We start from the raw sequence: 57,671 nt of genomic DNA, 5'->3' as shown, positions 1-57,671 counted from the left end.
GCATTCGCTTTTTTTCAAGCCATATCTCTGACTATTTCTGCCTCTTTGCGCAGTGCCAATAAAGCAGTTTATCCCATGATGGTAACGGTAGTTGTAAATATTCTGAATATCATTGGTAACTATTCGCTGATTTTTGGTAAGTTCGGTATGCCGGCTTTGGGAGTGGAAGGTGCTGCTATTTCTACTGCATTTGCCCGAGGGGTATCTATGGTGATACTTTTTGTGATTCTTTTCCGTAAACATATTCCCAGATTTCCGTTATCCTATTTTCGCCCCTTCCCGTTTGTCGAGCTGAAAAACCTGTTGAAAATCGGAGTCCCTTCGGCCGGAGAAAATATGTCCTACAGTTTCTCTCAGGTAGTATTGACCTATTTTATTAATATGTTGGGGAATGAAGCGCTGGCTACTCGTACCTATGTGGTGAATATAGTGATGTTCGTTTATTTGTTTGCTATTGCCATGGCACAAGGCGGAGCCATCTGTATTGGTCATTTGGTAGGTGAGAGGAAACTTCATGCAGCTTATCTGTTGGGCAAATATGTGATGCGTATTTCTATTTTGGTTTCTTTAGTTTTATCCTGTATCTGGGCTTTGATGGGGCATACTTTGTTTAGCTGGCTGACGGATAATCCGGAAATTATCCGTTTGGGTACTATTATCCTGTTTATTGATGTGATTTTGGAAGTGGGCCGGGCTATTAATATTTATGCGACGAATGCTTTACGTGCAACGGGTGATGTGAATTATCCGTTTTATGTAGGATTTGTTGTTCAGTGGAGTGTTGCCGTAGGTTGTGGTTTCTTGTTCGGTATTCATTGGGGATGGGGACTGGTAGGTATGTGGTGTGCATTTGTGCTGGATGAAAATCTTCGTGGTATTATCTTTGTACAGCGTTGGAATAGTCTGAAATGGACTAAAAAGGGATTTGTGAAATAAATCTTCATTTTCGCAAACTTTATGCATCTTCAGACCGTTAAACTCAAGAAAAAGAATTAATTTTGCAGTCTGATAATTATCAAAGAATATAATATGGAGCTCGATTTACTCACGGCAATATCACCTATTGACGGTCGATACAGAGGAAAAGCGGGAGCTTTGGCCTCTTATTTTTCTGAATTTGCACTCATCAAGTACCGTGTGCAGGTAGAAATTGAATACTTTATCACTCTGTGTGAACTACCGTTGCCACAGCTGAAAGACTTTGATCATGCACGTTTTGATGCATTGCGCGCTATTTATAAGAACTTTTCAGAGGCTGACGCACAGCGTATTAAAGAGATAGAAAGTGTAACAAACCACGATGTAAAGGCTGTAGAATATTTCATCAAAGAAGAATTCGATAAGTTGGGCGGAATGGAGGAATGCAAAGAATTTATTCATTTCGGATTGACATCACAGGACATAAACAATACCTCTGTACCTTTGTCTATAAAGGAGGCATTGGAACAAGTATACTATCCGCAAATTGAAGAGCTGATTGCCCAGTTGACTACATACGCTGAAGAATGGGCAAATATCCCTATGTTGGCAAAAACACATGGACAGCCTGCTTCTCCGACTCGCTTGGGTAAAGAAATCATGGTTTTCGTTTATCGTCTGAATCGTCAGCTGGCTGTATTGAAAGCTTGTCCTGTCACAGCTAAATTCGGTGGTGCGACGGGTAACTACAATGCGCATCATGTAGCTTATCCCGAATATGACTGGAAAGAATTCGGTAATAAGTTTGTAGCAGGAAAGCTGGGATTGGAACGTGAGGAATATACTACTCAGATCTCTAATTATGATAATCTGGGAGCCATTTTTGATGCGATGAAACGCATCAATACCATTATGATTGACATGAACCGCGACTTCTGGCAGTACATCTCTATGGAATATTTCAAGCAGAAGATTAAAGCGGGTGAAGTAGGTTCCAGTGCCATGCCGCATAAGGTGAATCCTATTGATTTCGAAAATGCTGAAGGTAATCTAGGTATGGCAAATGCTATTTTGGAACACCTTTCTTCTAAGTTGCCTGTTTCCCGCTTGCAACGTGACTTGACAGACTCTACTGTGTTGCGTAACGTCGGTGTACCTTTCGGTCACATTGTGATTGCTATCCAAAGTTCGTTGAAAGGTCTGCGCAAACTGTTGCTGAATGAGAAAGCAATCTATGCCGACTTGGATAATTGTTGGAGTGTGGTGGCGGAAGCTATCCAGACAATTCTGCGCCGCGAAGCCTATCCTCATCCGTATGAGGCATTGAAAGCTTTGACCCGTACAAACCAGGCTATCACAGAAGAGTCTATTAAAGAATTTATAGAAACACTAAATGTAAGCGAAGACATTAAAAAGGAACTGCGGGTGATTACACCGCATAATTATACAGGTATTTAAAAAATAGTTAGTTAGATTTTAATCCAAAAAGCCCGAGAGGGCGTTATACATTAATTAAAAAATAAAAGGAAAACCATGAGTACAGAAAATGAAAGCAGACAAGAAGGTGCTGCAAATGAAGAAAACCAGAATGTAAGCCGTGATGGTGGTTATAAGTCTTATAACAGAGACAGTAATTACAACAGATACAACAACGACGGCGAACAGCGTCCTTATCGTCCTCGTACGAACAGCTATAATCGCGAAGGTGGAGACCGTCCCTACCGTTCTTCTTATAACAACGGTGACCGTCCTTCCTATAATCGCTATAACAATAACGGAGACCGTCCGCAACGTCCCCGCTTTAATCCTAACAGTGAGGATGGAGGAGACCAACGTTCATACCGTCCTCGTACAAATTATAATCGTGAAGGTGGCGAACAGCGTCCGTATACTCCGCGCCCTCGTTTTAATAATGGTGAGGAAGGTGGTGAGCGTCAATATCGTCCCCGCACAAACTATAATCGCGAAGGGGGTGAGCAGCGTCCTTATACTCCGCGTCCCCGTTTTAACAGCGGTGAAGGGGGTGAACAGCGTTCTTACACTCCGCGTCCTCGTACCGGCGGTTATAATCAAGGCGGTGACCGTCCTTATCGTCCTCGTACCGGCGGTTATAATCAAGGCGGCGACCGTCCTTATCGTCCTCGTACCGGTGGTTATAATCAAGGTGGTGGATACAATCGTCCCTATCGTCCCCGTACGGCTGATTATAACCCGAATGCAAAGTATAGTCTGAAGAAACAGATTGAATATAAAGATATATTGACCGATCCAAATGAGCCGATTCGTCTGAACAAATTCTTGGCTAATGCAGGTATATGTTCCCGTCGTGAGGCTGATGAGTTTATTACAGCAGGTGTAGTCAGTGTAAATGGTGAAGTGGTAACCGAATTAGGTACTAAAATCAAGCGTACTGACGAAGTGAAGTTCCATGACGAACCGGTAAGTATTGAACGCAAAACTTATATTTTGTTGAATAAACCGAAGGATTGTGTGACTACTTCTGATGATCCTCAGGAACGTAAGACTGTAATGGATTTTGTGAAAGGTGCTTGTAAGGAGCGTATTTATCCTGTTGGGCGTTTAGATCGTAATACTACCGGTGTGTTATTGTTAACTAACGATGGTGATTTGGCTTCCAAGCTGACTCATCCTAAGTATTTGAAGAAGAAGATTTATCATGTATATTGTGATAAGAATGTAACCAAGGCAGATCTTGACCAAATTGCAGCAGGTGTGACATTGGATGATGGAGAGATTCATGCAGATGCCATCAGCTATGCATCGGAAACAGACAAATCACAAGTCGGTATTGAAATCCATTCCGGAAAGAACCGTATTGTGCGTCGTATTTTTGAATCCTTGGGATATAAGGTGATCAAGCTGGACCGCGTTTATTTTGCTGGTCTGACTAAAAAAGGTTTGCGCCGCGGTGACTGGCGTTACCTGACTGAACAAGAAGTGAACATGCTCCGCATGGGCTCATTTGAATAATAAACAATAAAGAGACAAAACAATGGAAAAAATTAGTAGAACAAAGATTGTTGACCTGCTGAAGTGCCGTGATTTTGGTGCGATGGTCAATGTAAAAGGTTGGGTTCGTACCCGCCGCGGTAGCAAACAGGTAAATTTTATCGCCCTGAATGACGGTTCTACAATAAATAATGTGCAGATTGTTGTTGATTTGGCAAACTTTGACGAAGAAATGTTGAAGCAGATCACCACCGGTGCATGTATCAGTGTGAACGGTGAGTTGACCGAATCCATTGGCTCTGGTCAGGCAGCCGAAGTTCAAGCGCGTGGAATCGAAGTATTAGGTACTTGTGATAACACTTATCCGTTACAGAAGAAAGGTCATACGATGGAGTTTCTTCGTGAGATCGCTCACTTGCGTCCCCGTACCAATACATTTGGAGCTGTATTCCGCATCCGCCACAACATGGCTATCGCTATCCATAAGTTCTTCCATGAACGTGGTTTTTTCTATTTTCATACACCTATTATCACAGCGTCTGATTGTGAAGGTGCGGGACAGATGTTCCAAGTTACTACCAAGAACCTTTATGATTTGAAGAAGGATGAAAACGGAGCGATTATTTATGATGATGATTTCTTTGGCAAACAAGCCAGTTTGACGGTATCTGGACAGTTGGAAGGTGAATTGGCTGCTACTGCTTTGGGGGCTATTTATACATTTGGTCCTACATTCCGTGCGGAGAATTCTAATACGCCGCGTCACTTGGCTGAGTTTTGGATGATTGAACCTGAGGTTGCGTTCAATGATATTACTGATAATATGGATTTGGCCGAAGACTTTATTAAATATTGTGTACAGTGGGCGCTTGACAACTGCTATGATGATGTGAAGTTTTTGAACGACATGTTCGATAAGGGATTGATAGAACGTTTGCAGGGCGTGCTGAAGGAGGAATTTGTCCGTCTGCCTTATACGGAAGGTATCAAGATACTGGAGGAAGCTGTAGCAAAAGGTCATAAATTTGAATTCCCGGTATATTGGGGAGTAGACTTAGCCTCTGAACACGAACGTTATTTGGTGGAAGAGCACTTTAAACGTCCTGTAATCCTGACAGATTATCCGAAAGAAATCAAGGCATTCTATATGAAGCAGAATGAGGATGGCAAGACTGTCCGTGCAATGGATGTCTTATTTCCGAAGATTGGCGAGATAATAGGTGGTTCTGAACGTGAGGCTGATTATGACAAACTGATGACCCGTATCCAGGAATTGGAAATTCCGATGAAGGATATGTGGTGGTATCTGGATACCCGTAAGTTTGGTTCATGTCCTCATTCTGGTTTTGGACTTGGTTTTGAGCGGCTGTTGCTGTTTGTTACCGGTATGACCAATATTCGTGATGTGATACCTTTCCCACGTACTCCGCGTAATGCTGAATTCTAATTGTTGGAAATAATAATTCAAAAAATCCTGCCCTATAACATAGAGCAGGATTTTTTTTGTATTTAACTGTAAAAAAGTTATTTAAAAAGCAGGAAGTTTGAAAAAAAATTCTAATTTTGTATATCCACATTACGCAATTTGTTAACTAAATATATACAACTATGAAACGGAAAAAATTATTCCTACTGATGATAGCATTCTTGCTTATCGGTACTTCGCGTGTAGTGGGACAGGAAAAATCGGATGTAACCCCTGTCAACTTGAAAGGAATTTGGCAGATGTGCTTTTATGTATCAGGGACTCCTCAGGTACCGGGTGAGTTGAAACCAAGTAATTCTTTTAAAATTTTGTCTGATGACGGCAAGTTTACCAATATGACCATGATTCCTAATCATGGAGCTATTATTATTGGTTCCGGTACCTATCGGCAGACTGCTCCTAATGCTTATACAGAGCATGTGGAGAAAAACTTGCATCTTCCACAATTGGTAGGTGTGGATAATATTTTGGAATTTGAGATGAAGGGGGGAGATGTCATGGTGCTGAAGTTTTTTGTGAAAACGGATAAGGATGGAAATGAAATCAATTCCTGGTATTATGAAACTTGGAAACGAGTGAAAATGCCTCCTGTTTATCCAAAGGATTTGGTCAGATAAGTTTGAATCTTTGTTTATAAACAAAGAATAGTCATTTTTCGGGCTACGCTTTCATTTTTTGAAAGTGTGGCCCTATTTATTTTATACATGATATTTGTCTGACGAAACAAGTGTACTTGCTATTATGGTGGGATATGTGTCCTATTTATATGATTACTTGTTTGGATACTTAAATGAAAGATGCTTATGTACTAATTTTCTTCAATAAAATGATGTAATGAGTAACTGCTACCTGTTTGCAGGTTGCTTAAATATAAGGTAAAACTCCTGTAATCTCTTCTTAATTTGCACAGAATTTCAAAAAATGTGCTATTCTTCATCACTTTTATGCCTTTTCAAGAACAAAGATTGGAAATAATCGTTAACTTTGTCGCCAATAACAGAAATAGAAAAGGAGATTAATGTCTAAACTTTATATAATAGCGGGGTGTAACGGAGCCGGTAAAACGACCGCTTCGTACACGGTATTACCCGAAATTTTAGAGTGCCGCGAATTTGTCAATGCCGATGAAATCGCTAAGGGACTTTCTCCTTTTAACCCCTCAAGTGTGGCTATCGAAGCCGGGCGACTGATGCTGAAACGTATCGGAGAGTTACTGTCGGCCGGAGTCAGCTTTTCTGTTGAAACCACATTGTCCACCCGTTCTTATATCAATCTTATCCAGCAGGCACAAAATCAAGGATATAGTGTCAGCCTTATTTATTTTTGGCTGAATTCGCCTGAATTGGCTATAGAGCGAGTGAAACAGCGTGTTGCCAATGGAGGGCATGATGTGCCTGCTCCCATTATCCGTCGTCGTTATCGTTCGGGGTTGGAAAACTTTTTCCGTATTTATATGCCTTGCGTGGATTATTGGATGCTTGCGGACAATAGCTGCACACCGCGTGTTATTGTGGCGGACGCCTTCCGTTTGGGAGATGAGGCCCATATCTATAATCAAGAACTTTTTACTAAAATCAGAAGTTATGTCAACTGAAGAAGAATATAAGGAATTAAGTGCGAAGTTGCGTTATGGTTTAGAACTAGCGGAACAGCGGTTGATAGAGGAAACTGCACGGCGCGAAGGGACATTGTGTTATGGTCGTCCCGATGGAAAAGTAGTCCGGATCTCAGCAACTGAACTTTTAAAGCTTCGTCAGTCCAGTGGAAACAATGCGGCATCTGTGGCTGTGTGTACTTGCTCTGAGATGGAGAGTGGCTGGAATCGTTGAAAATAGAATGAATAACTGTATATGTATAGGGAAGAATCAAAATCTCTTCCCTATGTTTTTTAGTCCGTTATTCAAAGCCTAGATGTGGTTATATCAGCCTTTTGTATGCGAATAGCAAGAGGAAAAAATATCTTAATTTATTTGTCAGTTCAAAGAAAAGCCGTACCTTTGCAAGCCGATTATTATCAAAAGTTTATAAAGGATTAATTCTTAGCGTGTTAATAGTTCTTTGTCCGGGAACGGTTAGAAACGCTGAGAAGAATTGTTTTTTAGTAGTTAACATTTAAAAAAGAATTTAAGAGTGGATACTTTAAGTTACAAGACCATTTCTGCAAACAAAGAAACAGCTCATAAAGAATGGGTTGTTGTCGACGCAACCGATCAGGTCGTAGGCCGTCTCGGTTCGAAAGTTGCGAAACTGTTGAGAGGAAAGTACAAACCAGACTTTACCCCTCATGCTGACTGCGGTGATAATGTTATTATCATTAATGCAGACAAAGTGAAATTTACCGGAAACAAGTGGAACGACAAGGTTTACTTGCGCTATACAGGTTATCCCGGTGGTCAGAGAGAAATGACTCCTGCTCAGTTGATGAAGAAACCTAACGGTGAAGAAAAACTGTTGAAGAGAGTAGTAAAGGGTATGCTTCCTAAAAATCGTCTGGGAGCACAGTTGCTGGGCAATTTGTATGTTTACGCTGGTAGTGAACACAAACATGAGGCTCAGACTCCGAAATCAATTGATATAAACTCACTTAAATAATAAAGAATGGAAGTAGTAAATGCATTAGGCAGACGTAAACGCGCCGTAGCACGCGTGTTCGTAAGCGAAGGTACAGGAAAGATTACTATTAACAAGAGAGACCTTGCACAGTACTTTCCATCAACTATTCTTCAGTATGTAGTAAAACAGCCTTTGAACAAGCTAGAGGCTGCTGAAAAATATGATATCAAAGTAAATCTTTACGGTGGTGGTTTTACAGGACAGTCACAGGCTTTGCGTCTGGCTATCGCTCGTGCGCTGGTTAAAATCAACCCTGAAGATAAAACGGCTCTTCGTTCAGAAGGCTTCATGACACGTGACTCTCGTTCTGTAGAACGTAAGAAACCGGGTCAGCCCAAAGCACGTCGTAGATTCCAGTTCAGTAAACGTTAATATCCGGTTTTACTTGGAACTGGTTAAGAAGCGTTTAGTATCTAAACCAGCGGGACTCTACTTGGTAGCGGACTACCCGATGGTTGGTTGAGATAAACAAAAAAGAAAGTAAACGATTTAAAGAATAACAAAATGTCTAGAACTAATTTCGATACATTATTGGAAGCCGGTTGCCACTTCGGACACCTTAAGAGAAAGTGGAATCCCTCAATGGCTCCTTATATTTTCATGGAACGCAATGGTATCCATATCATTGACCTCCATAAAACAGTTGCTAAAGTAGATGAAGCTGCTGATGCACTGAAACAAATCGCAAAATCAGGTAAGAAAGTCCTGTTTGTTGCTACTAAGAAACAAGCTAAACAAGTAGTAGCTGAGAAAGCTGCTTCTGTAAATATGCCTTATGTAATAGAGCGTTGGCCGGGTGGTATGTTGACTAACTTCCCGACTATCCGTAAGGCTGTGAAGAAAATGGCTACTATCGATAAGTTGACCAACGATGGTACTTATTCAAACCTTTCTAAGAGAGAAGTCCTGCAAATTTCTCGTCAGCGTGCTAAATTGGAAAAGAACTTAGGTTCTATCGCTGATTTGACTCGTTTGCCGTCAGCACTGTTCGTTGTCGATGTGTTGAAAGAAAACATTGCAGTTCGTGAAGCTAACCGCTTGGGTATCCCTGTATTTGCTATCGTTGATACAAATTCAGATCCTTCAAACGTAGACTTCGTGATTCCTGCAAACGATGATGCTACTAAGTCTGTAGAAGTGATCTTGGATGCTTGTTGTGGTGCTATCGCTGAAGGTTTGGAAGAAAGAAAAGCTGAAAAAGTAGATATGGAAGCTGCCGGTGAAAATGCTCCTAAGGGTGCTGGTAAGAAGAAAAATACCAAGGCTCGTATGGATAAAGCCGAAGAAGAAGCTATCAATGCTGCTAAGGCTGCCGCTTTCTTGAAAGAAGACGAAGAAGCTTAATAGTATAAATTGAGAGTTGAGAATTGAAAATTGGGAAAGGGGCAGATTATGCTGTTAATTCTCAATTCTCAATTTTCAATTCTCAATTCTGTTTTAAAGATATTACTAACAATTAAAAAATAAAGGAATATTATGGCTGTAACTATGGCTGAAATAACCAAGCTTCGTAAGATTAGTGGAGCTGGTATGATGGATTGCAAGAACGCCTTGACTGAAGCAAACGGCGATATCGATAAAGCGATGGAAATTATTCGTAAAAAAGGACAGGCTGTTGCTGCAAAACGTTCTGACCGTGAAGCATCTGAAGGTTGTGTGCTGGCAAAAAAGGATGGCGAATTTGCTGCTATCATCGCTTTGAAATGCGAAACCGACTTCGTTGCTAAAAACGCTGATTTCATAGCTTTGACTCAAGCTATTCTGGATGCTGCTGTTGCCAACAGATGTAAGACTTTGGAAGAAGTAAAGGCTTTGCCTATGGGTAACGGTACTGTACAAGATGCAGTAACAGACCGTAGTGGTATCACTGGTGAAAAAATGGAATTGGATGGTTACAATGTGGTTGAAGGTGCTTATACTTCTATTTATAACCACCAGGGAAATAACCAGCTTTGTACTATTGTTGCAATGAATAAAGAAGCTGAAGCTGCCGCTCACGGAGTTGCTATGCAGATTGCTGCTATGAATCCTATTGCAATTGATGAAGCCGGTGTTCCTGAATCTGTAAAAGAAGCTGAAATACAGGTAGCTATTGACAAGACTAAGAAAGAACAAGTAGACAAGGCTGTTGAAGTTGCCTTGAAGAAGGCTGGTATCAACCCTGCACACGTAGACAGCGAAGAACATATGGAAAGTAACAAGGCTAAGGGCTGGATCACTGACGAAGATATTGCCAAAGCTAAAGAAATCATTGCTACTGTTTCTGTTGAAAAAGCTGCTAACTTGCCACAACAGATGATTGAAAACATTGCTAAAGGTCGTCTGGGCAAGTTCTTGAAGGAAGTTTGCTTGCTGAACCAAGAGGATATCATGGATGGTAAGAAGACTGTAAGAGAAGTGTTGAAGGAAGCTGATCCTGAATTGCAGATCGTTGCTTTCAAACGTTTCACTTTACGTGCTGAATAAGATTTCCGCAATTATAGAAGGGGGACTGTGTGACAACAGTCCCTTTCTTTTTTCCGGCTATTTGGTCTGGGTATATCCTTCAGCTTTCAACAACTCGATGACCCGTTGCTTGAACTCTCCTTGAATAAGGATCTCCCCGTCTTTTGCTGAACCGCCTACCCCACATTTGCTTTTCAATAATCTACCCAACTCTTTCAGGTCATTTTCTGTTCCGATGAACCCGTTGATTAATGTCACGGTTTTGCCACTCCGTCCTTTTTTTTCTATATTGACACGGAGCTTTTGTTGTTTTTTATCTAATGTTTTAGTCTCTTCCTTTTCAACGTTTTCATACTTAAAATCAGGATTTGTGGAATAAACCACATTCAGACGTTCTTTCCAATCGTTATTTTTCATGTGAATTTTGCTTAAATGAATACTCAAAGATAAGACTTTTTTTATACTCTATCCGTCAATGTAACAAATAAAAGTGTACTTTTGCAAATTACCTAATGATAATACCTAAAGAAAAAGATGGATATACGTATGCATAAATTCTCGGATAAAGTGCCTGAGCCGACTTTGCGCAGACTTCCGTGGTATCTTTCGAATGTGAAACTGATGAAAGAACAGGGAGAAACGTACGTGTCTTCTACCCAAATATCCAAGCAAATCAATGTGGATGCTTCCCAAATAGCGAAAGATCTTTCTTATGTAAATATATCCGGCCGTACACGTGTGGGATATGAGATTGATGCGTTGATAGAGGTGCTGGAGCGTTTCTTGGGATTTACCAAGATGCATAAAGCTTTTTTGTTTGGTGTTGGTAGTTTGGGAGGTGCTTTGTTGCGCGACTCGGGCCTGCATCATTTTGGATTAGAGATAGTAGGTGCGTTTGATATTAACCCCGAACTGGTGGGAAAGGAAATAAATGGAATTCCTATTTATCATTCGGATGAATTTGAGGTAAAAATGAAATCCTGTGATGTCAATATCGGGGTGTTGACTGTGCCTATTAATATAGCACAGGAGATAACAGATAAGATGATAGCGGGTGGCATTAAGGCAGTTTGGAACTTTACACCGTTCCGTATTCGTGTACCGGAAAATATTGTGGTGCAGAATACATCACTTTATGCCCATCTGGCTGTAATGTTTAACAGATTAAATGTAATTCAAGAATAATAACATGAAGATTATAGCCGTAGGAATGAACTACGTTGCACATTGCCACGAGTTGCATGCTGATGAGAATTTGCCGGAAGAACCGGTTATTTTTATGAAACCGGATTCGGCTCTGCTGAAAGACAGCAAGCCGTTTTTTATTCCTGATTTTTCTCAGCAGGTGGATTATGAGACAGAATTGGTAGTACGTATTAATCGTTTGGGAAAGAATATTGCTCCGCGTTTTGCCAGTCGGTATTATGATGCGGTGACGGTAGGAATAGATTTTACGGCACGTGACCTTCAGCGGCAGTTTCGGGAGGAAGGTAAGCCTTGGGAGCTGTGTAAAGGGTTTGATAGCTCGGCTGCCATAGGTGATTTTGTGTCGGTAGACAGATTTAAGGATATACAGAATTTGAACTTTCATTTGGATATAGATGGAAAAACGGTGCAGAGAGGTAACACTGCAGATATGTTGTTTAAGGTGGATGAGATAATCGCATACGTTAGCCGGTTTTTTACATTAAAGATTGGGGATTTGCTTTATACAGGGACTCCCGTGGGAGTAGGGCCAGTCAGTATAGGACAGCATTTGCAGGGGTATTTGGAAGGTGAAAAATTATTAGATTTTTATGTAAGATGAAAATAAGAGTAGGATTTGGATTTGATGTGCACCAACTGGTAAGCGGTCGTGAATTATGGCTTGGAGGAATAAAATTTGAACATGAATTGGGGCTATTGGGACACTCGGATGCCGATGTGTTGATTCATGCTATTTGTGACGCTTTGCTGGGAGCGGCCAATATGCGTGATATAGGTTATCATTTTCCTGATACTGCAGGCGAATTCAAGAATATTGATAGCAAGATTTTATTGGCTGAAACGGTGGACCTGATTGCTGCAAAAGGGTATAAAGTAGGTAACGTGGACGCAACGATTTGCGCTGAACGTCCTAAATTGAAAGCGCGGATTCCGGAAATGCAGTTGGTGCTTGCTCATTTGATGAGGATTGATGTGGATGATGTTTCCGTAAAGGCTACCACTACAGAGAAGCTGGGATTCACGGGCAGGGAGGAAGGTATTTCTGCTTACGCCACTGTATTAATAGAGAAAGCGGAATGATTTTTATAGAATAAGGCCGAATGCTAGTAATACTCCGAATAGTAGCATATTACGGGAGGTTTCTCCCAATATGCTGTTTAATTCTTTTCCCTTTTTGATTTTTACCATTCTTTGCCATGCCATGAAGTGAGGTAACAGATAAAGTTGGGGTAATAATGCAGCCCAAATGTGTCCGGTCGGAATAAACAATAAACAAAGCCATGCGGCAGCCAATCCCAAAAATAGGTATAATTGTTGCCCTGCATTGGCTCCCCAGCGTACTACGATTGTTTTCTTTCCGCTTTTTGCATCTTGATCGCGGTCACGGTAATTATTCACCATCAACAAGGTATCTATAATCAGTCCGCAAGCTAGAGAGGCGAGTGTTACATTCCAAGTCCAGCTACGACACATCACATAGTAAGTGCAGCCTACCGGTACAAACCCGAAAAAGACAATGACAAGTATGTCTCCCCATCCGTGATAAGCTAGCGGATAAGGTCCTGCTGTATAAAGAAAAGCGAATAAAATACATAAAATTCCCACTGGAATCATTTCAATCCCTCCATAAGCTAATAGGCATAACCCTGCTAAACAAGCTGTCGCTGTGGTCAGGGCGATTCCTTTCCTCATGGCGTTCAGTGTGATCCATCCTTGTGCGCAGGCACGTTCAGGACCCAAGCGGTCTTCACGGTCACTGCCTTTCAGATAATCAAAGTAATCATTAATGAAGTTGGCATCTATCTGCATCAGAAAAGCGAAGAGAAAGCAAAGCAATGCTGGTGTCATTTGGAAGCAGCTGTCTGCATAGGCCAAGGCACATCCCAGTAAAACCGGAGTGGCGGCTCCTGCCAATGTTTTAGGACGGGCGGCTAGAAGCCATGCTTTTATTGAGTTAACTTGAACAATTTCCATTTCTATTTATAATTAAGGTTGTGCAAAGATAAAACAATTAATTCTGTATCTTTGTCTCCAAATAGAAAGGATTATGAAGAAACAGTTTCTTTTTTTACTTTTAGCGGTTATTTTTTTGTCTTCTTGCGCCACAGCTACTTTGTCCGAGTTTCCGGGAGTAGGACGTGTGAAGCAATATGATTTTTATAGTTATGATATTCCACCCGCTTTTGATGGTTTTCGGATAGGATTTGCTTCGGATTTTCATTATGAGAGTCGTTTTAAGAGGAGTGAATTGAACAGTGCGGTACGAGCATTAAAATCAATGCATGCCGATGTTCTGTTGTTGGGTGGAGATTATCGTAGCAAGAAAGGTGGAAATCTAGACACTTTGTTCACCGCCTTGAGCAGAGTTTATACACCTTACGGAACATTTGCTGTGATGGGGAATCATGATTATGGTTATTGCTATTCCGAAGTGGTGGAGGCCATGCAAAAGAATCATGTGCGGTTGATGGAACATAAAAGCTATAAGTTGATGAAAGATGGTCAGCATATTATAGTAAGCGGTGTACGCAATCCGTTTGATTTAAAAAGGAATGGTGACTCTCCATCCCAGCATTTTCCAGCGGATGATTTTATTATATTGCTCACGCATACTCCCGACTATGCAGAAGATACAGATGTATCGAATGCCAATTTGGTGTTAGCGGGGCATACTCATGGCGGGCAGGTGAGCTTGTTTAAAAAATATTCTCCGGTAAAGCACTCCATTTATGGAAACCGTTTTTTGACTGGTTGGAAAGAGAATAGTAAAGGTACTCCGATTATTATTACCAATGGATTGGGTACTTCGCGCGTTGACGTCCGCTTATTTACTCCCAGCGAAGTTGTTCTGGTAGTCTTGCATCGTGTTGAAAAGCAGAAAGAATAGACTGTTTGTCCGTTAATAACGTACAGGGTGTCCATAATCGGACACCCTTTTTTATGTTTACTTATTGATACTTAGTGGATTAATTTCGTGGCATGTGCTTTGCACTTTATAAAGTGAAGCGGCTCAAGAAAAAAAACGGATCATGTTGCAACGTTTTTAGAGTCATTTGCGTCTTATAAATAGAGACACAAATAAACCCGAATTATAAACATTAAAAATAAGACATTATGAAAACTACAATGATCACTAAAGCCATGATGGCAGTTCTTTTTGCAATGACAAGTGTATTAACGCTGAATGCAGTCGAGCCTGTGAAAATTACAAATGAAGAGGTGGAAAATGGTCGGGTGTCGGCTAAGGTCGTTTATGAACAAGAGGGTACTTTCCTTACTCCGGAGTATCGTTTTGAGTTCAGATACAACGATAAGGGACAAATTATAGAGAAGAAAAGTATGAAATGGAATGGCACGACTTGGATAAATTATTATTGTATGGAAGTTACGTACACAGACACAGAAGCGCATATTGATTATTCTTTGTGGAACAAGAATAAAAAAGCGTTTATCCCTACGCAGAAATATGTATATACGTTAGATGAAGCTGGGAAGTTTTTGACGTGGCACTCATATAAAAAAGATGCGACAGGCTGGGAGTTGGACGGATTAATAAATAATGAAGTACTGCTGGCAAAGCGTTAATGGAGTGCGTCCTTTGAATTTTAGATTAAATAATTGATGTGTTTTTCCCCGGGAAATTTGGATTGTGTCCTCCCGGGGATTTTTATTTTTTTAGCCGTTCATATACTGCCGGATGTAGGAAATATCGTATATCTCGTCCTTCCGCTAGTGCCTGTCTGATAAAAGTAGAACTGATTTCCAATAACGGAGTATCTGCTAATTGCACGGAAGGAGGAAGAGTTGTTGGATCAATAGTGAAATTCGGACGGGGATAGATCATTACATGATGATTCTTTAAAATCTCCTTTGCTTTGTACCAACGGGGGAATAGAAGCCAGTTGTCCGCCCCAATGATAAGAGTAAATTCTCGGTTGGGATAGGCTTTGTGTAAAGCGTCCAATGTGTGTATAGTATAGGAAGGACGAGGAAGGTAGAACTCGAAATCGGAAGCTCGGAATTTGGGATAATCCACAATGGCCAGTTTTACCAGTTCCAATCGCAGATTATCATCCCATAAATCCGTTTGTTGCTTTAATGGATTGTGAGGAGAGACGAGAAACCATATTTCATCCAATCCATTATATTCACATAAATAATTAGCAAGTGCCAGATGACCAATGTGAATAGGATTGAATGAGCCGCCGAAAATACCAGTCTTTATCTTACTCTTTTCCATTTATTGTAATTCCATACTTGTCCCACAGTGACAATACCCATTGCTATGGCAATAATGTATTGCTCCATTGCCATTGCAATGATGCCCACAGCCAAAGCTATAAAACCAATGAGGATACAAAGTATCGACATTCTTTGGGCCAGTTTTTTCGGATCTTTGATCATCGTCTTATTTTTCAATAAAATTTTTAATAACTTTCAGTGCTTCCGCTTTTGCTTTCTCCAAATCGTCATTTACTATCACGGTGTCGAATTTATCGGCGAACCCCAATTCAAATTCTGCTTTTGCGATTCGGCTTTCAATTACTTCGGGGGCATCAGTACCACGGCCTTTCAGGCGTTTACGGAGTTCTTTTACACTGGGTGGTTGAATGAAAACAGACAATGCGCGGCTGCCATAATATTTTTTGATATTACATCCGCCTACTACATCTACGTCAAAAATCACATTTTGTCCGGCTTCCAATTGTTTTTCCACTTGTGCTTTCAAGGTTCCGTAGAAACGGTTTTCGTATACTTCTTCGTATTCCAGAAATTCATCATTGGCAATGCGTTGTTTGAATTCCTCAGGAGATAGGAAGAAATATTCCACACCATGCCGTTCTTTTCCGCGAGGAGGGCGGCTGGTGGCAGAAATAGAGAAAGACAGGTTCAGGTTTTGTGTCAGCAGATAGTTGATAATGGTTGATTTGCCCGAACCTGAGGGGGCTGAAAAAATGATAAGTTTTCCTGTTGCCATATCTTGATTCTTTGCTTATGAGAATGGGGTCCGGTATATGAACCGGTTACATTACATTTAATACCTGTTCTTTGATTTGTTCCAGTTCGTCCTTCATCTGCACTACGATGTTTTGCATCTCGGCATGATTGGATTTGCTGCCGGTCGTATTGATTTCGCGTCCCATCTCCTGTGCTATGAAACCAAGTTTTTTCCCTTGCCCATGACCGCCTGCCATGGTTTCACGGAAATATCTCAAGTGATTGCTCAGTCGTTGTTTTTCTTCGTTAATATCTAATTTTTCAATGTAATAAATCAATTCTTGTTCCAAGCGGTTTTTATCATAATCCACACTGATGGTCTTTTCCAAAGCATCTGTAATGCGTTCACGTATCTTGGCTACACGTTCTGTTTCGTAGGGCTCGATGGACTTTAACAAACTCTCGATGTTATCAATCTTTTCGTTGAATTTCTTTTCCAAAGCGGTTCCTTCCTGTTTGCGAAAATCTACCAAATGGTTGATAGCCTCTTCCACTACCTGGCGGACTACCTCCCATTCTTCTTCCGAAAGTTCTTGTACATCGGCCTTGGTTAGTACGTCGGGCATTCGTAGAAGGGTTGCAAACCAATCTTCGGGCATTGGTATATGGGTCATTTCGGAAATAGATTTTATCTGATTGTAGTAGTTTTCTACAAGGGCGGCGTTAATGGGAGTGGCTGTATCCGAAACGTCTTTCTCTATCCACAGGCTGAAATCAACTTTACCGCGTTCCAATGATTTGGAAATCATATTGCGGATTTCCATTTCTTTTTCACGGTATAAAGGAGCGATCCGTGTAGACAAGTCCATTGCTTTACTATTTAAAGACTTGATCTCTACGTTAATTTTTTTTTCTCCGAATATAGCGGTTGCTTTACCGTATCCGGTCATTGACTGTATCATAACTAATATGTTTTTTTGCAAAAGTAATCTTTTTATGGAAATGAAGTATAAATAAAAGTGTATATTTGCAGATTATATTATATAAGTAGAGCATTATGTCGTGTATTTTGCATATTGAAACTTCAACAGAGGCCTGCTCTGTTGCCGTCAGTGAGGATGGATTGGCGGTGTTCTCCAAAGAGGATTTGAAAGGACCTTCACACGCCGTGCAGCTGGGCGTATTTGTAGATGAGGCTTTGTCGTTTGTCGACAGTCATGGTATGCCGTTGGATGCAGTGGCTGTGAGTTGCGGGCCCGGCTCGTACACAGGGTTGCGTATTGGTGTCTCTATGGCGAAGGGTATTTGCTATGGACGTAATTTGCCACTTATCGGTCTGCCGACATTGGAGGTATTGTGTGTGCCGGTGTTGTTACATCACGATTTGCCTGAGGATGCCTTGCTCTGTCCTATGATAGATGCACGTCGCATGGAAGTCTATGCAGCTGTTTATGACCGCGCATTGAGCGTAAAAAGGGAAATAGCTGCCGATATTGTTGATGAGCATTCCTATTTGGAGTTTCTGAATGAACATCCGGTCTATTTTTTGGGTAACGGTGCAGCTAAATGCCGTGGGCAGATTACTCATCCCAATGCTCATTTTATTGATGACATCCGTCCGTTAGGTAAATGGATGTTTCCATTGGCAGAAAAGGAAATGGTAAGACAGAACTTTAAGGATGTGGCTTATTTTGAGCCTTTCTATTTGAAAGAGTTTGTAGCTTCCAAACCCAAAAAGCTTTTGTAACAGCCGATGAACAAATTAGTGCATAAATCATAAATTTTAAATATATGGAGTATAATACTCAACAACGAACTTTACCCCTTCCTGAATATGGCAGAAGTGTGCAGAACATGGTAGATCACGCCTTGACCATCGAGGACAGAGCTGAGCGCCAACGTTGTGCGAACACGATTATCAACATTATGGGCGGTATGTTTCCGCATTTGCGGGATGTGCCCGATTTCAAACATAAATTATGGGATCATTTGGCTATTATGGCCGATTTTAAGCTGGATATTGATTATCCGTATGAAATTGTGAAGAAAGAAAGCCTGGAGGTGAAACCCGATATGTTGCCTTATCCGCATAATGGAATCCGTTATCGTCATTATGGACGTATTTTGGAGAACATGATTAAAAAGGCAGTGGACTATCCGGAAGGTGAGGAGAAAAAGCAGCTGATCAGCCTGATTGCAAACCACATGAAGAAATGCTTCCTGAACTGGAACAAAGACGGGGTGGAGGATCAGAAAATCTTGGATGATCTTCGCGATTACTCTAAGGGAGTGATTAATCTGACCCCTGAAGACTTGCATTTGAATGAGCAGCAACGTGTTTATGTTCCACGCAGGCCACAACAGAATAACAATCAGCGCAGACCGCAACAAAACAACAATCAAAGAAAGAAATATTAATTCCTAAAAAATGATACCATGGCTTCGTTTGTAATTGAAGGAGGACATAAATTGCACGGCGAAATACACCCGCAAGGTGCTAAAAATGAAGTGTTACAGATCCTTTGTGCCACTCTGTTGACCTCGGAAGAAGTGACAGTGACTAATATTCCGGACATTCTGGATGTGAACAACCTGATTCAGTTGTTACGTGATATGGGCGTCAAGGTATCAAAAACAGGAATTGATTCGTATACATTTAAAGCTGACACTGTGGATTTGAACTACTTGGAGAGTGATGAATTCTTAAAGAAATGTTCCAGTCTGCGTGGATCAGTCATGTTGGTTGGTCCGTTGGTTGCCCGTTTTGGAAGGGCTTTGATTTCAAAGCCGGGCGGTGACAAGATTGGCCGTCGGCGTTTGGACACTCACTTTATCGGTATTCAGAAGTTGGGAGCCTGTTTTAATTATGATGAGGAACGAAGTGTTTTCAGTATTTGCGCAAAGCATTTGAAAGGTACTTATATGTTGCTGGATGAAGCTTCGGTTACCGGTACGGCTAATATTGTGATGGCTTCTGTCCTGGCGAAGGGCAAAACGACCATTTATAACGCAGCTTGTGAACCTTATCTGCAGCAACTTTGTCGTATGTTGAATAGCATGGGGGCGAAGATTTCCGGTATTGCATCTAATTTGCTGACTATTGAAGGAGTGGAAAGTCTGCATGGCTGTACTCATCGGGTGTTGCCTGATATGATTGAAGTAGGTAGTTTTATCGGAATGGCAGCTATGACAGGAAGTGAGCTTACCATTAAGAATGTATCACATGAAAATTTGGGCATTATTCCAGAAAGTTTTCGTCGTTTAGGTATTAGAGTGGAACAGCGGGGGGATGATCTATTTATCCCCGAGCAGGAACATTATCAGATAGAATCGTTTATTGATGGCTCTATTATGACCATAGCAGATGCTCCCTGGCCGGGGTTGACTCCCGACCTGCTCAGTGTGGTACTGGTGGTGGCTACACAGGCGAAAGGCAGTGTACTGATTCATCAGAAAATGTTTGAAAGCCGCCTGTTCTTTGTGGACAAGCTCATAGATATGGGAGCACAGATTATATTATGTGACCCTCATCGTGCCGTTGTAATAGGGCATGACCGTAATTTCCAGCTTCGTGCCGGAAATATGACTTCACCCGATATTCGTGCCGGTATCGCTTTGCTGATAGCGGCAATGAGTGCCGACGGTACCAGTCGCATACACAATATAGAGCAGATAGACCGGGGATATCAGAATATAGACCAGCGTTTGAATGCGCTTGGCGCACGTATTACTAGAATTTAGAGAAATCAATCATGATTAAAAAAGATGAAGTTTTCAAGATTGGTATATTCAACAAGCCGCATGGAGTAAAAGGAGAAATCTCATTCACTTTTACGGATGATATTTTTGACCGTGTGGAATGTGAGTATTTGGTCTGTTTGTTAGACGGTATCTTCGTGCCTTTCTTTATTGAAGAGTATCGTTTTCGTTCAGATACCACTGCTTTAGTCAAACTGGAAGGGGTGGATACCTCGGAAAAGGCCCGTATGTTTACGAATGTAGAGGTTTATTTCCCGAAGAAATATGTCGGTGAGGAGGAAGATTCGGATGATATACCTACTTGGAACTATTTTATTGGTTTTAAGGTAGAAGATGTGAATCATGGTGAGTTGGGTGAGATTGTGGCGGTGGATGACAGTACGATGAATGTCCTTTTTGCCATTGAGAAAGGTGGTGAGGAACTTTTGCTGCCTGCCCACGAGGAATTTATCACCAAATTGGATAAGAAAAAGCGTTTGCTGACGGTCGAAGTACCTGATGGCTTGATATAAATATAGAAGGTGCGCACGATGAAGAAAAAAGGAAGGAAAGCATTTTGGCATAATTTCAAGTTTAAGTATAAACTGACCATTACCAATGAAAATACGTTGGAGGAGATTGTGGGACTACACGTTTCCAAACTCAATGGTGTGTCTGTATTGCTGTCTGCCGTAACGGTAATTTTCCTGATTTCGGCAACTATTATTGTTTTTACTCCTTTACGTAATTATTTGCCGGGATATATGAACAGTGAGGTACGTGCGCAGGTGGTGACCAATGCCTTGCGGGCCGATTCATTGCAACAAGTGGTGACGAGGCAGAATATGTATATCATGAATATTCAGGATATATTTAGCGGGAAAGTAAAAGCTGATACAGTCCAATCTATCGACTCTCTGACCATTCTTCGTTCTGATTCTTTGATGGAACGTACCAGGCAGGAAGAAGAGTTTCGCAAGCAATATGAAGAATCAGAACGATATAATCTGACGGCTGTTGATGATAATAATGCCGCTTCCGGATTGATTTTTTATCGTCCTACACGTGGCATGATGTCTTCTAATTTTGACTTGGAGAACAGGCATTACGGAGTGGATATTGCCGCTAATCCAAATGAAAGTGTGTTGGCAACATTGGATGGAACAGTGATTTTGTCTACTTATACAGCAGAAACCGGTTATGTTATTCAGATACAGCACGGACAGGATTTTGTGTCGGTATATAAACATTGTGGTTCGTTATTAAAGAAAGAAGGCGATCCGGTGAAAGGTGGTGAAGCTATTGCATTGGTAGGAAATACCGGTGAAAAAACTACCGGACCGCATCTGCATTTCGAATTGTGGCACAAGGGACGTGCGATTGATCCCTCAAAATACATTGTATTTTAACAACATTATGAAAAAACAAATAGCGATATTAGGTTCTACCGGCTCTATCGGTACACAGGCTTTACAGGTAATAGAGGAACATCCTGATTTATATGAGGCCTATGCGCTGACAGCCAATAACAGGGTCGATTTATTGATAGAACAAGCCCGTAAGTTCATGCCCGAGGCGGTAGTGATAGCCAATGAGGAAAAATACCTTCAATTGAAAGAGGCGTTGAGTGATCTGCCTATCAAAGTATATGCAGGAGCGGATGCGCTCTCTCAAATTGTGGAATCACAGCCTATTGACATTGTACTGGCTTCTATGGTAGGTTATGCCGGATTGCGTCCTACTATAAATGCGATAAAGGCAGGTAAAGCTATTGCTTTGGCTAATAAAGAAACGCTGGTTGTGGCCGGAGAGTTGATTAATGCACTGGCAAATCAGTACCATACATCTGTACTTCCCGTGGATTCGGAACATTCGGCTATCTTCCAGTGCCTGGAAATAAATAACCGGTTGGAGAAAGTGATCTTGACAGCTTCAGGAGGGCCGTTTCGTACTTATACTATGGAGCAGTTGCAAACAGTGACCAAAGCACAAGCTTTGAAGCACCCCAATTGGGAAATGGGAGCGAAGATAACCATTGATTCGGCTTCCATGATGAACAAGGGGTTTGAAGTGATTGAGGCTAAATGGTTATTCGGAATGCGTCCGGAGCAAATTGAAGTGGTAGTTCATCCACAATCTGTCATTCATTCTATGGTGCAGTTTGAGGATGGGGCCGTGAAAGCGCAATTGGGCATGCCCGATATGCGTTTGCCTATTCAATATGCTTTTTCGTATCCGGAGCGTGTGAAATCTTCTTTCGAACGGTTGGATTTTGCCCGTATAACAGACCTGACTTTTGAACAGCCTGATACTAAACGTTTTCGTAATTTGGCATTGGCATACGAGGCTTTGTATCGGGCCGGAAATATGCCCTGTATAGTGAATGCAGCTAATGAAGTGGTGGTGGATGCTTTCCTGAAAGACAAAATATCTTTCCTGGGTATGAGTGATGTCATAGAACGGACTATGGGTAAAGTTGCTTATATCAAGGAACCGACTTATGAAGACTATGTGGCTACTGATACTGAGGCACGTCGGGTAGCGTTATCCCTTTTGTCATCTTAAATGGTAGTTGACAGAGAATTATGTTAATTATAAATTATAAAATAGTAAATAGCTAGATGGAAACATTTTTGATTCGTGCCCTTCAATTGATAATGAGCCTTTCATTATTGGTCATTATTCATGAGGGAGGACATTTTCTTTTTTCACGTCTTTTTAAAGTAAGAGTAGAGAAGTTCTACATATTTTTTGATCCGTGGTTTTCTTTGTTCAAATTCAAACCGAAGAACAGTGATACGGAATATGGTATTGGCTGGGTGCCTTTGGGGGGATATGTGAAAATTTCGGGTATGATAGACGAGTCTATGGATACCGAGCAGATGAAACAGCCTGCTAAACCATGGGAATTTCGTTCAAAACCGGCTTGGCAGCGTCTGCTTATCATGGTGGGTGGTGTCTTGATGAATTTCTTGCTGGCTATCTTCATCTATTCCATGATTTTATTCCATTGGGGAGATTCTTTTGTGTCGCTGCAAGACATGACTCATGGTATGAAATTTAATGAGCGTGCTCGGGAAATAGGCTTCCGTGACGGTGATATTCTCCTTCGCGCAGATGAAAAACCATTGGAGCGTTTCGGGATGGATATGCTTCGTGATATTGCTGAGGCACGTACAGTGACTGTATCGCGCGATGGAAAGGAAACCGAAGTATATATGCCTGAGATCAGCTTGTTGGATATAGCAAAGGATGATCCGATGTTTGTTACGGCGTTAGTTCCTAATGTTGTTGACTCGGTGATACCGGGCGGTGGCTTGGATAAGGCCGGTATACAGAAGGGAGATAGTTTGATTGCGGTCAACGGTGAAATGTTGAACTCATGGAATGCATTGGTGGAAAAACTAGATAATATGCAGGCTGATGCGGAAACTACCGGAGATAAAGGAGTTGCTATGCAAATGGTTTATTCTCGTGGAGGATTGCGTGATACGGTTACCGTGCATACGGACTCACTGTTTAGAGTGGGGGCAACATTTCTTTCATTGGCCGATTATAAAGAAACTACCCGTGAATATGGGTTCTTTGAATCTTTTCCTGCAGGGGTACAATTAGGAGTAAATACATTAAAAGGATATGTGAACGATATGAAATATGTGTTCACCAAAGAAGGAGCCAAGAGTGTAGGTGGTTTTGGAACGATAGGAAGTATTTTTCCGAAAGTATGGGATTGGCATCGTTTTTGGGAAATGACTGCTTTTCTGTCAATCATCCTTGCGTTTATGAATATTCTGCCTATTCCGGCATTGGATGGCGGACATGTATTATTCCTGCTTTATGAAATCATTGCCCGTCGTAAGCCGAGTGACAAATTTATGGAATATGCGCAGATGGTAGGTATGTTTCTATTGTTTGCCTTGCTCATTTGGGCGAACTTTAATGATATCATGCGATTCTTGTTCTAAGTTTGCATGACAGAAAAGGACACGGCATTTTTATAATAATGCCGATAGGCACGGATTTCCGCAAAGATTGAATCAATCATCTTTGCGGAAATCTGCGTTTTTTATATTGTTTTTCTCCCGTGGTGAAAAAAAGACATAAAAAAAGAGCGAAAGTTCTTATCAAACCCGCTCACATCCTGAAGAACCCCCCTCCATAATGGGGTTCTTTTCATCTTTCTCGTCTCAGTTGCGTTATCCTCTCTCTTGTACCTAAAAAACAACTCTTTTAATACCTATAAAACTAATTTCCTGAAAACTTTCTTTTTCTAATTACCTTAAATCTTGCTGCTAATACCTTTCTAAATCAATCTTTCTTTACCTAAATCTAATACCTTAAATTAAAATCTTTACCTTAATACTTAATACCTAATTTTGTTCTTTTCTTTATTAACTTAATATTTGGTTTCACAACCACATTGCAAAGGTACGGCTTTTCTTGATATTAGCAAGTAAATAGATGCTGAAAAACATAAAAAAGGGTGAATTCATGATATATATCAAGAAAACACCCTTTTTTTATTTCTTTTAGCGTTATCGCACACGGATGATGCGTTGGTTACTGCTTCCCCTAAATTCCAAGTAAGGAGAGTACAAATCCGGCTCGAATCGTCCGTCTACTATAACATCCACATAATCCAGTACCGGTTTTAACATTTCATCGTTTTGTATTTGTTCAAATGTATATCCTGTATAACACCAGATGTTTTGTCCGGTAGCTTCTTTGATCTGTTTGACTAGAGCCAGGAATTCTTGAGGATGATAAAGTGGATCTCCACCGGAAAAGGTGATTCCGTCCAATAATGGATTAGCATTTATTTCGCAGATAATTTTTTCTATTTTTTCCGGTGTGAGCGGAGTGCCTGCCGATGGGTTCCAGGATTCGGGATTCTGGCAACCGCGACAATGGTGACGGCATCCGGCTAGATAGATAGAATAGCGGATGCCTTCACCGTCGACTATTGTTTCAGGATAGGTAAATAACAAGTTCATGCTGATTATCCATGCTTTACCCGGTCACGCTCTTCGGCACGCTTGGCTGAATTCCAAGTGCTGAGGTCGCCTGTCAAATACCCGGTAATGCGACGCATTCGCATTATATTCTCGCTCTGGCAAACAGGGCACTTGTCGTAAATGACCCCTTTGTAACCGCAAGCCTGACAAGTATCAACAGGATGATTGATGGAACCGTATCCAATGCCTTCGTCATGCATTACTTTTACAATCTTGGCTATGGCTTTTACATTTTTCTGAGCTTCTCCGTCCAGTTCTACGTAAGTGATATGTCCTCCGCGGGTAATGGCGTGGAAAGGAGCTTCCCGTTTTATCTTCTCGGTGATGGTGATGGGCTCTTTTACATCTACGTGGAAAGAGTTTACATAATAGTCATTATCCGTCACGCCGGGAATGATGCCGTATTTGCGGCGGTCCATACGGGTGAATCGTCCGGAAAGTCCTTCGGCAGGCGTGGCAAGTACGGAGAAATTCAACTGATATTTCTGTTTGTATTCGTCTGCCACTTTATTCATTTCCGTAACGGCTTCGAATAATGTATCCCATGCTTTCTGGCTATGTGCGTGACCTTCTCCATAAAGAGCCATCATGGCATTGTGCCCGCCGATAAAGCCTATCCCCAATGTGCCTTGACGCAATACATCCCCCACCTGGTCGTTGGGCGAAAGTTTTCCTCCGCCTTTCCACACATCATTCCCCATCATGAACGGGAACTGGCGTGCCAAGGCTGTACGTTGATACTGGTAGCGTGCATACAATTGTTCGGCGATTAGTTCGGACAAAGCATGTACACTTTCTATGAATATTTCTTTTGCTTTTCTTTCTATGGCCTCTTTTTTGCCTGATTCTTCCAGACTTTCTGCCTTGATGCGTGCTTCGATGGCCAGCCGGGGCATATTCATAGTGGTGAATGACAGGTTGCCACGTCCTAATGAACTTTTTTCACCCGCTATATTTTCGTATACGCGGGTACGGCATCCCATAGTTGCCAGTTCATAGCGGTAACGTTTAGGGTCCTTGATATCCCATTTCTCATTTTTGTTATAAGGAGTATCCAAAAACATAAAATTAGGGAACAAGGCTTTTGCGGTGGTACGGCAAGCTTTCAGAAACAAGTCGAAATTGGGAGCTTGGAATTCCATGTTGCCTTCCAGTGCCGCTTCGAAATTTTCCATGGCTTTCTTATAGTCCTCTTCGGAATAAGATACTCCGTCTTTAACCTTGAATATCTGTATGGGGAAGACTGGTACTTCGCCACGGGTACCCAGGCCTTCGATGGTAGCTTTCAGCAGTTCCTCTATGACCATGCGGCCTTCGGGAGAAGTGTCTGTTCCATAATTGATGGAACTGAATACGACTTGATTTCCCCCTCGCGAATGCATGGTGTTCAGGTTGTGGATGAATCCTTCCATTGCCTGATGTGTATCTTTGCGCGTCATGGCGTATGCTTTCTCTTCAATTTTCTTGAGAGCCTCTGTTCCGGGTTCTTTTCCTTCTACTTCTATATAAAACTCGGTTAAAGTTTTCAGATGTTTGCGAAATGTCTTCCGTACCCCTTCCGCCATAAAGAAGTCGAAGGCGGGGATAGCCTGTCCGCCATGTTGCTCGTTCTGGTTTGTCTGGAATATGATGGTGGCCAGAGTGGCATAACTTTGAATGGACTGTGGAGTACGGATACTTCCGTTTTTAGTGCGGAAGCCGCGTTCGAACAAGTCATCCAGGTCATATTGGATACAAGTGGTAGTCTTGGTGGGATAGTAATCCAAATCATGTATATGTATGTCGCCCAACTGATGCGCTTCGGCATATTTTTTAGGCAACAAATATTTATAGGTATAGTCTTTAGTAACTTCCGAGGCAAAAGTCATCATCTGTCCGGCGGGAGTATGGCTGGACATGTTGGCATTACTCAGGTTGACATCATTTTTGTCGATGGCTACAATGCCGTCCATGATGTGCTTCATTTGCGTTTTACGGTCGCGTTCCGTATTCCGCCATTCGCGATAAATAATGTATTTCTTAGCCACTTCGGGACGTACTTTCATCAGTTCCTTTTCTACCAGATCCTGAATCTCTTCCACACTGATGGTTGGAGATACAAAATTGCTGATAACCCGCATGGTAATTTCAGCAATCAGTTTGTCTTCATTGTCAATTCCGGAGGCATGGAATGCCTTGCCGATTGCATTTTTAATTTTACTGATGGAAAAGTCTTCCCGCTTTCCATCACGCTTAATAATACAAATCTCAGCGTAATTCATTGTTGGAAAAATTAATTGTTAATTTAAAAAACTTGGCTGTCCTTCCAGGCAGGTTTTCTGACTTATCTCTCCCTTAAAACGCCTTCCCGCAAATAGTTTTGTAGTGGCATATTGTTTCAGTTCAACGAGAATTACAGCAGCGGGTACTGTTGCTGATTTTCACGGCATTCCCTCTTAGAAGGGGTTAACTTCACCTTGTCGGACGGCTACAAAGGTATAACATTTTGGGAAACTTTCTGTTTAAAAAATAAATAAAAGTTTTCCAAAACGGATAACTTATTGAAGATGGGAGGGTTATAAAATGTACCACAATGCCATCATATGGCAGATTGTTCCTCCTAATACAAACAGATGGAAAACAGAGTGCATATAGGGCAATTGGGGGAAGGAATAAAAGACAGCTCCGGTGATGTAAGACACTCCTTCGCCGATTAACCAATAAATAAAAACAGGAGGTACATGTTGGCAGAGCGGCTTGAAACCTACAAAAATGCTGCATCCCATGGCTATATAACAAATTGTTTCCAGGTTGCTATGTTCTTTCAGGTTACAAAAACATAGAATGATCCCGGCGAGGGCGCATAGCCATACGAAACTAAGAATTCCCCATCCCCAATAATCTGCTTCCCGCAAGGCTATCAGCATGATGGGGGAATAGCTTCCTGCGATATGCAGATAAATCGAAGCATGATCGAATTTGCGCAACACTTCGCGGTGAGGAGATGGTTTGCTGGCATGATACCAGGTGGAGCTGATATAGGAAGACAGCATACCGAATAGATAGAGCCACATGCCACCTGTTGCCCACGGATTGCCACTTTTCATGGCAGTAAGCAACAGATAACCGCCGCCGGCGATACCTATCAGGATACCAACACCATGTGACAGGGTATTGGCCCACTCTTCTCCTTTGGTATAGTGTATGGTCAATTTCTTATAAGTTTTTGGGTGTTAATCCCATGCTTTTTGCTTTCTTCAACATGTGTTCTAAAGCAGCATCATGTTCATTAGGGATGATTCCATCCAGTATGGCATCCTTGATAGAACTTTTCAGACTGCCTATTTCACGGCAGGGCTGCAGGTCGAATATCCGCATAATTTCTTCTCCGTCTACCGGAGGTTGGAAATTGCGTATCCGGTCTTTTTCTTCCAGGTCTTTCAGTTTCTGGCGTACCAGTTTGAAGTTATCCAGGAATTTTTGTTTTCGTGCTTCATTTTTTGAAGTGATGTCCGCTTCGCACAGCATCATCAAGTCGTCAATATCATCTCCGGCTTCAAAAAGCAGACGTCGCACGGCGGAATCAGTTACTACATCATCTGCGATAACAATGGGACGCATGTGCAGGCTGACTAACTTTTGGACATATTTCATCTTCTCATTCATGGGCAGTTTCATCTTGCGGAAGAGGTCCGGAATCATTTTCTCACCGATAAAGTTATGATTATGGAAAGTCCATCCTATACGTGGTTCCCAGCGTTTGGTACGTGGCTTGCCTATATCATGCAACAGAGTGGCCCAACGTAGCCATAGGTTGTCGGTATGTTTGGAAATATTGTCCACAACTTCCAAGGTATGGTAGAAGTTATCTTTATGGGCACGGCCGTTCCGGGTTTCCACTCCTTGCAACGCTACCAGTTCAGGAAAAATCAAAGGTAACAGTCCGCAGCGGTCCAGTTCTATAAAGCCTTTGGACGGTATGGGGGCGAGCAAGATCTTGTTCAACTCGTCGGCGATGCGCTCTTTGGAGATAATATGAATGCGTTCCTTGTTACGTGACAGTGCTTCGAAAGTGGTGTCATCAATATAGAAATTCAGTTGTGTGGCAAACCGGACACAACGCATCATGCGGAGCGGATCGTCACTGAAAGTGATGTCCGGGTCCAGCGGCGTACGGATAGTTCTCTCTTTCAAATCGTCCAGTCCATTAAAAGGATCTACCAATTCACCGAAACGTGCTTTGTTCAGGCACACTGCCATGGCATTGATCGTAAAATCGCGCCGGTTTTGGTCGTCCTCCAAGGTGCCGTCCTCTACTACGGGCTTACGGCTGTCATGGCTGTACGACTCTTTACGGGCACCGACAAACTCCACTTCCGTGTCATGGTATTTAACTTGTGCCGTGCCGAAATTCTTAAAAACAGAAACGTGTGCTCCGCGTCCCAGCTTCTTGCCGAGGGCTTGTGCCATTTCAATTCCGCTTCCTACTACTACAACGTCTATATCCTTAGAGGGACGTGCCAAAAATATATCTCGTACATAACCTCCTACAACGTAACATTCCAATCCCAGTTCGTCTGCCGTTTCGGAGATTAACTTGAATATCTTATTATTAAAATGTTCTTTTAGTTCCATATTCATCTTAAAGAGGGGCAAATTTACGATTTTTTGCGCAGGATAAGGAGAAATCACGCAATTAAATTGTATTTTTGCCTGCATATAAAACGATCAAGTACATGAAAAAGATAGGATTAGTAGCATTATTTGCCTTGTTGCTGGCCGGTTGTGATGATGGCGGCGAGAAGAAAGCGCAAGAAAATTTGCGTAAGGCTGAAGCGGCTTTGGAAAAAGAGAACTTTAATGAGGCCAAATTGCAGATAGACAGTATCCGCATCCTTTATCCGAAAGCGTTTGAAGCCAGAAAACAGGGAGTCAAGCTGATGCAGCAGGTGGATTTGAAAGAACAGCAGAAAAGTCTGATTTACCTGGATAGCATGATGGTGGTGAGACAAGCTCAGCTGGATTCCGTCAAAGGTAATTTTGTTCTTGAGAAAGATACTGCATATCAGGAGGTGGGTAACTATTTTTATCCTACCCAGACGGTAGAAAAGAATATAGGCCGTTCATTCTTGCGCGGACAAGTGAACGAGCAGGGGGAAATGTCCCTTACCTCTATTTATTGTGCAGGAGGCACGTTGCATCACACGGCGGTGAAAGTGAGTGTGGGGGATACCTTTGCCGAAACTCCCGCCTCGAAAGACAGCTATGAAACCACTGACTTGGGCCGTGCAATCGAGAAGGCCGATTATAAGATGGGGGAAGACGGCGGCGTTATCGCTTTTATTGTAGCGAACAAAGATAAGAATATCCAACTTCAGTTTATCGGAGACCGTACTTATAAAACGGCTATGCAACCCAATGACCGTAAGGCGATTGCAGAATTAACAGAATTGGCGCGCATCCTGTCCGGCATGGAACAAATCCGTAAAGATAAGAAAGAAGCGAACTTGAAAATAGAGTTTGTAACCCGCAAAATGCAGGAACAGGAGGAAGAGAAGTGATGTAAATCGGAACACAAACAAAGCGGATTTTGAAAAGATTCCCCAAAGTCCGCATTGTCCGTGTCCCTTGTTTCATGTATAGCCCTTACAATCGCTTCAAGGCCAGCTTGATCACTTTCTCTACCGGGGCGGCAGGCTCCTCTTTCAGTATGGCAGCCACTACCTTTTGTGATGCGGCTTGTGCGAATCCCAGCATGGTGAGTGCGGAGACAGCCTCGTCATGAATTTCTGTATTGGCCGGATTGGCAAACATTTCACTGTTCACTGTTTCCACGCCCGAAGTGGCGATCTTGTCCTTTAAGTCTACTATGATGCGTTGGGCAGTTTTCAGGCCGATGCCTTTCACCGTTTTCAATAACTTGTCATTACCGGAACTGATTACTCCGCACAGTTCGGAAGGGGATAAAGCCGACAGAATCATACGTGCCGTGTTGCCGCCGATGCCCGATACGGAAATCAGTAACAAAAATAACTCCCGTTCCTGCTTGGTCGAGAATCCGTAGAGTACGTAGGCGTCTTCCCGGATCGCTTCATAAATATATAATTTCGTATTGCTCTGATTCTGAATGGCCGAATACGTATTCAATGAGATATTGATGCCATATCCCATCCCGTTACAGTCTAAAACTACCGTTGCCGGAGTAATCTCCGCAATGTCTCCTTTAATATATTCTATCATGGTTGTTTCATTTGAAAATTTACAGTTCTTTGCAAAAATAGGACATCTATCTTTTAAATTATAAGTTCGGCAAGAATATTTTTAAATTATTAGGTCGTAGTGAACAAAAAAATGAGGCAAAATGTTTATTTTTGCAGCGAATTAACAGATAATAGTAAACTAAACCCAATAAAAGATGAGAAAAATAAGAGCGGCCGTGGTTGGATACGGTAACATTGGTCAGTATGTAGTGGAGGCTTTGGAAGCTGCTCCCGATTTTGAGATTGCAGGTATCGTCCGTCGTAGCGGTGCGGAAAACAAGCCTGCCGAGTTGGAAGCATACGCTGTGGTGAAAGATATAAAGGAATTGAAAGATGTGGATGTGGCTGTGCTGGCTACTCCGACCCGTAGCGTGGAAAAATATGCTAAAGAGATTCTGGCAATGGGTATCAATACGGTAGATAGTTTCGACATTCATACACAAATCACTTCTCTCCGCCGTTCATTGGATGAGTCGGCAAAGGCCGGTAAGGCTGTCGCTATTATTTCTGCCGGATGGGATCCGGGAAGCGATTCTGTAGTTCGTACACTGTTGGAAGCCATCGCTCCGAAGGGCATTACTTATACCAATTTCGGTCCGGGACGCAGCATGGGGCATTCCGTAGCAGTCCGTGCCATTGATGGAGTGAAGGATGCTTTGTCCATGACTATTCCTGTGGGTACCGGTATCCATCGCCGTATGGTGTATGTGGAACTGGAGGAAGGTGCGGACTTCAAGACTGTGGAAGCCGCCATCAAGTCGGATCCTTATTTTGTAAATGACGAGACACATGTAAAACAAGTTCCATGTGTGGACGATTTGAATGACGTGGGTCATGGCGTTAACCTGGTTCGTAAAGGGGTATCGGGCAAGACCCATAATCAGTTGTTCGAGTTTGACATGAAGATTAATAATCCGGCTCTTACCGCACAGGTGCTGGTTTGCGTGGCACGTGCCTCCATGAAACAGCAGCCCGGATGTTATACCATGATTGAAGTTCCTGTAATTGATCTGCTGTGCGGCGACCGTGAGGAACTGATTGCGCATTTGGTATAAAGAGGTTTCCTCAAAAAGAACGATATTCTGAAAATCTCTTCTCCGTTTTATTTCGGAGAAGAGTTTTTTTTATTTCCTTTGTGCTCATAAACAAAGAAATAGAACAATGATAGCAAGTATTGTATGGGATGTGGATCCTATCTTATTTAAAGTAGGTAGTTGGGAAGTGCGTTGGTATGGGCTGATGTGGGGCCTTGGTTTCATATTAGCTTATGAAATAGTAAGCCGTTTATTCAAAAAAGAGAAGTATCCGGAAGACTGGGTGGACAAGCTTTTCGTCTATTGCATAGTCAGTACGGTCATTGGCGCCCGTCTGGGGCATTGTTTATTTTATGAATGGGACTATTATAGCGCCCATCCTGTTGAAATATTCAAGATTTGGAAAGGTGGGTTGGCAAGTCATGGAGGGGTATTTGCCATCATTCTGGCTCTGATGTGGTATTCAAAAAAAGTAACCCGGAAAAGTGTGTGGTGGTTGTTTGACCGCATGATACCTGCTGTGGCGATTGTCTGCTTCTGTATCCGTTTGGGTAATTTAATGAATTCCGAGATATTCGGATATCCCACCACGTTGCCTTGGGGATTTGAATTTGTCCGTTCCCGGGAGTGGCATCAGCTGTATGAAGGTTTGCCTTGCCATCCTACTCAGATTTATGAAATGCTGTATTGCCTGGTTGCCGGTGTAACTGCCTGGGTGATGTACCATACATACCATTTACAAAAAAGAGTGGGATTAATAACCGGAGTAAGCTTGCTTATATTTTTTGGCACTCGTTTTGCTCTGGAGTTTATGAAGAATCCGCAGGTTGCCGAAGAGGCGGATATGACTTTTAATATAGGGCAGTGGCTCAGTGTGCCGCTGATTCTGCTGGGGGCGTATCTCATAGCTACCAGCCGTACCCGGAAAGAATAAAGGTTCCGGGAGGGGGGGGCAAATGAAAGGACGCCTTTTCAGCTTTCCGGCATCGCCCTGTATATCACGTGCGGGGCGCGTCCGTCTCTTTCTATTTTCTTTTCACTGCTCCATTGGCGTAGTTCGCTGCCGGCTTTTGTTTTCAGCAACCCTGTCAAGGCACAATATTCCTTGCAAGTGATAATGGAGTGCTCTTTCAGATAATTCGTCAGCCGTACAAAGCGTTCTTCTGCTGAATATCGGGTGGAGGAGGTCCGGAAACCATATTCTGCCCGTTCCAGCTTTCCTTTGCTTCGTACCTCCTTACGAAATTTCCGGGTGGGTTTGAACTTTATGTTGTCAAAATGTACCGATGCGGCTCGTATCTCGCTTTTGTCCGTTACCTTGCGGCAAGTCAGTGTGGCCGAGAAAGTACCCAGTTCTCCCAGTTTTACGTTATAACCGTCTGCCAGGTAATTGGCGATAATGCTTTCCAGGTCACATAGCAGACCGACGACGGTCCCTTCGTGGACGGTGGAACGCCGGGCAATGTCTTTAGCCAGGTCTTTCAGGCTTTTTGTGCCCGATACTACAATTTGTGGATACAGGGTGGGCTGTTCCTTCTCTCCCTGTATGTCGGGGGAGGTTTTGAAATCATACTTTGCTGCCATGTTTAATGCTTTTTAATAGGGAGATTAAGTCGTTTCTTGCTGAACGCTAAGGGGATTCTTTCTATTAACTTCTATAGACGCAGGCAATGGACCGTACGGTTTACTGTAGTGGACTGTACGGTCTGCTATAGTGGATTGTACAGTCTGCCATCGGAGTCTGTCTTAGTATTCAGGACAAAAGTACTTAATCATACTGGAAAAACCTATTAATTCATAGGAGAAAAGAGCTTGTACGGGCAAATTAGATGTTCCCCTTGAAGGTTTGAGGGATTTTCCTTTCATTGTGGCGTCTTTCTTTTCAGTTGGTGCTGTTGTAAAGGTAAGTGTTTTATGCTGATTACTGGCATACTTCGGATAGAAAAAGAGGAATTGGAAATTTTTTTCTCTTGCTTGCCTAAAGGCGGGCTGATAGTAGGCTGAAGGATAATCCTTCAGGTGTTTTCTTCGATGAAATGGGGAAAAAACAGCAAAAACTGAAGGCTGAAGGAAAATTGGGATGAACTTGTTTTTAGAGGTGAAAAGGCCTATGGTTCACGAGAAATGTTACATAATCCGTCACTTTTGTTGCAATGAAACAAAAATGCCAGCAGCTGTAACAAATGTTTTATAGAGGTTGCCGGCTGTCCCCTACCTTTGCCTCAGAAAAACTTTTAAAAACATTTAATGCTATGAACAAAAATCAACAAAAGAACCGGATGGGCGCGGTCATTATTTTACTTGCCGCAGCTTGCTTGAATGGTTATGCACAACAAGATTCTACCAAAGTGGCCTCTAATTCGAAAGAGGAAGGCAATCGCAATGTCATGTTGAATGCGGCTAGTGCCAATGGTCCTCGTGAAATCTCTATCGGCCTGCCCGGTGGTGATGTGAATGTACTCGAAAATGGTCTTCCTGTAGTATATAATTCGAATCCTCATAATGTAAACACGCATTGGCGCGGAGACAGCAGCTTGGGACATACCGGATTGTTGAAGATTTCCGAAACTGCGATTACTACCGGCAATATAGGTTATGCTGTCAATTCATTTACGGAACTCGGCTTGAATAAAGAGAAGAAAATGAATGGCGTGCTGAACTACGGCACCAATCATTTCGGTAAACAGCAATTTGACTTCAATCTGAATGGAAGCATCGGAAAAGATTGGTTTTACAGCGGCAGTATCTATCAGAATTTTGATCCGGGTTCGTTCAAACTACGTTTTGCACAATATCAGGACCGGACTCAGATCTATAAGTTTGCTTTGACTAGGTTCTACAATGAAGGACGTGGACAGCTATCTGCCATCTACCATTACAGCAACAGCCATTGGTTGTCCAATGCTACCACCGGTGCACCATTTATTTATGTAGGCGATGGGAGTGTGAAGGAGATTCCCGGTTTCGGTCTCGGTACTTCTTCCTATCTGCCTAATGTATCGGATATGGTTTATATGGACATGCGTACCGGAGAGATGAAAAAGATCAGTCTGTATGATGCTACGGCCAGTAAAGGAAATCAGTTGACGGTTCTTAACCGTTACCGGTGGGATAACGGGTTGGAGTGGAAAATCAATATGAAGTATGACCATGCTTTGGGCTCCTATCTGTACCAGACTCCGATGTCTATGGAGCAGAAAGTATTGGCCGACGGTTATAGCACCAAAGGACTGGATGGAGCTTTGAATCCTTATGAAGGATATGTACAGAGCCGTATGTCCTGTTTCAACCGGGGGAATATAGATGAATTCTTCTTTACCACCGAGTTGTCGCGGAAGTATGATTATATGACTTGGCGTGTGGGGGTGAACGAATGGTATTATGATGTGGACTATGCTTCGAACACTACCATGTACGACCATACGGTAGAAGAATATCCCCAAATGTTGTACAGCGCCGATACGAAGGATATTCATCATTACGGAAATACTCCTTATTATAATCTGAACCAGAATGCTTCCGAATATTACAAAGGACATGAAAACAAATTGGCTCTTTATGCTACTCACGATTGGGATATCACTGATCAATGGAATGTGTATTATGGCGCACGCTTTGAGTACCAGCGTCTGGCAGGAAAGAACCTGGCGGTATATAATGCCGAAGGCAATCCGGTAGGCCGCTTTGCCGGTTATCATATCGGGGCAGTTGCGGCCGATGGTACGAAGATAGCTCCCCGTCATTTCAGCTACGATTGGTTGAACATGGCTTTCACGGCGGCCGCTACTTATAAAATGACGAAACAATTTGGCTTTACCGCCGATTTTACCTACAATACCCAGCGTCCGAATATGTCGAACTTTGCTCCTGCCGAGATGCCGAATGTAGATAAGATTACGATTCCTTTGGGGCGTGCGGGTATTTATTTCAATAATGACTGGATTAGCCTGACCTCATTATTCAGTTACATTGCCAAGACTAACAACAACTCTACCTTGAACCTGATTAATCCGAATAATGATAAGGATATTAAGGCGGCTGCATTGAGTTATGATATTGAAACAATAGGATGGACGACGGATGCAGTTGTGAAACCTTTCAAAGGATTTGATTTCCATTTCCTGTTCACTTACCAAAGCCCGAAGTATAAAAAGTATGAAACAGGAGTGACTTTTAGTGACGGGACAACATCGGGTATCAATGCCACCGGCAATATCGTTACTGAAATTCCGAAGGTGCTGATAGAGCTGGACCCTAGTTACAACATTACCAAAGACTTGAAGGTATGGGCAAGTTTCCGTTACTTCAGCAAAACGTATGCGAATATCAAGAATGCTTATTACTTCAACGGCCGTTGGGAAACATTCGGTGGAATTAACTGGAATGTAAACAAACATCTGTCCTTAAGCGGAACTGTGATAAACTTCTTGAACCAGACCGGTGCTAAGGGCAGCATCTCGGGGGCGGAATTGGTTGATAAGGAAAATGCGGCAGCATATAATGGCGCATGGATGGCAGGTAGCTATATCCGTCCGTTCACCGTAGAATTTGCGGCGAAAATAACATTCTGATTTTAATAATAAAACTTTTAATACCATATATTCCATGAAAACAAATCTTGTTAACCTTGTATTAGGTTTAGCCTTTACAGCAGGCACAGTTTCCTGTCAGTCACAAAAAAATAATCTGGTGTTCGAACATCAGGGGGATACAGTCACTATCGTGCATATTGCCCATCCCGCTAAATATTTGTTGCTTCCGATTCAGGAAGGCAGTAAGGAAGGACAGGTGAAATTGGAAACAGGCAGTCCGGCTGATACTGAAATGGATATTCGTCTAGCTATCGACAGTGTAGAATATTATGTACCTTTCGCTTTGACTCAAGATGAGGGGGGCGCTACGGTGACTATCCGCAATGTGGCCGCTGATGCTCTTTGTTGGGACAGCATTAAAGTCTCGGATACATTTGATACAACAAACAGAGATAAATTCCGTCCTCTTTACCATCACACTCCGCTTTATGGATGGATGAACGATGCCAACGGACTGGTTTATAAAGATGGTGAATATCACCTTTATTTCCAGCATAATCCATACGGCTCTATGTGGGGGAATATGCATTGGGGACATTCCGTGAGCAAAGACTTGGTTCATTGGGAACACCTCGACCCGGCGATTGCCCGTGATACTTTGGGGCATATCTTCTCGGGAAGTGCTATTGTGGATAAAAATAACAGCGCAGGCTACGGTGAGAATACAATTATTGCTTTTTATACTTCGCACCGTAATGTACCCGGTGGACAGAGTCAGGTGCAAAGTATGGCATACAGCACGGACAATGGACGCACTTATACAAAATATGAACAAAATCCGGTCCTTACTCCGTTTGACGGGCTACAGAATTTCCGTGATCCGAAAGTATTCTGGTATGAGCCCGAACAGAAGTGGATTATGATTGTCAGTGCGGACAAGAATATGCGTTTTTATTCATCTGCAAACTTGAAGCAGTGGGAATACATGAGTGAATTTGGAGAAGGATTTGGTCCTCAGCCCAATCAGTTCGAATGTCCGGATTTCATTCAGTTGCCTGTAGATGGTGACCGGTCTAAGATGAAATGGGTGATGATTGTAAATATCAATCCGGGATTTGTTTATGGAGGCAGTGGTACTATGTATTTTGTAGGCGATTTTGACGGACATCGGTTTGTATGCGATACGAAACCCGAGGTGGTGAAGTGGCTCGACTGGGGAAAAGATCATTATGCCACCGTTTGCTTCTCAAATACAGACAGCCGTATCATTGCTGTTCCTTGGATGAGCAACTGGCAATATGCTAACTATACTCCTATACAGCAGTTCCGTAGTGCCAATGCTTTGCCACGTGAATTGAGTCTGTATACAGGTGAGGACAAGCAGCTTTATCTGAGTGCCGCACCGGTAAAAGAGACGGAAAACTTACGGAAGGATTCTAAAAAACTGGATGACTTTACAGTGAATGGTGAGAAGCGTTTTGAAACACTTTTTGAAAATAATGATGGCGCTTTCGAACTGGAACTGCAATTAACATCGGCAGGTAAAGAAGCTGGTTTTGAATTGCTGAATAGTCTGGGTGAGAAAGTGAGGATTTATCTGGATGCTGCGGAAGGACGTGTGGTAATGGATCGGGCGGAAAGCGGTATTGTAGACTTTGGCAAGAAGGTAAAGCCGCATGATTTGGATACCGAAGAGAGTTATGCTCGGTATAAAGAAGTGACGGTGAACTATAAAAATGATTTTGCTTTGGGTACTTGGGCTCCGATAAACACCGCGAAAGGACATAAGGTTCAAGTGTTTGTGGATAATGGAAGTGTGGAACTGTTTGTTGACGGCGGTCGCATTGCCATGACTAATCTGGTATTCCCGAATGAACCTTATAACTCCTTACGTTTTTATAGTGAAGGAGGGGAGATGAAAATCTCAGATTTCACAATATATAAATTAGGTCTATAAATAGGTCAGGTGAATAAGATGAAGAAATAAAAAATGAAAAAATAAAAGCCATGAATAATAATAAAAACCTATATGCCAAATTAATTCCGGTGATGCTTTGTTTCTTCGCCATGGGGTTTGTTGACTTGGTGGGGATTGCGTCGAACTATGTAAAGGCTGACTTGGATCTCACAGACTCGCAAGCCAATGTCTTCCCCTCACTGGTCTTTTTCTGGTTCCTGATTTTCTCCGTACCTACGGGTGTTCTGATGAATAAGATAGGGCGCAAAAAGACAGTCCTTTTGAGTTTGATAATCACTTTTGCTTCTTTATTGATTCCTGTTTTTGGAGACGGCTATACCCTCATGCTTATTTCCTTCTCTTTGTTGGGGATCGGTAATGCATTGATGCAAACGTCCTTGAATCCGTTGTTGAGTAATATCATTGCCGGGAACAAGCTGGCAAGTACATTGACTTTCGGACAGTTTGTAAAAGCTATAGCTTCTTTTCTGGCCCCTTATATTGCCATGTGGGGAGCTACTCAGACCATTCCTTCTTTCGGATTGGGATGGAGGGTGCTGTTTCCTGTCTATATGGTTATAGCTGTTTTGGCTATTGCCTTGCTGGGTTCCACACCTATCGAGGAGGAGAAGCCCGATAAGGCATCCGGTTTCAAAGCCTGTTTCGCTCTGTTGGGTAAACCGTTTATTTTGCTATCCTTCATTGGCATCATGTGTCATGTGGGCATTGACGTAGGTACCAATACGACTGCTCCCAAAATATTGATGGAGCGTTTGGATATGACATTGGCTGAGGCCGGTTTTGCGACAAGCCTTTACTTTATTTTCCGTACGGTAGGATGTTTTCTCGGAGCATTTATTTTGCAAAAGGTTTCTGCGAAGTCCTTCTTTGCACTCAGTGTAGTGTTTATGTTACTGGCAATGGCGGGACTTTTTATTTTCCATACGGAAACAATTATTTATATTTGTATTGCCATGATTGGTTTCGGTAACTCCAATGTGTTTTCCATTATCTTCTCGCAAGCGTTGTTTGCGATGCCCGATAAGAAAAATGAAGTTTCCGGACTGATGATTATGGGCTTGTTCGGCGGCACGGTATTTCCGTTGGCTATGGGAGTTGCCAGTGACGCGATGGGACAAAGCGGCGCTGTTGCCGTAATGACTGTAGGAGTGATTTACTTGTTATTATATACCTTAAAAATAAAGAAATGACCATGAATAACATTATTGTAGGAATGGGTGAGGCACTATGGGATGTGCTGCCCGAAGGAAAGAAAATTGGTGGTGCTCCGGCAAACTTCGCTTATCATGTATCACAATTCGGTTTCGACAGCCGTGTGGTCAGTGCGATTGGTGATGATAAATTGGGTAATGAGATACTTGAGAACTTTGATAGCAAGAAATTGAATTATTTGATAGAAAAAATTCCTTATCCCACCGGAACTGTGCAAGTGGAACTGGATCCTAATGGGGTACCTATGTATGATATAAAGGAAGGGGTTGCCTGGGATAATATTCCTTTCACTCCCGCTTTGGAGGAACTGGCCCGTAATACCCGTTCGGTATGTTTCGGTTCATTGGCACAGCGCAGTGTCGTTTCACGGGAGACTATCAACCGTTTCTTGGATACCATGCCCGACGGCGAGGGACAGTGCAAAATCTTTGATGTGAATTTGCGTCAGGGATTCTATACGAAGGAGATTCTTTGCAACTCCATGAAAAAATGCAATATTCTGAAGATTAATGATGAAGAACTGGTCACAGTGAGCCGCATGTTCGGTTATCCCGGTATTGATTTGCAGGATAAATGTTGGATTCTGCTGGCTAAATATAATTTGAAGATGCTGATACTTACTTGTGGTGTTAATGGCAGCTATGTCTTTACTCCGGGTGAGATTTCATTTGTAGAGACTCCGAAGGTGGAAGTAGCTGATACGGTGGGAGCTGGTGATTCTTTCACGGCAACGTTTGTGGCAGCCGTGTTGAAAGGAAAATCGGTTGCCGAAGCGCATAAACTGGCGGTTGAGGTTTCTGCTTATGTATGTACACAAAATGGGGCTATGCCCGAATTGCCTGCCCGTTTGAGGGAACAGTTGGTTGATAACGGGTAAACCTGCTAAGGGGCGTTATGAAAGAAGCTATAGGATTTTCAGGCATATTATAGATGCCTGAAATCCATTTTAAATGTCTGAAGAAACTTTTCGAAGAAACAGGAATGGAGTCCTCGATGATTTTTCCAACGTGTGTGGTGCTCTTTTTCCAGCAGATGTTTGTTTCATTAGCGGTTACCTTTTATCTTTGTGTATCCATAAATATTTTGAGGAACATGAAAAACTATCTTTTATTGTCCATTTTATGCCTCGCCGGAATTCTGATGTCGTGCACTCAGAAGCATACGCGTTATCGCATCGGTGTTTCGCAATGCAGTGATGATGAGTGGCGGCACAAAATGAATAATGAAATAGTTCGTGAAGCTTTATTCTATGATGGGGTAGAGGTGGAGATACGTACGGCAAAAGACAATAACCGGAACCAGATAGCGGATATCAAATATTTTATTGATAAGAAAGTGGACCTGCTTATTGTCGCTCCAAACGAAGCGGCAGCCATTACTCCCGTTGTGGAGAAAGCCTATCGGCAGGGAATACCTGTGGTGGTGATTGACCGTAAGATTCTGTCGGACAAGTACACGGCTTTTGTGGGAGCCGATAATTATGAGATTGGAAAAGATGTGGGGCAATACATTCTCAACCGCCTGCATGGAAAAGGGAAAGTCTTGGAGATAACAGGGCTTGAAGGCTCCACGCCTGCTATGGAACGCCATAAGGGGTTGACGGATGTGCTGAAAGAAGAGCCCGGAATTGAAATAACTGCCAGCGTAGATGGAGCCTGGCTGCAAAGTGTGGCAGGTGAGAAAATGGACTCCGTGTTTCAAACTAATAAGAATATAGATTTGGTGTTTGCCCAGAATGACCGCATGGCTATCGGGGCCTATTTGTCCGCCCGTCAGCAACAGTTGGAAAAGGAAATGTTGTTTGTCGGCATTGATGCGCTGCCCGGTAAGGAATATGGAGTGGAACAGATCATAAACGGGGTGCTGGATGCTACATTTATTTATCCGACCGGAGGTGACAAGGTAGTACAGGTGGCGATGGATATTTTGGAGAAACGCCCGTATGAGAGAGATACTAAGTTATCAACAGCTTTGGTTGATAAAACGAATGCCCGGGTGATGCAATTGCAGACAGACCACATTACCGAACAGGATGGAAAGATAGAACGGCTGAATAATCAGGTGAACGAATATCTGTCCAGATACTCTGCCCAAACCATGTTTCTGTATGCCTGTCTGATTATTCTGTTATTGTTTGCTGCCTTATTGGCGATTATTGTCCGTGCCTATTGGACAAAGAACCGGATGAATATGGAACTGTCCCGTCAAAAGAAAAAATTGGAGGAACAACGTGACCAGCTGATTAGCCTTTCCAAACAATTGGAAGAGACGACCCATGCCAAACTGGTTTTCTTTACGAATGTCTCTCATGATTTCCGTACTCCACTCACTTTGGTTGCCGATCCGGTGGAGCAACTATTGGAAGATAAGACATTGACTCCCAGACAACAATCCTTATTAAAGGTGGTGCATAAGAATGTACATATCCTGCTGAGGCTTGTCAACCAGATTCTTGATTTTCGTAAGTATGAAAATGATAAATTGGAATTGGTAAGAGCCAATATGAATCTACGGGTGCAGTTGCAGGAATGGAGTCATTCATTCCAAACTTTGGCTTTGAAAAAGCATATCCATTTTGTATTGGAGGTGAATGATGACCGGGCAGATTATCTGATGGCAGTGGATGCCGAGAAAATGGAACGTGTCTATTTCAACTTATTGTCCAATGCGTTTAAGTTCACACCGGAGAATGGAACCATTACGGTTACACTTTCTACTTTGACGAAGGAGGAAGGTGGGAGATATGCCCGTCTGGTAGTTGCTGACACTGGTTCGGGAATCTCTGTCCAACATATCCGGCATATCTTCGACCGCTTTTATCAGATTGATGTAAACCATGCGGGTTCGGGTATCGGCCTTGCCTTGGCAAAGGCTTTTGTCGAACTGCACGGTGGAGAGATAACGGTGGATAGTGTGGAAGGAAAAGGAACTGTATTTACAGTGGATATCCCTATGACAGTAGTGGAAGAGCCGTCTGCAGACCTCGTGCAGGAACCGCGCATTACACAACAGACGGTGGTGGAGGAGCTGGAGGATATGGAAACAGAAGAGCAGATTCCGGATGAGAATAAAGAATGTATCTTGATAATAGATGATAACGCGGATGTGCGTGACTATGTGAAGTCATTACTAAAAGAAGAATATACAGTGATAGAGGCTCCCGACGGGCGTGCCGGATTAAAGAAAGCCATGAAATATGTGCCCGATGCCATAATCTGTGATGTGATGATGCCGGTGATGGATGGATTGGAGTGTTGCAGAAAGTTGAAAACAGAATTGCAGACTTCCCATATTCCGGTGATGTTGCTCACCGCTTGTTCGTTGGATGAACAGCGGATACAGGGATTTGAGTGTGGGGCGGATTCTTATATCTCCAAACCCTTTAATTCCAAACTGTTGCTGGTACGTCTTCGTAATCTGATGGATAACCATAAGCGGTTGAAACAATTCTTCGGGGATAAGACTACTTTATCTAAAGAACCGGTAAGCGACGTGGATAAAGGCTTTGTTGACCGTTTCAGGGAACTGATAGAAGAAAACTTGGCGGATTCTGAATTAAGTGTGGAAGATTTAGGCAGTAAGATGGGATTAAGCAGAGTGCAGCTTTATCGTAAGATTAAGGCGCTTACCAATTATTCTCCCAATGAATTAGTACGTATTGCCAGATTAAAGAAAGCTGCTTCCTTGCTGGCCTCTTCAGAGAAAACCATATCCGAAATAACGTATGAGGTAGGTTTTACTTCTCCTTCTTATTTTACAAAGTGTTACAAGGATTATTTCGGGGAAAGTCCTACGGACTTCTTGAAACGCAGAGGATAAGAACTATATCCCCCGTAGGGAGTAATGCTTACGCTCTACGGGGGATGTATATTTTAAATCAGCGTTGATAAATCTTTCTCAGCTACGAAAGAGAGATTATTAAGAATAATCACTTCTCTTGCTCTGTCGGGATTATCTGTGCGGAAAATCAATATGCCTTTGTTCCCTAACAAGAAGGAATACAGATAAGTGATTCCTATTTTGGCTTCACTGAAAATGGTGATAGCGTCCGCTGCCCGTCCCGGCTGATTATCCAGTGTGATGGCGAACACATCAGAGAGCGCCACAGATATTCCGGCCTCTTTCAGTGTTTCGTATGCGCGTTTGGGTTCCGAGCAGATGATACGGTAAATGCCATATTCCACTGTATCGGCAATAGTGGAGGCAATCAGTTGTATGCCTGCTTCTTTTAATAAGTTCAATACCCTTTGTAGAGTCCCCGATTTATTTTCAATGAAGACGGATAATTGTTGTATAGTCATAAACTTATTTTTTAAAAGGTTTTACGTAAGTCTTTCACGCGGACAGCTTTGCCTTCTGGTTTAGGGAGTGTTCCTTTGGGTACCAGTTTCACACGTGGGGTAACTAATATTTCATCTTTCAATTGGCGAGTGATTTCACGGGTCAATGATTGCAGACGCCCGTAATCGTCAGTGAACAGTTGGCTTAATTCCACTTCTACGGTCATCTCATCATTTGATTCGGCAGTTTCAAGTGTAATCAGATAATCACTGCCCAATTCTTTGAATTGTAACAAAATTGTTTCAATCTGAATGGGGAAGATATTGACCCCTTTCAGGATAATCATATCGTCACTGCGTCCTTTCATTCTGTCCAGACGTTTGTGATGACGGCCACAAGGACATTCGCCCGGCAGAATACGGGTAAGGTCACGGGTGCGGTATCTCAGTAAAGGCATCGCTTCACGATTGATCGTGGTCAACACCAGCTCACCCACTTCCCCTTCGGGTACGGGTTCCAAAGTGTCGGGGTTGATTATTTCTACGATATAATAATCTTCCCATATATGCAGGCCGTTCTGTTCCTGACATTCAAAAGCCACACCGGGACCGCACATTTCGGACATGCCGAAAGAATTGTAAGCTTTTACGCCTAACATATCTTCGATGCGGCGGCGTTGTTCTTCAGAGTGAGGTTCTGCTCCGATAATCAATGTCTTCAGTTTGGTATCACGGCGAGGGTCAATCCCCATTTCCTGCATTACCTCATACATACGGGCTGCATAGCTGGGAATGGCATGCAGGGCAGTGGTTCCGAAATCTGAGATAAACTTTAACTGGCGCTTGGTGTTTCCGGCAGCGGCAGGTACGGTTAACATTCCCAGCCTTTCGGCACCATATTGAAAACCTAGTCCGCCAGTGAACATGCCATAACCGGAAGAGTTTTGGAAAACATCACCTGGACGCAATCCTACCATATAAAGACAACGGGCGACTGCATTGGCCCATTCGTCAAGGTCTTTCTGAGTATGGAGAATGACAGTGGGGTTTCCGGTGGTTCCACTGGATGAGTGAAGGCGGACGGTTTTTTCCAAAGGTACGGATGCCAGTCCGAAGGGATAGGTATCACGTAAATCTTGTTTGGTAGTAAACGGAATTTTTTGTAAATCATCCAGTGAACGGATATCTTCCGGGCTCAGATGACTCTCGGCAAATCGTTGTTTATAGAAAGGGGAATTCATGCAATGACGGACAGTCTTTTGCAAGCGTTCCAATTGCAATTTCTCTATTTCCGGCCGTGTCAGAGTTTCTAACTCTTTGTGTAAATACATAGCATTTTCTGTTTAGTTGGTTATTAGTCCGACAAAAATAGAAAAAAATATAATGCGGTTGGGAATAAGCTGACAAAATATGTATCTTTGGGGGATTTTAATTTAAAAATGTGATGAAAAAGACTTTATTTATAATAGGTATGTTGTTGTGCGTGTTTTCGTTGCACGCTCAGGATATGAAAACTCTCTTTATCGCTATGCCTGATTCGATAGCTCCTTTATTGACAAAGGTAAATCGCGAGGATTGTGTGGATTTTCTGGCAAGTAATATGAAGGCGGAGGTCAAGAACCGTTTTGGAAAGGTGTCCGAGCTGAAAAAGTTGACTGACGATTATTTGTTTCTGCAGACCACGGGAAGTAGTTCTATGGAAATGAAACTGTTGCCCTTGAATGATTCCGTAAAGGTGATTTGTGTGATCAATACAGTTTGTGGTCCGGTTTGTGATAGTGAAATTCGTTTTTATAGTACACGGTGGGAGCAACTGGCGGAAAGTGATTTTATCCGGCTTCCTTCTGTCGAGGCTTTTTATCTGCCGGTAGATACGCTGACTGATGAGGCTTATGTTGCGATTAGAGAGAAAGCAGATATGGAACTGGTGAAAGCTACTTTGTCTGAGGACAAGTCAATCATCTCTTTTACTTATACTACTCCGGAATATCTGGCAAAGACAGAAAGAGAAAAATTGGCAGTGTATATCAAGAAAGAGCCGGTGATATATGAATGGAAAGAAGGAAAGTTTAGTGCATTCCCCTAAAGGGAGTGCAATGTGTTTCAATATAAAAAGGCTGCAACTCAATGAGTTTGCAGCCTTTTTATATTGAAACTTATGTGTAAGTTACAATTTACTTTTTCATACGGTTACCGTAGCGGCTCATGAACTTATCAACACGACCTGCTGTATCCACCAATTTAGATTTACCAGTGTAGAACGGGTGTGATGTATTAGAAATTTCCAGTTTTACCAACGGATAAGTTTCACCTTCGAATTCGATGGTTTCTTTTGTGCTACAAGTTGAACGTGACAAAAATACATCGCCGTTTGACATATCTTTAAATACAACCGGACGATAGTTTTCAGGATGAAGACCTTTTTTCATTTCAGTATATTCTTTTATTGTTATTATTTTACTTATTTGGTAAACAAATTGGGTGTAATGGTCCATTTTGGACCGCAAAGATACGGCTTTTCTTTGAAATAGAAAAAACTTCGGGCTATTTTTTCTTCTAAACCCCTTATTTTCTTCTTTTATAGTATTGTAAGGTAGACATTACAATGTAATTAGTTTATGCGTTCAAGCGAAGAAAATAGTTAATAAAATCATTTTTTATGAGATATTTTTGGTGTGAACTTGCCATAGTTAGCGCATTTATGATTACTTTTGCAGTGGAATTTAATTCACTAACAATTATAAATATTAGAACAATGGTTAATTACAAAGATTTAGGTCTGGTAAACACTAGAGATATGTTTGCTAAGGCTATCAAAGGTGGATATGCAATTCCTGCATTCAACTTCAACAATATGGAACAGATGCAGGCTATCATCAAAGCTGCAGTAGAAACAAAATCTCCGGTTATTTTGCAGGTTTCAAAAGGTGCTCGTCAGTATGCTAACGCTACTTTGTTGCGTTACATGGCTCAGGGTGCTGTAGAATATGCAAAAGAATTAGGTTGTGCAAAACCTGAAATCGTTCTTCATCTGGACCACGGAGATACTTTCGAAACTTGCAAGAGCTGTATCGACTCAGGTTTCTCTTCTGTAATGATCGACGGTTCTCATCTGCCTTATGAAGAAAACGTAGCTTTGACAAAGAAGGTGGTTGACTACGCTCATCAGTTTGATGTAACTGTAGAAGGTGAATTGGGTGTATTGGCCGGTGTGGAAGATGAAGTTTCTTCTGATCATCATACTTATACTGACCCTGAAGAAGTAATTGATTTTGCAACTCGTACAGGTTGCGACTCATTGGCTATCTCTATCGGTACTTCTCACGGTGCATACAAATTTACTCCGGAACAGTGTCACATTGATCCTGCTACAGGTCGTATGGTTCCTCCTCCTTTGGCATTCGAAGTATTGGATGCTGTAATGGAAAAACTTCCGGGATTCCCCATCGTTCTTCATGGTTCTTCATCAGTTCCTCAGGAAGAAGTTGAGACAATCAACAAGTATGGTGGTGCATTGAAGGCTGCTATCGGTATCCCTGAAGAAGAATTGCGAAAGGCTGCCAAGTCTGCTGTTTGCAAAATCAACATTGACTCAGACTCTCGTCTGGCTATGACTGCTGCTGTTCGCAAAGTATTTGCTGAAAAACCAGCTGAATTTGACCCTCGTAAGTACTTAGGTCCGGCTCGTGACAATATGGAAAAACTGTACAAGCACAAAATTATTAACGTGCTGGGTTCAGACAATAAATTGGCTGAATAATTAATTCACCCTATATAAACAGGAAAAAGCTGCTTTCAATAAAGAAAGCAGCTTTTTTTGTTTTAAGACTGGTTTCGGTATTGAAGAGGGGATTTGCCTGTATGTTTCTTGAAATAGCGGCCAAAAAAAGATTGGTCAGGGAAAGATAATCGGTTGGAGATCTCTTGAATACTTAGGGACGTGGATTGTAATAATGCTTTAATCTCAAGAATTACATGTCGGTCAATAATGCTTTTGGCTGTGTTGCCGGATACGTTTTGTACGATTGTGGAAAGGTAACGGGGAGTGATGAACAGTTCGGCTGCATAAAAAGATACTTCACGTTGGGTGGTACAATGTTTATGAATCAATTGGATGAAACGTTTGAATATCTCTTCCTGACGATTTATTCCTTCGGTCTTTTTTTGCAGGAACAGGTGTTGGGTCTTGTCATAGAAGTCCAGAATGAAGTTTTGAATGAAATTTTTGAAGATCTGAATGCGGAAACTATTATCCCTGTCTTCATAAAGATCTTTCATGACCAAGCTGAGCCCGATGAATGGTTTTACACGTTCTTCAGGGATGACAATGCATGGATGCTCTTTTAGAAAGTGAAAGAAGGAGGGATCCAGACGTGAGGTGATCTCCCTGAAAAGGGTGTCGGAAAAAACAATATAGGAAACGGTAAAATCATGGCTGGCGCAGGTACAATTGAAGATACTGCCGGGGAGAAGCAGAAGTTGGGTGTTCTCCGTCACTTCGTACGCCTGCAAATCAATTTCTATGTGGGCTTTTCCGCTACGGCAATGAAAAATAGATGCGTCTGCTAACTTCATAATCTGATTGGAGCATATATCTATACTTTCTTCTATTCCGGTGATAAACGGTTCATTCTCTGGTAAACTCAATATTTCCATGTTTATTCTTGTTTTGATGCAAAATTAACTATTATTTTTGTTATAATAGGAAATATGTTCTGAATTTGAACAATGGTGACTAATAATTGAATGTGTCGGCTTGAGAAATTCCATCTACCTTTGCGTCCGAAATTAAAAGATTGGAATATGATGACATTGAACAGAAAATGGATGCGACTAATAGTATTAGTTGGTTGTGCTGCTTTGACAGCGTCGTGTAAACAGGCGCCTGTTGCACAAATGGAGGCGGAATATGCGGTATTGAAAGTATCGCCGTCGGATAAAGTTTTGTCTACTACTTATTCGGCTACGATCCGCGGACGTCAGGATATTGATATTTATCCGCAAGTTTCCGGTTTCCTAACACAACTTTGTGTGGAGGAAGGACAGGCAGTACGTAAAGGACAAATCTTATTTATTATTGATCAAGTACCTTATAAGGCGGCATTGGAAACTGCTGTGGCTAATGTGGAATCGGCGAAAGCCGGATTGGCAACAGCACAGTTGACATACGATAGCAAGAAAGAATTGTTTGCAAAGAAAGTAGTTTCTGAATTTGATTTGAAGACGGCAGAAAATTCATGGCTTACTGCCAAGGCCCAGTTGGCCCAGGCGAAAGCGCAGGAGGTGAGTGCTCGCAATAATCTTTCGTATACAGAAGTGAAAAGTCCTGCGGATGGAGTGATTGGTACATTGCCTTATCGGGTAGGTGCATTGGTTAGTGCCAGTTTGCCACAACCGTTGACTACGGTTTCTGATAATTCGGATATGTATGTTTATTTTTCGATGACTGAAAATCAATTGTTGGCTCTGACCCGTCAATATGGTTCCAAAGCAGAAGCGTTGAAAAATATGCCGGAAGTGGAACTGCAATTGAATGACAAGTCTATGTATGGCGAAAAGGGGCGTATTGAAACCATCAGTGGGGTGGTAGACCGTAATACGGGTACCGCGAGTCTGCGTGCCGTATTCCCGAATAAGAATGGGTTGCTGTATAGCGGAACATCGGGAAATGTGATCCTTCCGGTTACGATGAAAGGAAGTTTGGTTATTCCTCAGGCTACAACTTTTGAAATTCAGGATATTACATATGTATATAAAGTCGTGGACGGCAAGGCACAATCAGCTCCTGTTAGTGTGACCCGTGTAAATGGAGGACAGGAATATATCGTGAACGATGGATTGAAAGAGGGAGATATCATTGTTGCAGAAGGCGTAGGCTTGCTGCGTGAAGGTACTCCGGTTAAAGTAAAACAAAACTAAGAAGAAAATGAATTTAAGAACCTTTATAGAACGCCCCATCCTGTCGGCTGTTATTTCTATTTCGATAGTAGTAGTGGGGATTATCGGGTTGTTCACTTTGCCCGTCGAGCAATACCCGGATATAGCTCCGCCTACCATTCAGGTAAGCACTTCTTATTTCGGTGCCAGTGCGGAAACTCTTCAGAAGAGTGTTATCGCTCCGTTGGAGGAAGCGATTAACGGTGTGGAAAATATGACTTATATGACTTCTACCGCTTCAAATGCCGGAGTTGTAGATATTACTGTGTATTTTAAACAAGGGACAGATCCTGATATGGCGGCTGTTAATGTGCAAAATCGTGTATCCAAGGCAACCGGACAGCTTCCTGCCGAAGTGACTCAGGTGGGTGTGACTACCTCAAAGCGGCAGACCAGTATTTTGCAGATGTTCTCACTATATAGTCCGGATGATTCGTATGATGAGAAATTCTTGTCCAACTATATCAGTATTAATTTGAAACCTGCAATTCTTCGTATCCAGGGTGTGGGTGATATGATGATTATGGGTGGTGACTATAGTATGCGTATCTGGATGAAGCCTGACGTGATGGCCCAGTATAAATTGATTCCATCGGATGTGACACAAGTGTTGGCTGAACAGAATATTGAATCGGCTACCGGCTCATTCGGCGAAAACTCTGATGAAACTTATCAATATACAATGAAGTACAAAGGTCGTTTGATTACTCCGGAAGAGTTTGGGGAAATTGTGATCCGGTCTTCGGATAATGGCGAAGTGTTGAAGCTGAAAGAAATTGCCGATATAGAGATGGGCGAGGAAAGCTATGCCTATCACGGGGCTATGAATGGTCATCCTGGTATTTCCTGTATGATTTTTCAGACGGCAGGATCTAATGCAACAGAAGTAAATAATAATATTGATGCCTTTTTGGAAGAAGCAAAGAAAGATCTGCCCAAAGGGGTGGAGATGGTTCAGGTAATGAGCTCCAATGACTTTTTGTATGCATCTATTCATGAGGTGATAAAGACCTTGTTTGAGGCCATTTTTTTGGTAATCTTAATTGTATATGTATTCTTGCAGGATATTCGTTCTACTATTATTCCGTTGGTGGGGATCATTGTATCCTTGATTGGTACATTTGCTTTTATGTCCATAGCAGGATTCAGTATCAACCTGATTACCCTGTTTGCTTTGGTGTTGGTGATCGGTACGGTGGTGGATGATGCTATCGTTGTCGTCGAGGCGGTGCAGGCGCGTTTTGATGTGGGGTATCGTTCTTCTTATATGGCTAGTATTGATGCGATGAAGGGGATTAGTAATGCGGTCATTTCTTCCTCGTTGGTATTTATGGCTGTGTTTATTCCGGTTTCGTTTATGAGTGGAACTTCCGGTACTTTCTATACTCAGTTTGGTTTGACTATGGCGGTTGCCGTAGGTATCTCTGCCGTCAATGCACTGACTTTGAGTCCGGCGCTGTGTGCTTTGTTCTTGAAACCGTATATCAATGAGGATGGGACAGAAAAAAATAATTTTGCAGCACGTTTCCGTAAAGCGTTCAATGCTGCTTTCGATGCAATGATTGAAAGATATAAGAAAGGGGTATTGTTCTTTATTAAACGCAAATGGATGGTATGGACACTTCTTGTGGCTTCGGTAGTACTATTGGCTTTCTTAATGAATACAACTAAAACCAGTTTGGTGCCTGATGAAGACCAGGGGGTTGTATTTGTGAATGTCAGCACGGCGGCAGGTAGTTCATTAAAAACGACTAATGACGTAATGATGCGTATTGAAAAGCGCATGATGGATATTCCTCAGGTGCTGCATGTGCAGCGTGTGGCAGGTTATGGTCTGCTAGCCGGACAGGGTAATTCTTTTGGTATGTTGATTCTGAAGCTGAAACCTTGGGATGAGCGTGAAGGAAAGGAAAATGATGTTCAGGCTGTAATCGGACAAGTGTATGGTCGTACGGCGGATATCAAGGATGCCAGTATATTTGCTATTTCTCCGGGTATGATTCCGGGGTATGGTATGGGTAATGCGTTGGAACTCCATATGCAGGATAAACAAGGTGGTGATGTGGGCACTTTCTTCAATACCACTCAACAATATCTGGGTGCTCTGAACCAACGTCCCGAGATCGCGATGGCATACTCTACTTTTGATATCCGTTATCCGCAATGGACGGTAGAAGTGGATGCGTCCAAATGTAAGCGTGCCGGTATCACTCCGGATGCTGTGCTAAGCACATTGTCTGGCTATTATGGTGGGCAGTATGTCTCAAATTTTAATCGTTTTTCTAAAGTGTATAAGGTTATGATTCAGGCAGATCCGAAATATCGTGTGGATGAAAGCTCATTGAATAATATCTTTGTGCGTATGTCTAATGGCGAGATGGCTCCTCTCAGCCAGTTTGTGACATTGACCCGCAGTTATGGGGCAGAATCGTTGAGCCGTTTTAATATGTTCAACTCTATTGCTGTAAATGCAATGCCTGCCGAAGGGTATAGTACCGGTGATGCTATCCGTGCCGTTCAGGAAACTGCCGTACAGGCACTTCCCAAAGGTTTTGGGTACGATTTTGGTGGTATTACTCGTGAAGAGACCGACCAAGGAGGTACTACCATTATCATCTTTGCTATCTGTTTCTTGATGATTTACCTGATTTTAAGTGCACTTTATGAAAGTTTCCTCATTCCGTTTGCAGTGTTGTTGTCTGTTCCGTTTGGGTTGATGGGTAGCTTCCTGTTTGCAAAGATGATGGGACTGGAGAACAATATTTATTTGCAGACTGGTTTGATTATGTTGATTGGTTTGCTTGCTAAGACTGCCATTTTGTTGACCGAGTACGCCGCCGAGCGTCGTAAGGCAGGTATGAGTCTGACTTCCGCCGCACTTTCTGCCGCCAAAGCCCGTTTGCGTCCTATCTTGATGACGGCTGGAACAATGATTTTCGGTCTGTTCCCGTTGATGGTTGCCAGTGGAGTAGGTGCTAATGGAAACAGTTCACTGGGAACAGGTACTGTGGGTGGTATGGTGATCGGTACGCTGGCGTTGCTGTTTATTGTACCTTCTTTGTTTATCGTATTCCAATATTTACAGGAAAAGGTACGTCCTATTCAGTTTCAGCCGGCGGCCGATTGGCAGATTCAAGAGGAATGTGTAGAAGCAAAAGAAGAAAGACAACACCACATTGAAAGCAAAAACGAAGAGAAAAAATGAAAAAACAGATCATCACTCTGACTGTCGCAGCACTCACACTGAGTAGCTGCGGCATATATACCAAATATAAACCTGCAACCGAAGTGCCCGATAATTTGTATGGGGAAGAGGTGGCGGTTGCTGATACCGTGGATAATATCGGCAATCTGAGCTGGCAGGAGATTTTTACTGATCCGCGGCTTCAGGAATTGATAGAGCAAGGCTTGCGGAACAATACGGATTTGCAGTCAGCACAATGGCGTGTGAAGGAGGCGGAAGCTGCTATGCTGTCAGCCAAATTGGCTTATCTGCCTTCTTTCGCTCTGTCACCTCAGGGGACAGCAAGTAGTTTTGACAAAGGAAAAGCTGCACAAACTTATACTTTACCAGTCGCGGCAAGTTGGGAAATTGATATTTTCGGCCGTATCCGTAATGCGAAACGCCAGGCGAAAGCATTGCTGGAACAGAGCCGTGACTATAAACAGGCTGTCCGGACACAGCTGATAGCCGGTATAGCTAATACTTACTATACCTTACTGATGCTGGACAATCAGCTGGCCATCTCTGTCCGGACTGAAAAGTCTTGGAAAGAAACCGTAGATGCGACCCGTGCTCTGATGGAAGCCGGATTGGCAAATGAAGCTGCCGTTTCACAAATGGAAGCTACATACTATACTATATGTACTTCAGTTCTTGATCTGAAAGAACAAATTAACCAGGTAGAAAACAGTTTGTCGTTGTTGTTGGCTGAACCTCCTCATGCTATTAAGAGAACGGGCACATGGGACAGCTCTTACATGTTGAAGGAACATTTCCCGGTAGGCATCCCTGTGCAAATGCTTGCCAACCGTCCCGATGTACGCAGTGCGGAGCGTTCGTTGGAAGCAGCTTTCTATGCCACAAATCAGGCTCGTTCCGCCTTTTATCCTTCTATTGTTTTAAGTGGAAGTGCGGGATGGACTAATTCTGCAGGAAGTATGATTGTCAATCCGGGCAAGTTCATTGCAACGGCGGTAGCTTCGTTAACCCAGCCACTTTTTAATAAAGGTGCGAACATAGCACAGCTAAAGATAGCTAAAGCTCAGCAAGAAGAAGCAAAACTGAGTTTTCAACAGGCTTTGTTGAATGCAGGAAGTGAAGTGAACGAGGCTTTGGTGAAATATCAGACGGCCCGTGATAAATCAGCTTATTATGATAAACAAATAAATTCATTAAATAAAGCTTTGGAAAGTACCTCTTTGCTGATGCAACATGGGAATACAACTTATCTGGAAGTTTTGACGGCTCAGCAGACTCTGCTTAATGCGGAGTTAACTCAGGTTGCTAACCGTTTTACTGAAATGCAAGGCGTAATCAATCTCTATCAGGCATTGGGTGGAGGTCGTGACTAATTTAGCATACTGTTATCTTCAACGTGTTGAAGAAAGAGAACGCTGCTCTCCGTGAGGAAAGCAGCGTTCTTTTATGGTTGTCAAGGTCCTACTATAACACAAACCGGATTAGATTCTTCATTGATTTCCTGTAAAAAGCTTAGCTTTCCTTCTTGGACAATTCCCGGATTTTTATCCATCCATTCGTCTATTTTCCCTATCTCCAATAAAGCGGCATACTCTCCTTCTTCTGTACAAGTGATGGGATAGAAAGGCATGAAATGCGTCAGGTCATCTGTCAGCCCCACAGTGGCATCATTCATATAAGTAATATGTTTTTCTTTGTCGTAAATACCGTAGAACGGTTTTTTCTTATCGTATAATCCTTGTAGAGATATAAAGAAGAGATGGTTGGGAGTTTCCAGAATACTGGTTATAACGATGTATTTGTCTGTATCTTCTTTTTGTCCCATTTTCTCAGCTGGGAAATGCCATTGTCTGGTATGGAAGGTGGTATGGACAGTAGCTTCGTGTCCTTTGATGTCATAGATTGTGTCATTGAACGCTTTTCTGAAACGTATGCTGCCGTTACTCAGCCAAAGTGAAGGCTGGTCTATAGGAAGAACGGTCATTGTTCCATTCTGGTAATTTATATATATTAATCCTCCTATGTTAGCGTTGCCGGGTAATTGCTTGAATATGTTGATGCTGGATATCTGATCCATGCCCATAGGGTTACCTGGATTGGCAAATTCCGGCAATGAGTCTTTTATTTCTCCCTGTTCGTTGAAGTAAAGTAACGCACTTGCTTGCGGTTGTCCTATTCCTTCTCCATAATGAGCAAGAATAAGGGAGTCGGAAAAAGTGAAGTAAAGGGATGGGGAAATCTTTTGTGGCAGGTTTACTTGCCCTAGATAATTACCTTTTGTGTCGTATTTTACCAACTTGTCGGGTTGGCGATAAAAGTAGAGATTGTTGGTATGGGGGTGAATAAAGCAGCTGGCATTGCTGTATCCTTTTGGATCTTCCCCTTTGTGCCCGATGCTGCCAAGATATTTTCCGGTTTGTTTGTCGAATGACAGGCATTGTCCGTTGGTAGAGACAAAGATACGGCCTTTAGATAGTTTGATGGAATAAGAGTTGCCAATCAGGGATGAGTCTGTTGTTTCTAAAGGGATATAACGGATCTGTTTTCCCAATTGGGAGATCTTTAATTCTGTGAGGTGTTCCAGACTTGCGGCAATGTCAATTGCATTCGGGGCATTTGCCTTGTTTTGGGGGGCACAGGAGCCTAATAATAGGAGCAGGCCGCCTAGCATGATTTGCTTCTTCATAGTAGTATTGTTTTATGAAAGAAAAGAAGTTGTTTGCATGGACAACTTCTTTTCTTTGTGTTTAAATGATGTTGTGTTTGTTATCTTGCTGCAAAAAACAAAGAGTTTCCTATAGCTATTCTTGCGGTAGCAATACCTTGTGCATCAGGAATGACAGTCATGGAGGTTCCGTTTTGCAGGCTCAAAGTAGCTGTCCCGTCTTCGTTCATTTTCACAAGTTCGAAGCTCTGTTCGCCAGAAACAGCGTTCCATGTATTGTTTTCTTTGTTGTAGACCAAATCTACAGATTTGTCTTCTCCTTTTTTGGTAATGGTATAACCGTTTTCGTTGGTTTTAACCAAGTATTCGCCATTTTCTCCTTGCACTGTTTTTACTTCACCGATAGAAGCTGTAGGGTTAGAGCCGCTCCAGAATTCGATGGAATTTAAAACCAATACATCCGCCAGATAAGCAATTTCATAAACAGGGACAATATGGAAAGCGAGAAAGATAAGTTCGTTGACAAACTTGTTGCTTACTCCCTGATTCCAGTCTTTCAAACTATTCCATAATCCGAAAGAACCGATGCATGATGAAAATAAGACGCTGCCACTCAACGTGGCGCAAACAAGAAATGTTTTGCTTTTTTTCATGATCAATAAAGTTAAGTTTATAAAAAGTAATTTTATGACGATTTCCTACAATAAAACGATTTAATCGTCACGCAAAGATAGAACTTTTTTATGGAAAGAGGCTTCTCTACCTAAAAAACTGTATCTTTGTAAGCTGAACATGAAAAACTATTAATCAAAAATCTTATAAAAGAATGAAAGAACAAATTCAAAAAAAGCTCAATGACTCCAAGGCTCTTCGGTGGAGTGTGTTGGCGCTGGTGGCCTTCACCATGCTATGCGGTTATTTTTTGACCGATGTAATGTCCCCCTTAAAACCGATGCTTGAAAAGGAGCTGCTGTGGGATAGTCTGGATTATGGTATTTTTACCAGTGCATACGGTTGGTTCAATGTTTTTGCCTTTATGCTTATTATCGGTGGTATCATTCTGGATAAGATGGGAGTGCGTTTTACTGGGATGGGAGCATGCCTTTTGATGGTGTTGGGCTGTGGATTAAAATATTATGCTATTTCTACTACATTTGCTGAGGGAAGCACTTTGCTTGGAATGAAAACCCAGGTAGGAATGGCTGCGTTGGGATATGCTATATTTGGTGTCGGTGTAGAGATTGCAGGTATCACGGTCTCAAA

At 42.4% G+C, this 57,671-nt stretch carries 54 protein-coding genes, 1 pseudogene and 1 riboswitch (1 of these 56 only partly in view); of the genes and pseudogenes, 37 read left to right on the top strand and 18 right to left on the bottom strand.

Annotation, left to right across the window (positions count from 1 at the left end):
- From AB5935_RS08210 to tsf, 11 genes are all read left to right on the top strand, one after another.
- Positions 1-936 carry the 3' portion of an MATE family efflux transporter gene (locus tag AB5935_RS08210; RefSeq protein ID WP_007842167.1) on the top strand. Its footprint begins 330 nt before the window's first position, so the window shows 936 of its 1,266 coding nt (coding positions 331-1,266); its start codon lies beyond the left edge, outside the window; its stop codon occupies positions 934-936.
- A 93-nt stretch (positions 937-1,029) separates the two neighbouring features.
- Positions 1,030-2,376: an adenylosuccinate lyase gene (gene purB / locus AB5935_RS08205; protein WP_007831283.1), complete on the top strand. Its 1,347-nt coding sequence runs from the start codon at positions 1,030-1,032 to the stop codon at positions 2,374-2,376.
- Positions 2,377-2,451: 75 nt separating this feature from the next.
- Complete coding sequence (locus AB5935_RS08200; protein ID WP_007842170.1) at positions 2,452-3,909, top strand: pseudouridine synthase; 1,458 nt, start codon at positions 2,452-2,454, stop codon at positions 3,907-3,909.
- A 22-nt stretch (positions 3,910-3,931) separates the two neighbouring features.
- Entirely contained in the window at positions 3,932-5,335 is a 1,404-nt protein-coding gene (asnS, locus tag AB5935_RS08195) for an asparagine--tRNA ligase (RefSeq protein WP_007831288.1), read from the top strand.
- Positions 5,336-5,496: 161 nt separating this feature from the next.
- On the top strand, positions 5,497-5,991 hold the full coding sequence (locus AB5935_RS08190) for a DUF4488 domain-containing protein (protein ID WP_007831290.1): 495 nt from the start codon (positions 5,497-5,499) through the stop codon (positions 5,989-5,991).
- A gap of 401 nt (positions 5,992-6,392) precedes the next feature.
- Positions 6,393-6,968 (top strand): zeta toxin family protein, encoded by a 576-nt coding sequence (locus AB5935_RS08185; RefSeq protein WP_007842172.1) that lies wholly within the window; start codon positions 6,393-6,395, stop codon positions 6,966-6,968.
- A complete protein-coding gene (locus AB5935_RS08180) occupies positions 6,958-7,203 on the top strand; it encodes a hypothetical protein (protein WP_007831293.1) in 246 nt (81 codons plus the stop codon). Before AB5935_RS08185 ends, AB5935_RS08180 begins: the two co-directional genes overlap by 11 nt.
- A gap of 301 nt (positions 7,204-7,504) precedes the next feature.
- Positions 7,505-7,966 carry a 50S ribosomal protein L13 gene (rplM, locus tag AB5935_RS08175; RefSeq protein ID WP_005839194.1) on the top strand — a complete coding sequence of 154 codons (462 nt, stop codon included), beginning with the start codon at positions 7,505-7,507 and terminating at the stop codon, positions 7,964-7,966.
- A gap of 6 nt (positions 7,967-7,972) precedes the next feature.
- Positions 7,973-8,359, top strand: a complete 387-nt coding sequence (gene rpsI / locus AB5935_RS08170) for a 30S ribosomal protein S9 (protein WP_005839197.1) — start codon at positions 7,973-7,975, stop codon at positions 8,357-8,359.
- Positions 8,360-8,491: 132 nt separating this feature from the next.
- Entirely contained in the window at positions 8,492-9,331 is an 840-nt protein-coding gene (gene rpsB, locus AB5935_RS08165) for a 30S ribosomal protein S2 (protein ID WP_007831298.1), read from the top strand.
- Between the two features lie 132 nt (positions 9,332-9,463).
- Positions 9,464-10,453: a translation elongation factor Ts gene (gene tsf, locus AB5935_RS08160; RefSeq protein ID WP_038611419.1), complete on the top strand. Its 990-nt coding sequence runs from the start codon at positions 9,464-9,466 to the stop codon at positions 10,451-10,453.
- Between the two features lie 57 nt (positions 10,454-10,510).
- Here tsf and AB5935_RS08155 read toward each other — a convergent pair whose 3' ends face one another.
- On the bottom strand, positions 10,511-10,849 hold the full coding sequence (locus tag AB5935_RS08155; protein WP_007831301.1) for a translation initiation factor: 339 nt from the start codon (positions 10,847-10,849) through the stop codon (positions 10,511-10,513).
- Positions 10,850-10,966: 117 nt separating this feature from the next.
- Between AB5935_RS08155 and AB5935_RS08150 the strand changes: the two genes are divergently transcribed.
- From AB5935_RS08150 to ispF, 3 genes are read left to right on the top strand one after another with little or no spacing between them, the layout of a single operon-like run.
- Positions 10,967-11,617: a redox-sensing transcriptional repressor Rex gene (locus tag AB5935_RS08150; RefSeq protein WP_007831303.1), complete on the top strand. Its 651-nt coding sequence runs from the start codon at positions 10,967-10,969 to the stop codon at positions 11,615-11,617.
- Positions 11,618-11,621: 4 nt separating this feature from the next.
- Positions 11,622-12,239 (top strand): fumarylacetoacetate hydrolase family protein, encoded by a 618-nt coding sequence (locus AB5935_RS08145; protein ID WP_007831304.1) that lies wholly within the window; start codon positions 11,622-11,624, stop codon positions 12,237-12,239.
- Positions 12,236-12,718: a 2-C-methyl-D-erythritol 2,4-cyclodiphosphate synthase gene (ispF, locus tag AB5935_RS08140; RefSeq protein ID WP_007831305.1), complete on the top strand. Its 483-nt coding sequence runs from the start codon at positions 12,236-12,238 to the stop codon at positions 12,716-12,718. Before AB5935_RS08145 ends, ispF begins: the two co-directional genes overlap by 4 nt.
- Positions 12,719-12,721: 3 nt before the next feature.
- On the opposite strand, the gene AB5935_RS08135 is transcribed toward ispF, so the two are convergent.
- Complete coding sequence (locus AB5935_RS08135) at positions 12,722-13,612, bottom strand: 1,4-dihydroxy-2-naphthoate polyprenyltransferase (protein WP_007831306.1); 891 nt, start codon at positions 13,610-13,612, stop codon at positions 12,722-12,724.
- A 73-nt stretch (positions 13,613-13,685) separates the two neighbouring features.
- On the opposite strand from AB5935_RS08135, the gene AB5935_RS08130 reads away from it, so the two are divergent.
- Together AB5935_RS08130 and AB5935_RS08125 are read left to right on the top strand one after the other, a co-directional pair.
- Positions 13,686-14,525, top strand: a complete 840-nt coding sequence (locus tag AB5935_RS08130; RefSeq protein ID WP_007842180.1) for a metallophosphoesterase — start codon at positions 13,686-13,688, stop codon at positions 14,523-14,525.
- A 227-nt stretch (positions 14,526-14,752) separates the two neighbouring features.
- The gene (locus AB5935_RS08125; protein WP_007831308.1) at positions 14,753-15,223 is read left to right on the top strand and encodes a DUF3836 domain-containing protein; all 471 of its coding nucleotides are present in this window, start codon (positions 14,753-14,755) and stop codon (positions 15,221-15,223) included.
- Positions 15,224-15,305: 82 nt separating this feature from the next.
- Here AB5935_RS08125 and nadD read toward each other — a convergent pair whose 3' ends face one another.
- From nadD to AB5935_RS08105, 4 genes are read right to left on the bottom strand one after another with little or no spacing between them, the layout of a single operon-like run.
- The gene (gene nadD, locus AB5935_RS08120) at positions 15,306-15,878 is read right to left on the bottom strand and encodes a nicotinate (nicotinamide) nucleotide adenylyltransferase (protein ID WP_007831316.1); all 573 of its coding nucleotides are present in this window, start codon (positions 15,876-15,878) and stop codon (positions 15,306-15,308) included.
- Positions 15,860-16,042: a hypothetical protein gene (locus AB5935_RS08115; RefSeq protein ID WP_005839218.1), complete on the bottom strand. Its 183-nt coding sequence runs from the start codon at positions 16,040-16,042 to the stop codon at positions 15,860-15,862. The genes nadD and AB5935_RS08115 overlap by 19 nt, the downstream gene beginning before the upstream one ends.
- 4 nt (positions 16,043-16,046) lie before the next feature.
- Positions 16,047-16,616: a guanylate kinase gene (gmk, locus tag AB5935_RS08110; RefSeq protein ID WP_007831318.1), complete on the bottom strand. Its 570-nt coding sequence runs from the start codon at positions 16,614-16,616 to the stop codon at positions 16,047-16,049.
- A 46-nt stretch (positions 16,617-16,662) separates the two neighbouring features.
- A complete protein-coding gene (locus tag AB5935_RS08105; protein ID WP_007831319.1) occupies positions 16,663-17,538 on the bottom strand; it encodes a YicC/YloC family endoribonuclease in 876 nt (291 codons plus the stop codon).
- A gap of 95 nt (positions 17,539-17,633) precedes the next feature.
- On the opposite strand from AB5935_RS08105, the gene tsaB reads away from it, so the two are divergent.
- The 7 genes from tsaB to rseP are packed head-to-tail and all read left to right on the top strand — an operon-like array spanning position 17,634 to position 24,279.
- Complete coding sequence (gene tsaB, locus AB5935_RS08100; RefSeq protein ID WP_007842187.1) at positions 17,634-18,323, top strand: tRNA (adenosine(37)-N6)-threonylcarbamoyltransferase complex dimerization subunit type 1 TsaB; 690 nt, start codon at positions 17,634-17,636, stop codon at positions 18,321-18,323.
- A gap of 44 nt (positions 18,324-18,367) precedes the next feature.
- On the top strand, positions 18,368-18,994 hold the full coding sequence (locus AB5935_RS08095; protein ID WP_007831325.1) for a DUF4290 domain-containing protein: 627 nt from the start codon (positions 18,368-18,370) through the stop codon (positions 18,992-18,994).
- Positions 18,995-19,012: 18 nt separating this feature from the next.
- Entirely contained in the window at positions 19,013-20,317 is a 1,305-nt protein-coding gene (murA, locus tag AB5935_RS08090) for a UDP-N-acetylglucosamine 1-carboxyvinyltransferase (RefSeq protein ID WP_007851149.1), read from the top strand.
- Positions 20,318-20,328: 11 nt separating this feature from the next.
- Entirely contained in the window at positions 20,329-20,847 is a 519-nt protein-coding gene (gene rimM, locus AB5935_RS08085) for a ribosome maturation factor RimM (RefSeq protein ID WP_007831330.1), read from the top strand.
- Between the two features lie 18 nt (positions 20,848-20,865).
- Positions 20,866-21,723, top strand: coding sequence for a M23 family metallopeptidase (locus AB5935_RS08080; protein ID WP_005839236.1), 858 nt, complete (start codon positions 20,866-20,868; stop codon positions 21,721-21,723).
- A gap of 7 nt (positions 21,724-21,730) precedes the next feature.
- The gene (locus AB5935_RS08075; protein WP_007831332.1) at positions 21,731-22,879 is read left to right on the top strand and encodes a 1-deoxy-D-xylulose-5-phosphate reductoisomerase; all 1,149 of its coding nucleotides are present in this window, start codon (positions 21,731-21,733) and stop codon (positions 22,877-22,879) included.
- Between the two features lie 56 nt (positions 22,880-22,935).
- A complete protein-coding gene (rseP, locus tag AB5935_RS08070) occupies positions 22,936-24,279 on the top strand; it encodes an RIP metalloprotease RseP (RefSeq protein ID WP_007831337.1) in 1,344 nt (447 codons plus the stop codon).
- 570 nt (positions 24,280-24,849) lie between these two features.
- On the opposite strand, the gene nrdG is transcribed toward rseP, so the two are convergent.
- From nrdG to AB5935_RS08050, 4 genes are all read right to left on the bottom strand, one after another.
- A complete protein-coding gene (nrdG, locus tag AB5935_RS08065; protein WP_007831339.1) occupies positions 24,850-25,308 on the bottom strand; it encodes an anaerobic ribonucleoside-triphosphate reductase activating protein in 459 nt (152 codons plus the stop codon).
- A gap of 5 nt (positions 25,309-25,313) precedes the next feature.
- Positions 25,314-27,590 (bottom strand): anaerobic ribonucleoside triphosphate reductase, encoded by a 2,277-nt coding sequence (locus tag AB5935_RS08060; RefSeq protein ID WP_007842195.1) that lies wholly within the window; start codon positions 27,588-27,590, stop codon positions 25,314-25,316.
- Between the two features lie 29 nt (positions 27,591-27,619).
- A riboswitch (cobalamin riboswitch) is annotated at positions 27,620-27,803 on the bottom strand.
- Positions 27,804-27,884: 81 nt separating this feature from the next.
- Positions 27,885-28,520: a PAQR family membrane homeostasis protein TrhA gene (gene trhA / locus AB5935_RS08055; RefSeq protein WP_007831343.1), complete on the bottom strand. Its 636-nt coding sequence runs from the start codon at positions 28,518-28,520 to the stop codon at positions 27,885-27,887.
- A 4-nt stretch (positions 28,521-28,524) separates the two neighbouring features.
- Positions 28,525-30,027, bottom strand: coding sequence for a CCA tRNA nucleotidyltransferase (locus AB5935_RS08050; protein ID WP_007851143.1), 1,503 nt, complete (start codon positions 30,025-30,027; stop codon positions 28,525-28,527).
- Between the two features lie 17 nt (positions 30,028-30,044).
- On the opposite strand from AB5935_RS08050, the gene AB5935_RS08045 reads away from it, so the two are divergent.
- A complete protein-coding gene (locus tag AB5935_RS08045; protein ID WP_007831347.1) occupies positions 30,045-30,869 on the top strand; it encodes a hypothetical protein in 825 nt (274 codons plus the stop codon).
- Positions 30,870-30,954: 85 nt separating this feature from the next.
- On the opposite strand, the gene ruvA is transcribed toward AB5935_RS08045, so the two are convergent.
- Entirely contained in the window at positions 30,955-31,548 is a 594-nt protein-coding gene (ruvA, locus tag AB5935_RS08040) for a Holliday junction branch migration protein RuvA (RefSeq protein ID WP_007842202.1), read from the bottom strand.
- Positions 31,549-31,723: 175 nt separating this feature from the next.
- On the opposite strand from ruvA, the gene AB5935_RS08035 reads away from it, so the two are divergent.
- Both AB5935_RS08035 and lgt read left to right on the top strand, forming a co-directional pair.
- A complete protein-coding gene (locus AB5935_RS08035) occupies positions 31,724-32,623 on the top strand; it encodes a diaminopimelate dehydrogenase (RefSeq protein ID WP_007831351.1) in 900 nt (299 codons plus the stop codon).
- Between the two features lie 106 nt (positions 32,624-32,729).
- Positions 32,730-33,536 carry a prolipoprotein diacylglyceryl transferase gene (gene lgt / locus AB5935_RS08030; protein WP_007831353.1) on the top strand — a complete coding sequence of 269 codons (807 nt, stop codon included), beginning with the start codon at positions 32,730-32,732 and terminating at the stop codon, positions 33,534-33,536.
- A gap of 38 nt (positions 33,537-33,574) precedes the next feature.
- Here lgt and AB5935_RS08025 read toward each other — a convergent pair whose 3' ends face one another.
- Positions 33,575-34,186, bottom strand: a complete 612-nt coding sequence (locus AB5935_RS08025) for an HU family DNA-binding protein (RefSeq protein ID WP_038611411.1) — start codon at positions 34,184-34,186, stop codon at positions 33,575-33,577.
- 668 nt (positions 34,187-34,854) lie between these two features.
- Between AB5935_RS08025 and AB5935_RS08020 the strand changes: the two genes are divergently transcribed.
- The 5 genes from AB5935_RS08020 to AB5935_RS08000 all read left to right on the top strand — a co-directional run bounded on the left by AB5935_RS08020 (position 34,855) and on the right by AB5935_RS08000 (position 44,143).
- The gene (locus AB5935_RS08020; protein ID WP_038611407.1) at positions 34,855-37,173 is read left to right on the top strand and encodes a TonB-dependent receptor; all 2,319 of its coding nucleotides are present in this window, start codon (positions 34,855-34,857) and stop codon (positions 37,171-37,173) included.
- Between the two features lie 34 nt (positions 37,174-37,207).
- Entirely contained in the window at positions 37,208-39,091 is a 1,884-nt protein-coding gene (locus AB5935_RS08015) for a DUF4980 domain-containing protein (protein ID WP_038611404.1), read from the top strand.
- A 50-nt stretch (positions 39,092-39,141) separates the two neighbouring features.
- Positions 39,142-40,302 carry an MFS transporter gene (locus tag AB5935_RS08010; protein ID WP_038611401.1) on the top strand — a complete coding sequence of 387 codons (1,161 nt, stop codon included), beginning with the start codon at positions 39,142-39,144 and terminating at the stop codon, positions 40,300-40,302.
- A 2-nt stretch (positions 40,303-40,304) separates the two neighbouring features.
- Positions 40,305-41,201: a carbohydrate kinase family protein gene (locus AB5935_RS08005; RefSeq protein ID WP_038612612.1), complete on the top strand. Its 897-nt coding sequence runs from the start codon at positions 40,305-40,307 to the stop codon at positions 41,199-41,201.
- A gap of 215 nt (positions 41,202-41,416) precedes the next feature.
- Positions 41,417-44,143: a substrate-binding domain-containing protein gene (locus AB5935_RS08000; RefSeq protein WP_368327388.1), complete on the top strand. Its 2,727-nt coding sequence runs from the start codon at positions 41,417-41,419 to the stop codon at positions 44,141-44,143.
- A gap of 53 nt (positions 44,144-44,196) precedes the next feature.
- On the opposite strand, the gene AB5935_RS07995 is transcribed toward AB5935_RS08000, so the two are convergent.
- Entirely contained in the window at positions 44,197-44,625 is a 429-nt protein-coding gene (locus AB5935_RS07995) for an amino acid-binding protein (RefSeq protein ID WP_007842211.1), read from the bottom strand.
- 11 nt (positions 44,626-44,636) lie between these two features.
- Positions 44,637-45,935 carry a phenylacetate--CoA ligase family protein gene (locus AB5935_RS07990; RefSeq protein WP_007831380.1) on the bottom strand — a complete coding sequence of 433 codons (1,299 nt, stop codon included), beginning with the start codon at positions 45,933-45,935 and terminating at the stop codon, positions 44,637-44,639.
- A 113-nt stretch (positions 45,936-46,048) separates the two neighbouring features.
- On the opposite strand from AB5935_RS07990, the gene AB5935_RS07985 reads away from it, so the two are divergent.
- The gene (locus tag AB5935_RS07985; RefSeq protein ID WP_007831381.1) at positions 46,049-46,690 is read left to right on the top strand and encodes a DUF3256 family protein; all 642 of its coding nucleotides are present in this window, start codon (positions 46,049-46,051) and stop codon (positions 46,688-46,690) included.
- A gap of 88 nt (positions 46,691-46,778) precedes the next feature.
- Here AB5935_RS07985 and AB5935_RS07980 read toward each other — a convergent pair whose 3' ends face one another.
- On the bottom strand, positions 46,779-47,033 hold the full coding sequence (locus AB5935_RS07980) for a type B 50S ribosomal protein L31 (protein ID WP_007842212.1): 255 nt from the start codon (positions 47,031-47,033) through the stop codon (positions 46,779-46,781).
- A gap of 326 nt (positions 47,034-47,359) precedes the next feature.
- Here AB5935_RS07980 and AB5935_RS07975 point away from each other — a divergent pair, with 326 nt between their 5' ends.
- Positions 47,360-48,364, top strand: coding sequence for a class II fructose-bisphosphate aldolase (locus tag AB5935_RS07975; RefSeq protein WP_008656740.1), 1,005 nt, complete (start codon positions 47,360-47,362; stop codon positions 48,362-48,364).
- 62 nt (positions 48,365-48,426) lie between these two features.
- Here AB5935_RS07975 and AB5935_RS07970 read toward each other — a convergent pair whose 3' ends face one another.
- Positions 48,427-49,260, bottom strand: a complete 834-nt coding sequence (locus tag AB5935_RS07970; protein WP_007842213.1) for an AraC family transcriptional regulator — start codon at positions 49,258-49,260, stop codon at positions 48,427-48,429.
- 147 nt (positions 49,261-49,407) lie between these two features.
- Here AB5935_RS07970 and AB5935_RS07965 point away from each other — a divergent pair, with 147 nt between their 5' ends.
- From AB5935_RS07965 to AB5935_RS07955, 3 genes are read left to right on the top strand one after another with little or no spacing between them, the layout of a single operon-like run.
- Positions 49,408-50,523 carry an efflux RND transporter periplasmic adaptor subunit gene (locus tag AB5935_RS07965; protein WP_048919107.1) on the top strand — a complete coding sequence of 372 codons (1,116 nt, stop codon included), beginning with the start codon at positions 49,408-49,410 and terminating at the stop codon, positions 50,521-50,523.
- 7 nt (positions 50,524-50,530) lie between these two features.
- Complete coding sequence (locus AB5935_RS07960; protein ID WP_007851124.1) at positions 50,531-53,746, top strand: efflux RND transporter permease subunit; 3,216 nt, start codon at positions 50,531-50,533, stop codon at positions 53,744-53,746.
- Complete coding sequence (locus tag AB5935_RS07955) at positions 53,743-55,116, top strand: TolC family protein (RefSeq protein ID WP_007831388.1); 1,374 nt, start codon at positions 53,743-53,745, stop codon at positions 55,114-55,116. The genes AB5935_RS07960 and AB5935_RS07955 overlap by 4 nt, the downstream gene beginning before the upstream one ends.
- Before the next feature lie 80 nt (positions 55,117-55,196).
- Here AB5935_RS07955 and AB5935_RS07950 read toward each other — a convergent pair whose 3' ends face one another.
- Complete coding sequence (locus tag AB5935_RS07950) at positions 55,197-56,429, bottom strand: DUF4934 domain-containing protein (protein WP_038605558.1); 1,233 nt, start codon at positions 56,427-56,429, stop codon at positions 55,197-55,199.
- 80 nt (positions 56,430-56,509) lie between these two features.
- Entirely contained in the window at positions 56,510-57,061 is a 552-nt protein-coding gene (locus AB5935_RS07945; protein ID WP_038605561.1) for a DUF3332 domain-containing protein, read from the bottom strand.
- 173 nt (positions 57,062-57,234) lie between these two features.
- Here AB5935_RS07945 and AB5935_RS07940 point away from each other — a divergent pair.
- Positions 57,235-57,671 (top strand): annotated as a pseudogene (locus AB5935_RS07940) (MFS transporter); the annotation flags it as partial.

The sequence above is a fragment of the Phocaeicola sp. RTP21198st1_B8_RTP21198_201120 genome, from assembly GCF_040929485.1.
GTDB lineage: Bacteria > Bacteroidota > Bacteroidia > Bacteroidales > Bacteroidaceae > Phocaeicola > Phocaeicola dorei.
The sequence above is the reverse complement of the archived record's forward strand: the minus strand, read 5'-3'. Positions and strand labels throughout refer to the sequence as shown.

Coding starts and splice junctions, on each gene's coding strand:
- rimM (WP_007831330.1), top strand. CDS start 20,329: ATGATTAAAAAAGATGAAGTTTTCAAGATTGGTATATTCAACAAGCCG.
- AB5935_RS08185 (WP_007842172.1), top strand. CDS start 6,393: ATGTCTAAACTTTATATAATAGCGGGGTGTAACGGAGCCGGTAAAACG.
- AB5935_RS08155 (WP_007831301.1), bottom strand. CDS start 10,849: ATGAAAAATAACGATTGGAAAGAACGTCTGAATGTGGTTTATTCCACA.
- AB5935_RS08015 (WP_038611404.1), top strand. CDS start 37,208: ATGAAAACAAATCTTGTTAACCTTGTATTAGGTTTAGCCTTTACAGCA.
- AB5935_RS08005 (WP_038612612.1), top strand. CDS start 40,305: ATGAATAACATTATTGTAGGAATGGGTGAGGCACTATGGGATGTGCTG.
- AB5935_RS07965 (WP_048919107.1), top strand. CDS start 49,408: ATGATGACATTGAACAGAAAATGGATGCGACTAATAGTATTAGTTGGT.
- asnS (WP_007831288.1), top strand. CDS start 3,932: ATGGAAAAAATTAGTAGAACAAAGATTGTTGACCTGCTGAAGTGCCGT.
- AB5935_RS08060 (WP_007842195.1), bottom strand. CDS start 27,590: ATGAATTACGCTGAGATTTGTATTATTAAGCGTGATGGAAAGCGGGAA.
- AB5935_RS08020 (WP_038611407.1), top strand. CDS start 34,855: ATGAACAAAAATCAACAAAAGAACCGGATGGGCGCGGTCATTATTTTA.
- rpsB (WP_007831298.1), top strand. CDS start 8,492: ATGTCTAGAACTAATTTCGATACATTATTGGAAGCCGGTTGCCACTTC.
- tsf (WP_038611419.1), top strand. CDS start 9,464: ATGGCTGTAACTATGGCTGAAATAACCAAGCTTCGTAAGATTAGTGGA.
- AB5935_RS08080 (WP_005839236.1), top strand. CDS start 20,866: ATGAAGAAAAAAGGAAGGAAAGCATTTTGGCATAATTTCAAGTTTAAG.
- AB5935_RS08180 (WP_007831293.1), top strand. CDS start 6,958: ATGTCAACTGAAGAAGAATATAAGGAATTAAGTGCGAAGTTGCGTTAT.
- AB5935_RS08150 (WP_007831303.1), top strand. CDS start 10,967: ATGGATATACGTATGCATAAATTCTCGGATAAAGTGCCTGAGCCGACT.
- rseP (WP_007831337.1), top strand. CDS start 22,936: ATGGAAACATTTTTGATTCGTGCCCTTCAATTGATAATGAGCCTTTCA.
- AB5935_RS08025 (WP_038611411.1), bottom strand. CDS start 34,186: ATGGCAGCAAAGTATGATTTCAAAACCTCCCCCGACATACAGGGAGAG.
- AB5935_RS08130 (WP_007842180.1), top strand. CDS start 13,686: ATGAAGAAACAGTTTCTTTTTTTACTTTTAGCGGTTATTTTTTTGTCT.
- AB5935_RS08135 (WP_007831306.1), bottom strand. CDS start 13,612: ATGGAAATTGTTCAAGTTAACTCAATAAAAGCATGGCTTCTAGCCGCC.
- AB5935_RS07980 (WP_007842212.1), bottom strand. CDS start 47,033: ATGAAAAAAGGTCTTCATCCTGAAAACTATCGTCCGGTTGTATTTAAA.
- AB5935_RS07970 (WP_007842213.1), bottom strand. CDS start 49,260: ATGGAAATATTGAGTTTACCAGAGAATGAACCGTTTATCACCGGAATA.
- AB5935_RS07950 (WP_038605558.1), bottom strand. CDS start 56,429: ATGAAGAAGCAAATCATGCTAGGCGGCCTGCTCCTATTATTAGGCTCC.
- AB5935_RS08045 (WP_007831347.1), top strand. CDS start 30,045: ATGAAAAAGATAGGATTAGTAGCATTATTTGCCTTGTTGCTGGCCGGT.
- AB5935_RS08095 (WP_007831325.1), top strand. CDS start 18,368: ATGGAGTATAATACTCAACAACGAACTTTACCCCTTCCTGAATATGGC.
- ruvA (WP_007842202.1), bottom strand. CDS start 31,548: ATGATAGAATATATTAAAGGAGACATTGCGGAGATTACTCCGGCAACG.
- purB (WP_007831283.1), top strand. CDS start 1,030: ATGGAGCTCGATTTACTCACGGCAATATCACCTATTGACGGTCGATAC.
- AB5935_RS08145 (WP_007831304.1), top strand. CDS start 11,622: ATGAAGATTATAGCCGTAGGAATGAACTACGTTGCACATTGCCACGAG.
- AB5935_RS07995 (WP_007842211.1), bottom strand. CDS start 44,625: ATGACTATACAACAATTATCCGTCTTCATTGAAAATAAATCGGGGACT.
- nrdG (WP_007831339.1), bottom strand. CDS start 25,308: ATGAACTTGTTATTTACCTATCCTGAAACAATAGTCGACGGTGAAGGC.
- AB5935_RS07975 (WP_008656740.1), top strand. CDS start 47,360: ATGGTTAATTACAAAGATTTAGGTCTGGTAAACACTAGAGATATGTTT.
- AB5935_RS08075 (WP_007831332.1), top strand. CDS start 21,731: ATGAAAAAACAAATAGCGATATTAGGTTCTACCGGCTCTATCGGTACA.
- AB5935_RS08115 (WP_005839218.1), bottom strand. CDS start 16,042: ATGATCAAAGATCCGAAAAAACTGGCCCAAAGAATGTCGATACTTTGT.
- tsaB (WP_007842187.1), top strand. CDS start 17,634: ATGTCGTGTATTTTGCATATTGAAACTTCAACAGAGGCCTGCTCTGTT.
- nadD (WP_007831316.1), bottom strand. CDS start 15,878: ATGGAAAAGAGTAAGATAAAGACTGGTATTTTCGGCGGCTCATTCAAT.
- AB5935_RS07985 (WP_007831381.1), top strand. CDS start 46,049: ATGAAAAAGACTTTATTTATAATAGGTATGTTGTTGTGCGTGTTTTCG.
- gmk (WP_007831318.1), bottom strand. CDS start 16,616: ATGGCAACAGGAAAACTTATCATTTTTTCAGCCCCCTCAGGTTCGGGC.
- rpsI (WP_005839197.1), top strand. CDS start 7,973: ATGGAAGTAGTAAATGCATTAGGCAGACGTAAACGCGCCGTAGCACGC.
- murA (WP_007851149.1), top strand. CDS start 19,013: ATGGCTTCGTTTGTAATTGAAGGAGGACATAAATTGCACGGCGAAATA.
- AB5935_RS08050 (WP_007851143.1), bottom strand. CDS start 30,027: ATGCAGGCAAAAATACAATTTAATTGCGTGATTTCTCCTTATCCTGCG.
- AB5935_RS08200 (WP_007842170.1), top strand. CDS start 2,452: ATGAGTACAGAAAATGAAAGCAGACAAGAAGGTGCTGCAAATGAAGAA.
- AB5935_RS07990 (WP_007831380.1), bottom strand. CDS start 45,935: ATGTATTTACACAAAGAGTTAGAAACTCTGACACGGCCGGAAATAGAG.
- AB5935_RS08000 (WP_368327388.1), top strand. CDS start 41,417: ATGAAAAACTATCTTTTATTGTCCATTTTATGCCTCGCCGGAATTCTG.
- AB5935_RS08125 (WP_007831308.1), top strand. CDS start 14,753: ATGAAAACTACAATGATCACTAAAGCCATGATGGCAGTTCTTTTTGCA.
- AB5935_RS08010 (WP_038611401.1), top strand. CDS start 39,142: ATGAATAATAATAAAAACCTATATGCCAAATTAATTCCGGTGATGCTT.
- AB5935_RS08105 (WP_007831319.1), bottom strand. CDS start 17,538: ATGATACAGTCAATGACCGGATACGGTAAAGCAACCGCTATATTCGGA.
- AB5935_RS08035 (WP_007831351.1), top strand. CDS start 31,724: ATGAGAAAAATAAGAGCGGCCGTGGTTGGATACGGTAACATTGGTCAG.
- AB5935_RS07955 (WP_007831388.1), top strand. CDS start 53,743: ATGAAAAAACAGATCATCACTCTGACTGTCGCAGCACTCACACTGAGT.
- ispF (WP_007831305.1), top strand. CDS start 12,236: ATGAAAATAAGAGTAGGATTTGGATTTGATGTGCACCAACTGGTAAGC.
- lgt (WP_007831353.1), top strand. CDS start 32,730: ATGATAGCAAGTATTGTATGGGATGTGGATCCTATCTTATTTAAAGTA.
- AB5935_RS08190 (WP_007831290.1), top strand. CDS start 5,497: ATGAAACGGAAAAAATTATTCCTACTGATGATAGCATTCTTGCTTATC.
- AB5935_RS07960 (WP_007851124.1), top strand. CDS start 50,531: ATGAATTTAAGAACCTTTATAGAACGCCCCATCCTGTCGGCTGTTATT.
- AB5935_RS07945 (WP_038605561.1), bottom strand. CDS start 57,061: ATGAAAAAAAGCAAAACATTTCTTGTTTGCGCCACGTTGAGTGGCAGC.